Raw genomic sequence first — 56,264 nt, 5'->3', positions numbered from 1 at the left:
GGACCAGGCTGATGGCGAGTGCTGCAGCGACAGGCACTATGCCAGCGATCAGGGAAGGACGCGCGCCCCAGAGGAGACGGCTCAAAACGTCTCGGCCCTGCGCGTCGAGACCCAGCAAATGGCCTTCCGTTCCCGGTGGCAGCAGGCGCAGCGCGCCGTCTCCGTAAAGTGGATCGAATGGCGCGACCCACGGTGCCAGAAGCGCGGCTACGACGACAAACGCAATCACAACAAGCGCAACAGCGGTGCGGCCGAGCCGGAAGCAGGCGCCGAAAACCGGACGGCGGTTGGGTGCCGGCAACGGCGAAGGGGCCATAGTCACTACAGTGCCCTCCGCGGGTTGAGCCAGACAAGCACCATGTCCACGACAAGGTTGATCGCAACGAATGTCGCGGCGATCATCAGGACGCCCGCCTGGATAACAGCGACGTCACCGGCCGTAATGGCATTGAAGAGCTGTGCGCTGATGCCCGGCCAGGCAAAGACCGCCTCGACGAAGATGACGCCGCCGAACAGCGTGCCGAACTGCAGGCCACCGACGCTGACGATCGGCGGGAGGATGTTGCGCCAGACCTGCTTGCGGAAAATGCGAAACGAGGACATGCCGGCCGCCTGAGCGATCTTCACATAATCGGATGCCAGCACGTCGATCACCGCACCGCGCACCAGCCGGGCTATGATGGAAATCGCCAGTACCGAAGCCGCAATCGACGGCAGGACAAGATGCACCAGAAGATCGAGGTTGGAGCCCCGTGCCCGCATGTTGCGCATGCCGGAGGACGGAAGCCAGCCGAGCTCGCGGGCAAAGATCCAGATCAGGATGAGACCAAGCCAGAAGACCGGCGTTGCCGCCAGAACCTCCGTAATGAACATGAGAACCTTGTCGAGCAGGCGCCCCGCCCGAAAACCGGAGGTGACCCCGATGGCCACACCGAACAGAAGCGAGAGGAAGAGGCTGGATAGGGCGAGGATCAGCGTATTGCCGAAGGCGGGAAGCAGGATCGACATCGCCGGAACCTGCGTGCTGATCGAACGGCCGAAATCACCATGGACCACACGCCACAGCCAGGCACCATACCGCTCGTGCAATGGCAGATCGAGGCCAAGCCTTGCCCGCATGTCCGCGATCTGCTCGGCCGTCGCCGACTGGCCGAGCAACGTCTTCACCGGATCACCCGGGGAAAGATAGACTATCAGGAAGACCACGAAGGTGACAGCCGCCAGCACAAGAATGGCGGCTGTCAGTCTTCTGAGGAAAAAAGCAATCATTGTCTGTCCGGACAGCCGTTACTTTTCTGCCAGCCAGACCTTTTTCAGGTCGTACCAAGCCTGGGCGGGTGACGCGAAGTCGCGAACGTTTTTGCCGACCGCGTAGTGTGTGCGCTCGAGGAAAAGCGGTATCTTGCCGACATCTTCGGCAATGATACGGTTCGCTTCCCGCCAGTTGGCAACCTCCTGGGCTGGATCGGTTGCGGCAATCGCCTTCGAAACGGCGGCGTCGAACGCCTCGCTTTTGTAGCCGCCGGTGTTCGAGCCGCTATTGCTGTTGCCGACGATCGACAGCCAATAGGGCGTCAGGAAACCCCATTCCATCGAGCTGAAGCCGACATCGGCACCCGGCGTGCGTTCCTGCGCCAGGAAACTGTTCCAGTCATAGGAACGGATGTTCAGGTTGATGCCGACCTTGGCCGCATCGCGCTGAACCCATTCGGCAACAGCTTCGCCACCGGCATAGATGCTGATCGTCGCGTTCACGCCCTTCTCAAGCCCGGCTTCCTTCAGAAGCGCCTTCGATTTTTCCGGATCGAAATTGTAGTCGCGGAACGCGGGATCGAAAGCCGCGCTGCCGGGAACGAGCACGCTGTATCCCGGGCTGGCCGTGCCCTTCAGGAGGTCACGGGCCAGCGCCTCGCGGTCGATGGCATGGACAAGTGCCTGACGAACCCGGACATCCTTGAAGGCTTCGTTGGCGAAATTGACGTTGTAATAGTAGATTGAGGGGATGCTGACGTTCGGAACGTCGAAGCCTTTGCCCTTCAGGCGCTCCACGGCGTCACGCGGCGGCCAGGAGATGAGATCCACCTCACCGGTCTCGAGTGCCGCAACACGTGCATTGCCGTCCGGAATGGGGCGAAAGACGATGCGGTCGAGATAAGGCTTCTCACCCCAGTAATCGTCGAAACGCTCGATCTCGACCGACTGGCCGCGAATGCGCTCGACGAACTTGTACGGTCCCGTCCCCGTCGGATGTTCCACCACGCCGTCATTTCCGTATTTGCGGATCGATTCCGGGCTCGCGATGAGGCCCGTGCCGCCGGAGCCCTGCGCAAGAAGCCGCAGAAGTGGGCTGAAGGGCTGCTTGAATGTCAGGACGACGGTGGATACGTCCGGCGTCTCCACCTTGTCGAGATAGATGTAGGTGTTGCGGACATTGACCGCGGTCACTTCATCGTAGAATTCGAAGGAAGGATCCCATGCGCGCCGGATGTTGAAGGCTACGGCTTCGGCATTGAAGTCCGTGCCGTCATGAAATTTTACGCCCTGGCGAAGCTTGAAGGTATAGACCTTGCCATCGGGCGAAACCGTCCACGACTCGGCCAGCGCCGGGATGATGGCTGGGGAAGGCTCATCATTGCCAGATTTCGAGAGATCTTCGGAAACGAGCGCATCGAAAATGTGGCGCGTGATCCGGAACGTCTCCCAACCCAACTGTCGGCCGGGGTCAAGCTGCGTGATCTCTGCGTTCTGGGCAACAACCAGCGTCCCGCCATATTTGTCATCCTCGCCGGCATAAGCAGCATATGAATAAGTGGCAGCGACCAGAGATACGCCCGCGGCTAGAATTGGAAATAATTTCATGATGATAAGCCCTCTCAACGAATTATGCGCATCGCGTCGCCTGCGATGGCATCAAGTTTGTGGCCACTGTAGCGACCTGATCGAGGCATGCCAGAAAATATATTACTAAATCTATCTTTTTTATAGATTATTGTGTCGATACGCCCGGATTTCTAGGGCCGAGAAAGCGGTTGGCGAGACACGGCGACAGCGGAACTCGCCGCGATATCGCATGACCTCAACGCCCGAATGAAGAGGCGCTGACACGCCAACCGCGCACAAGATCCTGAAGGGACGCGAATTCGCGCCCCTCCTGTTGCGAGATCCTAGAAGGCAGGCGTGGGTGAGGCCGCCTGGAAATGCTCGCGGAGCGTCTGCGTTTCGTATTGATGCCGGTAGAGGCCGCGCCTGCGCAGGATCGGCACGAGTTCATCGACGATGACATCGAGCCCGTCTATGAGGCGATCCGGTTGCAAGTTGAAGCCGTCGATGGCTCCGGCATGAAACCAGTCCTCGATGTGATCAGCCAGTTGGTCGGGCGTCCCGACGAATCCCGCATGGCCCGAGCCGGTATAACGCGTCTGCTTGAGATAGTCGCGCACGGTGGGATTGGTCTTGCGGATCTGCGTAATGATCGATTCGCGAAAGCCGATGCTTCCAAGGAAGGTCTGGGTGTCGTCCAGCGGGCCGAGAACCTCTTCTGGAAACAGCTCATCGAGTTCGAGCTTCGAGGCATCGACGCCGATCGCTTGTGAAAGCCAGCCGATGGAGTATGACGCCGGACCTGCGTCGTGGAGTTCATCGCTGCGGCGTCGCGCCTCTTCTTCGGTGCTGCCCAAACTCAACAGCAGGCCGGGAAGAATCTTGATCTCGTCAGGTGAACGGCCATTGTTCCGTGCGAAACCCTTGACCAGACGATAGTGCTCTATGGCCTGATTTTTTGTGAGCTCAGCAGCAAAGACACCCTCAGCCGCACGCCCCGCCAATTCGCGACCCTGCGGCGAACCGCCAGCCTGAAAGATGATCGGGCGGCCTTGTTTTGACGGCGGCACCCGCAAGCGCCCATCGATATAGAAGAACTCACCATGGAAATGGACGTCCCTGCCCGTGGCGGCCGACTCCCACAATGCCCGAACGACGTCGACAAACTCGTTTGCACGTTCGTAGCGATCATCCCGCAACGGGACATCGGGTAGCCCGAAGTTGCGTGCTGCGGGAACGCCGCGGGTTGTCACGACATTCCATGCGGCACGGCCGCCTGTCTGATGATCGAACGACAGAAATCGCTCAGCGAGTTCGAAGGGGTCATTGAAGGTGGACGAGGCCGTGGCCACTAGTCCCACATGTGACGTCGCCGCAGCCACGTGACCCCAGTTTACCGTGGGTTCAAGGCGGATCGGATTGGCATCATAAGCTGGATCGCCAAGCAGAGGGCCATCAGCCAGGAAGATGGCGTCAAGGGTGCCGCGTTCGGCGGCCTTGCCAATATTTGCCCAGTAATCCGGGTCAATGAACGCATCTTTTTTGAGAAGCGGCGTCTTCCATGCCGCTGGGAGATATCCCAGCACCAACGCGTTGATGCCGAGGAGGACGTGTCCAGTTCGCTTGTTTGTCACGGGTAATGTCTCCGTTGTTGTCTACAAAGAGACATGAGGTTGCGGCACAGGGAACGCGGGCCGCGCGGTTGACGGCAGCGGCTCCGGTGCAGGCAGATTGAGTGCTGCTCGCAGTGGTCCACCCAGTGATGTGGGAGAAAAGCCATCGGCAAGCCACCGTTCTGCGGCGCTGAGCAGGTCATTCACAGACTGTTCAAGTCCCGCGCGCAGCACGATGCCTGCAAATGCACCTGCGGGCGGCTCGTCGCCCAGCACGACGACAGGCACGGAGCCAGAGCCGCCCAGAACAAGGTCGATCGGGTTGTTGTCATCGATGGGAGGGGCGTCCGCCGGTACTTCGGCATACCAGGCGATCACCGACGCACCTGTTTCCGGTTCGGGCGCGTTCAACGGCCCTGCGATGGAGAAGCTGTTGTCGATATCGACATGCACGATACGGTTCGCCTCCACCAGGATGCCGGTCTCGCGGTCGCCGATGATCGAATCGTAAGGCCAGCTCTGCTCGAGTGCGCGCACGGCACGCGCCGTATCGTAGGCTGTCTGAGCATTGAGCGGCGCTCCCCCGCCGAGGCCGGCACCACCCCAGGCCGGGGCGTCCCTCGGACCTTCGGGTGCGTAGGCATCCCGCACGCCGATCAACAGCCCGCTGCGACCACCCGACAGATGGGAAAGCGAAACGACACGGCGCGCGATATTATACGGGTGGTCGCGCTGCGGTGTCGCGGCGATGAGGAAGCGCCCATGCTTCGTGGAACCCGCAAGGGTCGCGCCGACGGCACTGCTTGCAAGCGTAACCGGCGCAGGCGCGCTACCATCGATGCGGTCGATCCCGAGCACGCTGAACGCAAGCGGCAATGCATCCCAACGGGATAGCAGTGATGGGCTTGTGGTGAGCTCCACCAGATGCGGGCCGGCAAGACCAAGGGCTAGATAGGGTTTCGTCATGGTGCCGTCTCCTCAGTTGCCTTGGCCGCCGCGACCCAGGCGGTCGATGCTGGATGCTGGAGAATTGTCGTTGACCAGATAGTCACCGAGGATGCGGGCCTTGTAGGCGACCGGGTTATGCGACGCGAGCGTACGCGCATTGCGCCAATGGCGGTCAAGCGCCGTTTCCTCGGAGGTTGCGGAGGCGCCGAGAGCACCGAAAATATGCGTGGCTGAATAGAGCACACCGTCGATGATCGCGAGCTGCGCCTGTGCCACGGCCACCTCTCCCGCGACGACCCGCTTGTCGCGCAAGGCGACGTCGCCGTCCGCATGGGCGGCGGCGATCAGGTCCAGTGCGTTGGCGGCGCGACGCAATGCAGCCTCTGTCGAGAAGACCCGCACCGATACTTCGCCGATCACCTGCAGCAGTTGCGGGTCGAGCGCCGGCACCGGGTTCAGGCCTTGCGGATAATTGCGCCCCCGCGCCTTCAGTGCCTTGGTCCCATCGCGCAGGATCGCACGCGTGATGCCGGTGAGGACGGCGAGCAACGCCGTTTGATAGAAGTGGCCCTGATAGACGACACGCTCGCTCGCCGGAAAGACGTCCCCCTCATGGGCGATCGCATCCTGATAGGTGGCGCTGCCGCTTGCCGTGGTGCTCTGGCCAAACCCCGGCCAGTCGTCGGCAAGCACGACACCTGGCTGGTGACGGCTGACCAAGGTGGTGATGAGCGAGCCGTCTTCGCCTTTACCGATCACGTCGAGCCAATCGGCATAGAGGCTGCCGGTGGCATAGAATTTCGCACCTGTCACCTTGTAGGTGTCGCCCTCGCGGGTCACCGTCGTCTTGATGTTGGCGTAGGTGCCGTTGTTTGCTTCCGTCCAGCCGCCACCGATAAACTCCCGATCCCGGAAGCGCTGCAGCCAGCGATCGTTGGCCTGCGAAGGTCGCGCGTTGAGGCGGTCCTCGATGAAGGCCAGATGATTGCGCCAGACATGAGCGACATTCGCATCGGCCTCCGCCAGCAAAGCCAGCAGATAGTATGTCTGTTCGAGCGACGCGCCCCACCCGCCAAACTCCTCCGGTATGCGCACGAGCGAAAAATCCGCGTCCTTCAGCCACTGCACCTGCTCGAAAGCAAACGTACGATTGCGCTCACGCTCGACATTGCCCTCGGCAATACGGTCGAAAATCGGCTGAAACCGCTCCACGAGAGCTTCTTCCTTCGCTGTAGCGGGACGCAGATAAGTCAGCGAAGTCGGGGCGTCTACGGTGGTCATTTTGTTCTCCTGAATGCTGGTACGTCAACAATTGCGGGACAGATGTGATTGCGGGCTTGTTCGGTCGCTGTGGCGCGGCCTGCCTGGTTTTCTGTCCGATGAAAGGGATGGTCGGAGGGTGCGAAATCTTCAGTTTCGATTGGCTGGATCACGCCACTGCGCGACGAGATCGACGGCAAGGGTCGTGATGATGAAGGCGGAGGCGGCGAAAATGGTCGTGCCGATGACAACGGGGAAATCCCCTTCCAGCGCGGCGGCGATCGCCATGCGACCGACCCCGTCCAGCCCGAAGATCGTTTCCGTCACGATTGCCCCACCCATGATGGCTGCAAGCTCCAGCCCGCCGAGCGTCAGTATCGGATTCAACGCCGATTTCAGGGCATGGGAAAAGTAGACCCGGCCTTCGGGAACGCCCTTGGCGCGCGCCGTGCGGATGAAATCGTGCCCCAATACGTCAAGCATGCTGGCCCTGACCATGCGCTGAAACAGCCCGATTTCGGCAATCGCGAGCGTCGCCCAGGGAAGCGCCAGATGCCGGGCCCATTGCAGCGGGTCCTCGCTCAAGGGCACATAGCCGCTGCTCGGGAACCAGTGGATGCCCTGGTTCGAAAGCTGGAAGAACAGGAAATAGGAGATCAGGATACCACTCAGGAAAGTGGGAACCGAAAGGCCGACATAGGCGAAGAAGGCGAGCACGTGATCGATGAACCGCCCTTGCCAGCGCGCTGCGGCAACGCCGGAAAGGATGGCAATCATCATCCAGATCACGAGGGCTCCAAGTGCCAGCGAGAGGGTCACCGGAGCCTTCGCCAGAATGAGATCCGTAACCGGCGCCTGCTTGCGGAAGGAATATCCAAGAGCCGGCGGCCAATGCATCAATCCCATCGGCGCGCCCTGGATATCCGGACCGCGGAACAGGTAATACCACAGCTCCAAATACCAGGGGTCATCGAGGCGAAGCGCGCGCGCCACGGCATCGATCGACTCCTGTGTCGCATTGCGCGGTGCGAGCATCGCCGCGGGATTGCGATAGGCGATCCGGGTGATGAAGAACGACAGGATGAGAACGATCACCAGCGTCGAGATCGAGCGCAAGACAACGGAGGAAAACTGTTTCGCCATGATCTCAGGCCCGCCTGCGATTTGGGTCGAGCACGTTTCTCAAGCCTGCACTCAACGTATTGAAGCCTACGACCGTCAGGAACAAGGCGAGCCCGGGACCTGCCAGAAACCACGGCTGTTCCTGATAGAGGGAGGTCCGCTGCGCTTCGGCGATCATGTTGCCCCAGCTGGGCATCGGCGCCTGAATGCCGACGCCCAGGAAGGAAAGCGTCGCTTCCGCGACGATATTGGCGGGCAGCTGCACGGCCCAATAGACAAAAACCGTCGGCAGGATGTTCGGAAGAATGTCGAACCAGATGATCCGCGCCCATGACGCGCCGATGGTGCGCGAAGCCTCCACCATCGGGCTGGTGCGCAATTCGAGAACGAGCCCGCGCGCAAGGCGCGCGAAATAGGCCCAAGAAAACAAAGCTATGATGGTGATGACCACGACCATGGGCGGCACGATCGGCTGGCCGGTTCCGCCGCGATTGAGCGCCAGAAGGCTGAGCGCCGTCACGACGAAGGGAAAAGACAGGGCAACGTCGATTGCCTGTGAAATGATGCGATCCGTCCGGCCAGCAAAAAAGCCGCTGACCAGACCGATGGCCGTACCGATGATCATCGCGATCGTTGTTGCGGGTATGCCGACGAGCAGCGAAACCTGCGCGCCATAGAGCGTTCTGACAAGAACGTCGCGGCCGTTGCCATCCGCGCCCAGCGGGAACTCTAGCGTCGGACCGATTGGCAAGCCCATTTCGTCAAGCGCGGTCCCCTCGAACTGCTCCATGGGGCCGTGCCCCAACAGATGGCTCACCACCGGCGCGGACAAGGCCGCCAACAGCACGATACCGACAATGACGGCCCCCGTGCGCACTGCTCTCTCGCGCCAAAGGCGCTTCAGAAGAAGAATGCCCGGTGACGGCGATGCTCTGGGAACCATCAGCGCGACCGGCGAGTGAATGGTGTCAGCCATAGATGACATCCTCAAGTTCCGCCTCTGCGGGCGGACGTTTACGTCCTGGAATGGATGCGAGCAGCCGCCGGGTGTAGGCATGCGCGGGGCGCTCGAAGACCCGTTGTGTTTGGCCGACCTCGACGATCTGTCCCTTTTCCAGCACGATCACCCGGTCGCACAGCTCGCCGATGACGCCGAGATCGTGCGAAATGAACAGAAAGGATACGCCGAGCTTGTCGCGAAGACGGGCGAGCAGCCTGATGACCTTCGCCTGGGTGGTGATGTCGAGGGCGGAAACCGGTTCGTCGGCAACGATCAGCGAAGGGCGGAGCGCGATCGCCCGCGCGATGGCGACACGCTGTCGTTGACCGCCGGACAATTGCGACGGCAAGCGATCCAGGACGTCATGCGGCAACTCCACGTCGGTGACGAGTTGCTTCACTTTCTCGCGCAGCTCCGCCTTGTCGACCGTGCCGTGAATGACGAAAGGATCCGAGAGGATGGCCTCGATTCGCCGTCTCGGATTGAGGCTGGCATAGGGATCCTGAAAGACCACCTGGATCGATCTGCGAAGGTCGCCCGGCAGCACGCCACCGGAACCGGGTTGGGAATAATCCCTTCCCTTCAGGCTGATGCGCCCCGCGTTCGGCCGGTCCAGACCGGCGATCAACCGCCCTATGGTGGATTTCCCCGAACCGGATTCGCCGACGAGACCGAGGATTTCTGCTTCTCCAATGGTGAAGGAGACGTCATCGAGTACGGGGCGCGATGCGAAGGAACGGGCGACGGCCTGCACGTCGAGCAGAGGGCGCGTAGCCTGTCGATCTCTTTGCACGGCATAAGATTTGGGACCGCCGAGGCGCGCTGCGCCAAGCAGTTCCCGGGTATAGTCCTGACGCGGCCGGAGATAGATGTCATCCGCGGGCGCTTGTTCGACGACGAGACCATCACGCATGACGACCACATCGTCGGCAATGTCGGACACGACGGCGAGATCGTGGCTCACGAAAATCAAAGCCGTTCCATGCTGTTCCTGCAGGCGCTTGAGAAGATCGAGGATTGCCGCCTGGACGGTGACATCAAGGGCAGTCGTCGGTTCGTCTGCGATGATCAATCCCGGATCGAGCGCGATGGCGATGGCAATCATCACCCGCTGGCGCATACCGCCCGAGAGGTGGCGCGGATAATCGGAGAACCGGGCCTGCGGGTCGGCGATACCGACATCGTCAAGCAGCGCCAGCACGCGCTCATGCTTTTGCCGTCGTGTTATTCTCTGATGGACCCAGATCGCCTCGCCGATCTGATCACCGATGGTCTTCAGGGGATGGAGGTTGCTGAGCGGGTCCTGAAAGACGAACCCGATCTGCGGCCCGCGAATCCTGCGCAGATCCCTGTCGGGCAGGCCAAGTATTTCTTGGCCACGGTGCAGAACGTTGCCCTCCACCGAGGCGGAACCGGGCAGAAGCCCGGTTGCACCCAGAAGGCTTGCGCTCTTTCCCGATCCCGACTCGCCGACAATGGCAAGTGTCCTGCCGGATTCGACGCCGAAGGAAACGCCCCTCACCGCCTGGACACCGCCAAATCGAACGCGCAGATGATCTACGGAGAAGACGGACATTCCGCTATGAACCCGAGTTCTTCAGCGCGATGTTGGTGATGTCAGCCTGCACCGCGAGCGAAGACCATACCCAATGGCTGATGCGATCCGAGGTGATGGCGATCTTGCGCTTTTCGAAGAGCGGTATCCAAGGCAGATCCGTCGAGACGATCTTGTCGGCCTTCGTCCAAAGAGGCGTGGGATTGTCCGAAGGATAGGCTTCCGCCGCAAGCTTGTTCAGTTCGGGATTGCTGTAGCAAATCGCATAGACGTTTCCGGGGCCGCAAGGCGACGCATCCGAGTTGAGCCAGCCGCCGAGCAGCATTCGCGTGCTCGGGCCCTGCCAATCCGGCGAGAAGGTGGCGTTCAGGAAGATATCCCAGCGCGACTTGGGATCTTGAACATAGGCTCGCCATTCGCTGGCGGGCGCCGGGATCAAGTTCAGCGTGATACCGGCAGCCGCGAGGTCCTCCTTGAGCGTTACGGCGATCGTTTCGTTTTGGGCGTTGGTACGATAGAGTGCATCGAGCGTGATGCCGTCGGGATAACCAGCCTTCGCCAGGAGTTCCCTGGCTTTTTCCGGGTTCCCCTTGTTGCCTTCAGTCGGATAGGGATCGAACTGCTCGTAGCCCGAAATCGTCGAGGTGATGATCTGCGACAGGGGCACGGCGGCAATAGATCCGCCGAGCGTTTGCACCAGATGGGCGCGATTGACTGCGTAGGACAAGGCTTGACGCACTTCGGGCTTGCGCAGCGCCTCGATCCCTTCACTCGTCGCATTCTTCTGCGCATTTATGGTGATGAAATTGGCCGAGCCGCTGTTGGTCGCGTGCAGATAGGGGCTGTCCTTGGACACATACTGCCGGATGGTGCCGCGTGGCGGGGTGTCGAGATAGAGCGACAGGTCTGCTTCGCCAGCCTGAATCTTCTGGACGACCGCGTCTTCACTGTTGGCGGTGAAGTCGACATGAATCTCGTCGACATAGGCCTTGCGGGCTTCGTCCGACTCCGCTTTGAAGTTTTTGGCCTTCTTGAGAACCAGCTTTTGCCCCTGGTCGTAGGAGACGACATAATACGGTCCGCTAGAAGGAAGGTTCTTGCGGGATTCCAGCGAGTCCGGGAAGTATTTCGATGCGATTTCGGAAGCGACCGGCGATACGAAATTCATCGAGAGAATATTGAGGAAGTCGTAGTTCTTGGTGTCGGAATGGATCACCAAAGTCTTGTCATCCGGAGCGGACACGCCGGAAATTTCGTGGCTATCGATGAAGGCCTTGCTCGCCGCCAGATCGCCGGTCGGCACTTTCGAAAACTCCTTGCAGTAGTCGACGAAGCCCGAAAACACGAGGTTGAAATAGTTGATGGCCGCGACCTGCTTGTTGGGGTCGCAGAAGCGCTTGATGCCGTAGACGAAATCGCCGGCGACGATCTTGCGTTCGGTCGAGCCCGAGAAGAAAATATCGTCCTTCAAGTGGAAGGTGTACGTCTTGCCGTCCGGGCTGACATCCCAGGACTTGGCGAGATCAGGCACCAACGTCGTGTCCTCCTTGAGACCGACCGAGGAACCCGGATAGGTGACGAGCTGGCGTGTCGTCGCGCGCAGGATCTCCCATGATTCGACGCTGTAACCGGTCAGCGGATCGAAGGCGTCGAGATCGGCTTCAAGCGAGGCGATGCGCAGCGTACCACCGAACTTCGGCTCATCGGCGAGCGCCGGCGCGCACAGGGCGGTGTAAGCGGCAAGAAGCGGAACGGCGGCCCGCTTGGCGGAGCGCAAAAGAACGTTAGCATGCATGGGGTGGATCGCCTCGGCTTGAATTGAATGCATTATTTCTATAGTTTTTATGCATTATTGAAACGAAGCGACGTTCCAATTTCAGCCCCCGCCGGAAAAATAAGATGCAGATAAGCGGGTTTCGCCAGAAAATCAGTGTCGCGTCGAAGCGTTTCGTTCTGTCCGCGCGACACCGCCCCACCGATGACGGCCAACATTGCCCAAACCGTTGCCACCATCTCTACCGCGAAAATTGGGAACGATTTTCCCTCAAGTGGCCGTATTTGGAACAGATTGCCCACGCCAAGCGTCAAATCCCGTAGCATAAATCTATAAAATTTATAGACTATAGGCTGACCCCAATGGCTTCAAGCGAGCATCAAAACCATCCTCCCTTGCTAATTTTAAACGCTCTGCCCGACCGAGCGCGCTCGCTCTGCGCTCGTGGGGAGCGTTCGGCATGAGCGGCAATATCCATCTCCACTGGTATCTACCGACGAATGGCGACAGCCGGGGCCTGACGGGCTCGGGAAACGATAGTCACGTTGTCGAGGTTTCCGGCGGCTTCCGTGCACCGACACTTTCATATCTTGGAGAGGTCGCACGCGCTGCCGAACAGCAGCATTTCCATGCGGTTTTGACCCCGACCGGCACATGGTGTGAAGACGCCTGGATCACCACTGCGGCCCTCGCCCGGGAAACAAGCCGACTGAAATTCCTCGTCGCGTTCAGACCCGGGCTCATATCGCCGACGCTCGTTGCCCATCAGGCGGCAACCTTCCAGAGAATGACTGGCGGGCGGCTGCTTCTCAATGTCGTTACAGGCGGCGATCGCTTCGAACAGGCACGCTTTGGCGACCATCTCGACCATGATGCACGCTATGAACGGACGGAGGAATTCCTTTCTGTCGTGCGTGGGGTGACGTCCGCACCAGCGGAGCAACCCTTCTCCTTCACGGGAAAGCACTATGACATCCGGGAAGCGCGCATCGACCCTACGCCCTACGCCCTCCCTCAGATCTTCTTTGGCGGCGCCAGCCCGGCCGCTCTGGACGTGGCAACCGCACAGGCCGACGTCTATCTGGTTTGGGGGCGCCCGCCGGAACTCGAGGCGGAAAATATCGCGCAGCTGAAAGCGCGTGCTGCCGCAAAAGGCCGCTCGTTGCGCTTCGGCGTGCGCCTGCATGTCATTTCACGCGATACGGAAGACGAAGCCTGGGCCGTGGCCGACAAGCTGCTGACATGGCTCTCGCCGGATCGTGTCCGGAAGGCGCGCGACCTGCTCGCCAAATCCGAATCCGTAGCCCAGAGCCAGATGTCGGCGCTGCACACCCATCGGGAAGGCCTGCCGGCTTCAGCGCGCGAACTGGAAATCCACCCTGGCCTTTGGTCGGGCTATGGGCTCGTGCGCGGCGGAGCGGGCACGGCCCTCGTCGGCAGCCATGCGCAGGTTGCCGACCTGATCGAAGCCTATCACGACGTCGGTTTCGATCACTTCATCCTCTCAGGCCAGCCTCATCTTGAAGAAGCCTGGCATTTCGGCGAGGGCGCCGCAGCCCTTCTCAAGGCGCGGGGCCGTCTCGCTCCGGTAACACCGCAGTCATAAGGAGAGGCACATGCCATCGCTCTCGATAGTCCCATTTTCGGGCAGCCCAAGCCTGGATATCCGATCGCTGAATGGTAACGAGGACCGCCGGAAGGCATTTGCCGTATTCCGGCAGGCCTTGCTTGGAATCGGCGATTTCGGCCGTACCAGCCCAGAAACCGAGACGCGGTTTCTGGCAGAGGGCCAATCGCTTGGCGGCTTCGAGGGGGATATCCTGCGGGGCGTCGTGAACGGCTACGATTCATCGATCACCCTGCCCGGTGGCCGGCGTGTGCGCCACCTGTCTGTCACACATGTCGGCGTCTCTCCCGATGCGACACGCCGAGGTATCGCCCGTCAGTTGGTCGTTGAGCAGCTTCGTCGCGCCCGCTCCGAAGGCTATGTCGTTGCAGGTCTCAGGGCATCCGACACGGGCATCTATGGCCGATACGGGTATGGCATCGCCTCATGGTCGGTCCGACATGAGCTCGACCTGACCCGCGCCAAACTTGCTACTACCACGCCCCGCGAAGAGCTTCGCATTGTCGACGCACGCGAAAATTTTCCCCTGTTTCGACAGATCGCCGACTCCGATCCGACGCCGCGCGCCACAACCCTGTCTCGCTGGGATGGCTGGTGGGCCATGCAGGAGTTTCGCACGATCAATGGCACAACACCCCACCACGCGGTCGTTTTCGGCCGAGAAGGCAACGAGCGCGGCTATCTTCGCTTCCATATCGAACCCTCGGACAACTGGTTCACGTCATCGCAACGCACTGTGATCATCGACGATCTCATCGCACATGACGATGAGGCATGGCGGGGCCTGATCGGCCATCTCTTCACGCAGGATATCCTGCACCGGGCGGTTTTCCTGTCCCGACCGATCGATGACCCGTTACCCCTGTTTTTGCGCAATCCTCGGACATTGGAAATCTCCGGTCAACGTGACGAAAGCTGGATACGGCCTCTCAATCTGGCGGCTTTACTTTCCGCCCGCCGCTTTGGCGGGACGCGGCAGGTAACGCTTGCCGTCGAAGACGATCTGTTCCCCGACAATGGCGGTCTCTGGTCTCTCGGCCCGGAGGGTGCGGCACGCAGTACCGAAAGGCCTGAAGCCCGGATCGCAATCGCGGAATTGGCCGCACTGATATTCGGTGCACACCAAGCGTCGTCTCTCGCAGCGTCGGGACGTCTTTGGGCAGCTTCCGGCGAGGTCGCGGAGGAACTGGATCTGATATTCGCGTCCAGTCGACGTCCCCACTCAGGCATATCATTCTGAATTATAGGTATACCATTGGCCCAACCCGTGTGACCCGGCATATATGCCTTGAAAGGATAAGAACCAACGAACCTGCTATTGGAATAGAGATAACGTGCTGAAGCTCCTCAACGGGGGTATCGTTTTGTCCTACGCGGAACGACTGATATGGGGCCGGGAGCAGACTGTCGGGTTGCAAGCAAAAGGGGCAATTTGCTGCTCTTCCGCAGGTTTGAAATACCCAGTAGGCGTTGATGCGGCCTGCGTGGTTTCCCACTCACAGCTCCTTCGCTGGGTCTCGAATGCGCCGCGGCCTCCGACGCCGTCGAGGCAGCCTTCGTGATTGAGCTTGACCAGAGTTCCGGAACCGATTGTCAATTTTATATCGGGGGAAATAGGCCTTTGAGCGGACGGAAACCGCCTGAAAGAGCCCTGTTGACGCTATAGGTCGCCCAAAACGCCGATGAGCCGAAATGTCCGAAAAATCTGCACCGCTCAACAGTGAGCGCCTATAGAACCCTACCCCCGCCGCGTTTTAGGACAGTCCGCCTGACCTTCATGAACGTTTTGCAACGACATCGAGCAGCAGAAACGCGGTAACGACCACCAAACCCGCCGCCGTCAGCATGGACCACGAATAGAGGGGCGAGAAGCCTTCAATGATGAAGGTGAGAACGGGAAGAGCCGCCATCGTCACCATGACCGTGTAGGTGTCACACCGGCCAATCCCGACTTGCAGGAGATACAGAGGGGCGAGGACACCGATCGCGGACACCACCAGCAGCCCCGCAACCAGAAAGCCAGACCATTCCACAGCCACAATATCCGTCCCCAACGTCATCATGAGCGAGATCGGCAGTATGAGGTAGAAACGGTGCGCGAGGACCGCGCCGAACTTCCAGACGCGATTGAGCAAAGTCTTTGAGGCTATGGTGATTAGCACCGCGCCAACGCCGGCGGCCACGCTCGCCCCCAAGTCGAGCCACGCATTCCGGCCGAACGATGCGAAACCGCTGCCCTGCAAGGCGACAATCCCTAGAATGGCGCACCCCGCAAGGATGCCGGCGCATACCACAATGCGCGGCACAGAGGGTCGCTCGTCCGTCAATGCGAGAGAGATCAGGAACGTGAGCGCGGTGCTGGCATTCAGGAGCAGCAGTGGTCCCCAGGCTCTTTCACCGCCCCCTTGACGAGACAGAAGCAGAAAGAACGCGGCCGTCAGGGTAAAACTGATCAGGAAAAAAACGGCGACGGGAACGCCGCAAGCCATGTTCCGAACATCACCTTGCCGATGGCCTGAAAAAGCACCGCCAGGACGATCATCGCGCGGCCGAAATTCATCACTGACATAGAATTCATCTTTCCTCGCATCGAGGCAAATTGAGTTTCCTATACAGCGTATTGAAGATATCGCGAATGAGACGAAACATATGGTCTGAAAAGCCGTGAATACGTGAATGTTGCGGCATCCTGGCGGTCGAATACACTGCGGAGAAGCTGGCAGACGATCGACACGACGACATTGATCACCTACATCGCAATCGTTACGAGCTTTGCTTTCATACCTGGTTCAGCAACACTTTTGACCATTGCCAGAGCGTCGAGTTCCGGCGTGAGGGTCGGTTTGGCGACTGGCGCAGGCATCGCCGCTGGCGACGTCCCGCACACCTTCATGGCGATCATTGGTATTTCCGCCATCATCGCCGCATCAGCCGCGCTCTTCAGCATCGTCAAGCATCTCGGGGCGGCGTATCTGGTCTATATAGGCCTACAGGCCATATTTTCCGGAACCGACGGAACCACACGCCCCAGTTCCATGCTTCCGATGACCACGGCAAAGGCATTCCGGCAAGCGGTCGTCGTGGAGGTACTGAACCCCAAGACAACGCTGTTCTTCCTCGCCTTCCTGCCGCAGTTCGTACATCCGCAAAATGGAACGGTGGTTCTTCAACTGACCGCCCTGGGGGCCATCTTCGTGATGTGCCGCCTACTCAGCACTGCGATTTTTGCGGTTTCAGCTGCGAAGCTCGGCCGTTTCCTGCGTACCAACCCGGCAGTGCAAAAATGGCAGGGCAAGATGGTGGGTGGCCTCTTTTGTGCACTTGGTGCTCGCCTTGCACTTCAGGAGCGCTAAGTGCCGTCGGCCCGGTATCCGACAAGAGCCATGGCTCTTCTGATGTCGTAGGCGAGCGCGGTCAGGCTGAACTCCCCACGCACATTCTCCAGCCCACGCGTCAGAAACGCGCCCTTAGCCGAGGTGGACACCATCGCCTCAGTGACAGCGTGCGTTGTCAACGGGTTGGGCGTTTCCATCAGGCCCCGCATCGCGGCGTTCGACAGCGGCGCCCTCATCGTCGTCCCCTTTGGAAACCCACCCGTGTTCCGACAATTGGCCTGTTGCAGCGTCCTCAAAGCCCTCGATCAGCACTAATTGAAGAGTTGCACTCGCATTGGCGGTGGCAAGCGGTGATTACGGTGTGCCGGACTACTGATAGGCAGACGGAGGAAGCTCTTGATGGGACGTGAGCTTGATTGACCTGCGTCCGTTTGCCAAAAGGTGTTCAAAGCGCATGACGTCGTTTTTGTATGCCACGCAGGAAAGCCGGCGCTTTGACTTTGGCGCCGGCTTTCACGATCTGCCAACTATCGCAACGTTTCCTGCCCCTTATCCGCATCGAGGATGGCATCAACCGAAATCATGTCGGGCATCCTGAGGGCTTTTGCTCCCCCGCGTGTCGCGAGCAAAAACACCAGGTAGACCACGCCAATCGCGAACATGATCGCAACGTAGGACCATGGCTTGGCAAACGATGCATCACGGAAGATCGCCAACTCGAACACCAGCCAGAGGATGGCCACCACAAGCACAGGGGTCTCCCATGCACCAAGACGAAAGCCATGGCTTGGCGGCAGGTTGTTGCGCTGGAACGCGTAGATCAGCACCGTCACCGCATAGATGATCGCCGGGAGCAGTGTCGCCGCCGAGAACAACGCAAACAGCGCGTCGGTCTGCTTGGCGAACAATGCCAGGATGACCTGGCCAACAACCGCCATGAACACGGTCGCGTTTACGGGCGTCTTCAGCGAGGGGCTGATCCGATGCCACAGCTGCCAGCCGGGGAAGCGCTCGTCGCGGGACATCGCCCAGACGAGGCGCGTGCCGCTCAGCAGAATCACGAGGCCGCAGGAGAAGATCGAGATGACGACCAGCACGAGCAGCAGGTTGCCGAGAACAGGACCGAGAACGCGGTTGATAACGTCGGCGATCGGTGTCGCAGAACCGCTGAGCGCGGTCGGGTCGCCGAGCAGGGCCGTAACGGCGATGAGGAACAGCATGCCGATGATGCCGAGGCTGAGGACGGCCTGCCACATGGCCTTTGGAACGACGCGCGCTGGATCGCGGGTTTCCTCGGCGAGGTTCGCAGCGGATTCGAAACCCACGATGGTGAATGCACCGAGCAGCGTACCCATGATCCAGGGACCGGCGCTCGTCAGCGTGCCGAAGGAATAGTAGCCTTCCTGCGCAACGCCTCCAGTGCTGAAGAGGTTCGAGAAATTGAGCTCGTTGTTGTACGCGCCGACAGCAAACAGCAGCACGACGAGACCAATCATGCCGACGAGCTGGATGGTCACGGCGACGGCGTTGAATTTTTGGGTGAACTTCGTTGAGAAGGCGATCATGACAGCCTGCGCGATGATCACGATGCTGGTGATCCACCAGGCGTTCTCGGCAGTTCCCTCATAGCTGAGCAGGACCGGAAGGACGGTCGAGGCGATCGTATAATCGACCGCAACAAGCACCACGGCGAGGAAGGTAAACCCGATCCAGCCCATGATCCAACCGAAGACCGGGTTGGTGAGACGCGATGCCCATTGGTAGATATAGCCTGTTACCGGAATACGGGCGGCAAGCGAACCGATGATCAGTGCGACCATGAGCTGGCCGATGACAACGACGGGCCAAGTCCAGATGCCCATCGGGCCAGAACTCGAGAGCATCGCGCCATAGGCGGTGAAGATCCCCGTGGCAATCGAGACGAAGCCGAACGCAACCGCAAAAGACTGGAACGGCGTGACGTCCCGCTTGAGATGGTCGTGATCGGCTTGCCCCGGCGCGGAGCCGGAAGTGGATAACATAGTCATTGGATTCCCCTGTTTCTTGCCCAGTTACGTCGGTTAAGCGAACTCGTGTTCGATATCGCTCCAGAGGCTGACGCGACGCCCCTTGGATTCAAAAAACTCCATCTCCCGCTTGACGCCGGCACTTTCCTGCCAGCCGGGGCCGTCAATCACGACGATCTCGTCCATGGCTTCCATGAAGACCTGGTCGATCGGCGCCCACAGCTTGCCGATACCTGCCTTGTCGAAATCAGACAGGTGGCCGTTGATCGGGTGGGACATGGAAATCTGACTGAAGACGGTGGACCCGCTCCGCGCGATCTTGGCGGCGATCGCATTCGCCTCGTTGAACCTGCGGTCGACAACGTCACGATCGGCATGACCGTACGGGCCTGCGAGAAAGATTTTTCGCATGCTGCATAAACTCCTGATTTTAAGCGTTCAGTGGTGCGTCAGTCGCGCCAGCCGCGCGATCGTTCGACGGCTTTTTTGAACAACGCGTGGTGTGCTTCGGTGACCGATCCGTCGGGCTCGTAGCGCGTGCTCCTGGCGCGGGCTGCGGTAACGTCAAGACCACAGAGCTCCGCAAGCCCAAGGGCCGTCAGTTCGTGCATCGAGGGAACGGTAATGGTGCGATTGCTGGCCGATGCGAGGAACTGGGCAAAATATGCGCTTTGCGAGAGGCCGCCATCGATCGAGATACTGGGACCAAGGTCCGTGACATCGGAGGCGGCCTTGATCAGTCCAACTGTGAGCATCGCGATGCCTTCCAGGACGGCGCGGACGAGGTCTCTCCGATCCGTGGCATGGTCCATGCCGATAAACATCGGAGCAGCGGTTCGATCCCAGTAAGGGGCTGCAAGACCGGAAAGCGCCGGGACGAAGATGATCCCGCGGCTCAAAGCTGACGGGCCTTCAAACACGCCCAGCTCTTCCAATGCAGAATAAAGGCCAATGTTTCTGGCCCACTCGAGCGCTGATCCCGCGTCGTAGACGCCGCCTTCGATGGCAAAGGCCGTGCCGCTGTCCTTCAATGCCCAGGCGACGGTCGGAAGCAGTTCTGAGCGCGGCGGGCGTTCGCTGCCGCTGACAGCGAGCAGGAATGCCCCCGTTCCAAACGTTATCTTGCAGTCGCCGGGCGCACGGCATCCATGACCGAATAGGGCCGCCTGCTGGTCCACGATGGAGGTCTTCACGGGAATGCCGTTGATCTGGCCGAAATCGTCGTTGACGTTCGCGATGCGCGGGAGGCATTCCTTGGGAACGCCGTGCAGGGCGCAAAGCTCATCGCTCCACATACCCGTCGCGAGATCAAGGAGACCGGTGCGCGAAGCCGTCGCAAGATCGGTGGCGAACACGCCCGCCAGGGAGTCGAGGAAGAATGCGTCGGTCGTTCCGAGGCGAAGGCGGCCTGCTTTGTAGGCTTCCTCGATGCTCGGAACATGACGGAGGAGCCAGGCGAGCTTACTGGCTGAGAAATACGGATCAAGCGGAAGACCGCAGATGCGCTTGGAGATTTCCTCGGCGTCGCTCCCCAGATCGGCAAGATACTTCGCCGTTCGGGAATCCTGCCACACGATCACGGGAGAAAGCGCTTCCTTGGTCTCGGCATCCCATGCCAGGCAGCTCTCACCCTGGTTTGCGATGGCGACCGCATCGACCCTCCCGGCCGCATCCAGAACGGTGACGATATTCTTTAGAAGCTCGTGCGGATCATGCTCGACCCAGCCCGCGAATGGATGATCCTGACCATGCTTGCGGCTGGCGACGATCTTCCATTCGCCCCCGTCTTCCACGACCAGGCATCGGGTTGATGTGGTTCCTTGGTCAATTGATGCGACGCGCATTCACTCTTCCTCGCTGAAGCTGAAGTGGACGCTTTGCGCGTCAGTCGAATTTTTGGGTCGTGGGACAATGATCCGGCTTTCCGGCCGCCACGTTTCTTTGCGTTGCCAGACCTCGCGTCCATCGATGGCCAATGAGAGGCTCCCCTTGGCCCTGCGCCGAAAGCGCAGTTGAAAATCCTTCAAGCCGCCAGGGAGCACTGCTCCATTCCGCAGAAGGTTCGGCACGACAAGCTTAATCGGATCGTCGTAAGTGACCTTGATCGGAGCCGCCTTCGAGGCGTTGCCGAGAAGGTCCGCAGCGAGGGCCGTTCCAATAGCCCTGCCCTCGCGGAATGCCCATCCACCGGTCTCGACGGCTCGGAGCACGTTTCCCGCCGCAAAGTAGCGAGGGTTTTCGCAGCGGCCATCCTGATCGACTGCCGGACCGGCGCTACCCCAATCGACGGCAAGCCCGGATGTGAGGAACAGCGAGGCCTCGGGCGTGAACCCACCGGAAAATAGAACGCCGTCACATTCGACTGTTTCGACGATATCGCCATGCTGGATCCTTACGGCCTCGACGCGGCCGCGGCCGAGAATATCGACGACCTGCGCACCGCGGTGGAACGGAATACCCATCAGCGACGGGAACCAGTTCAGCGGCCCGCGCACCAGGGAATGTGATCTCGGCTCAAGAACCGCGGCGGGACGCGCGCCACGGCTTACGCATGTCCAGATCGCGGAGAGCGTCACGAGTTCCGATCCAACAATGACGGGGCGTTTGAACGGCATCATATTGTGGAAGGCGACATAGGATTGCAAAGTGCCTGTCGTTACGACGCCGACCGGACGATCGCCCGTCACGAGCCGTGCGGCACGTGTCGTTTCCCGCACCCCGGTCGTCACAAGCACGCGCTGGGCTGTCACGGTCTGAAGACCAGCGGGGTTCGTGACAAGAAGTTCGCCGTCTTCTCCAAATCGGGCCACAGAGTGGCCGTATCGGAGGTCGATACCATACTTGGCGATTTCCTGTTCCAGGCGACGGCCATACGCAGCGCCAAAATAAACGCGGCCGAACTCGAACATTCCGAAGGGTGAATGGCTGCAGTGCCGCGTCGCGCCGCCAAGGTAACGCTCTCTCTCAAGGAGAGTGATCTTCCCAACGCCGGCCTTGCGCATCGCAATTGCGGCGGCGACGCCAGAAGGACCTCCGCCGATAATGATAACGTCGGACTGGCTCATTTGCCGCCCTCGTGATCGACCGCAAGCGGTGTAGCGAGACAGCCCTTGCTGATTTCGGCGAGCTTGGCGTTGCAGTAGAAGCCTTGGCAGCGTCCCATCCCTGCGCGCGTGCGCCGCCGCAGGCCACCGAAATCACCAGGCGGAAGCGGGCTGCTCAGTGTCGCTTCGATCTCGCGGCGTGTGACCATCTCGCAGTGGCAGACGATGTCGCCGTGGTTTTCGGCTTGCCAGTCCCGCGATCTGCTCTCGGCAAGATTTGGCATGCACACCTTCGGTGTCGCCTTGGAGGAGAACTCGCCGCGGTCTGCGCCACCATGCAGGTTCAGAGCATGTTGCGCGAGACCGAGAGCGGAACTGAGCCCGGTGGATCGAATGCCGCCAAGGGTAATCGCATTGTGCTCGGCGCGATGGATGACCCGGTATTCCTTCTTCTCCGTTGCGGGACGCAGACCCGCATAGACCGCCGTGACCGGAATGTGGGCCAGACCGGGGACAAGCTTGCTTCCAAGCGCGACGAGAGCCTCCAGCGTGTCGTGTTCGACCGTAGCCCGGATGCGATCGTCCTGTTCTTCGGCGGTGGGACCGACCAGGATGTTGCCGAATGCCGTGGGGCAGACAACCACCCCCTTGGTGATCTCGTTCGGCACAGGGAGAATGATCGTCTTCAACTGGCGCGATGCCGCCTTGTCGAGGACGACGAATTGGCCTTTGCGAGGCTTTATCTGGAATTCGGACTGGAAACCCAGACAGGTATCAACGTGATCGCCGAAAAGACCGGCTGCGTTGACTACCCATTTTGACCTGATGTCGCCCTGGTTGGTTTTGAGCCGCCACTCCCCGTCGAATGCCCCTGCCAGCACCTCGCACTGGCGCAGGACGGTCGCCCCAAGCGCAATTGCTTGATTGACGTAGGCAAGGGGCGCAGACCACGGATCGATGACGTGTTCGTCAAGAACATGAAGTGCCGCAACCAAATTGTCTGCCAATCCGGGCTCGACAGTTCGCGCTTCTGCGGAGGTCAACAACCGGAGACGGTCGACCCCGTTCTGGCGACCCTGCTCGGCGATCCCTTCGAGTTTCAATGCTTCATCGGCAGTCCAGGCGCAAACAAGAGCGCTTGTTTCGACCAGGGGTAAATTCATGTCCTGATGGATATCGAGGTATTCCTGTCGCCCGGCCTGAACCAATGCGAGTTCGAGGCTTCCGTTCGGCGCATCGAAACCCGTGTGAAGGATCGCGCTGTTTGCTTTGGAAGCCCCCGAAAGAATGTCCGAGCCCTTCTCGATGAGCGCGACTTTCGCGCCCGCGAGAGCGAACCGCCGGGCAACCGCACAGCCGACGATGCCTGCACCGATGATCGCGACGTCGAAAAACTCACTACCGGATAGTTGCGATTGTGCGTTCACAACATAAATTCCTACCGTTTGGTCGATTTATGACCGAACGGTAACAATAAGCGCATCATTCTGTAAAGTGGGAATCCGCGCGAACCGCACAGCCGACCACTTTCGCGTTGAATCGACGTCGATTTTTCGTATCTGGACTCTTTGCATCTCGGCCATTCGGTCGCTATATGTGGAGATGTTCTTGCGCTTTTTGACCGTTCGGGCATTTAGCGGCAATGCGTTTAGGCGCTATCGGAAAGGTTCACGAGTGCGTCCACACGAGCGTCACGAAGAGATAATCCGGCTTGTTACTCGTCGAGGAGAGGTCAGCGTGGACCAACTTGCTGAGGAGCTCACGGTCTCCCGCGAGACGATCCGCAGGGATCTTGTCGGCCTCGACGAGTTAGGCAGGATTCAGAAATTCCATGGCGGTGCTAAGCTCCGCTCCATCGCTGCGACCGAGATTGGTGGCGAAGGCCCATTTGCCGCGCGCATGGCGGAAAACCTCCCGGCCAAACGCCAGATCGCAAAGGCGGCCGCGAGCCTTCTGTCCCCAGGTGACAGTCTTTTCATCGATACGGGGACAACGACGGTTCTGTTCGCCGAAGCCATCGCCGGATTGTCAGGCTTGACGGTGATCACGAACAGTATCCGCATCGCTTCCCTCGTATCCGCCGGCGGTGAAAACAAAGTCTTCCTGATCGGTGGTGCGTTCAGCATGGACGCGTCGGAGACAGTAGGGTCGTTAGCGGTCGAGCAGATCGGCCGCTTTCGAGCGCGCCACGCGTTCCTGACCGTCGGCGCCATCGACGGAACTGGCCTACTGGACTTCGACGAGGCAGAAACGCAGATCGCCCGAGCGATGATCGAGCGGGTCGAGACGGTGACGGTACTCGCCGATGCCTCGAAATTCAACAAGCGCGGGATATTCGAGGTTACCGGCTGGGATCAAATTGGCCGCCTCGTCACAGACACCGAACCACCGACAAACATCACTCAAGCCATGGAAGCGGCCGGTGCTTCCTCCATCATCACAACCCGATATTGATCGTTCCCAAAATCACTTTTCTAAATCGACATCGCTGCGAACTAGGCTCTTGAATAGATTCGAACGGCCGTCCCCAAGCCCAAACACTCAACCCGGCCGCGCTAACGGGCATACTCCTCCAGCCAAAGGCACGCGAGTTAAGCGCGCCCCAAACGGCGATCGTGGCCCGAGGCGAGGTCTGCAAAGACGATTATCCGGCCGCGTGCCATGGTTCCGTCATCGTTTGTGACCTCGTAGATCGCGCCGGAGGGCATCTTGCCGGCAAGACGCACCAGACGGCGGGAGCTTCGGTGTGACCCGGGCGACCAAGCACAGCGCGGATGAGCCCGCAACGGATCTGCTGACCCTTCCATTGGAAGGCGCTTGCGGGCTCCCGGATTGCTTTGGATACCGCCGGTGGGGAATTTCGCCCCGCCCGGAGACCATGTGCAAATAAGGAATTTCCGGACAGAAATGCAAGAGGCCGGCTTGAAGCCGGCCCTGGAAATTACCAGCAGCAGAAGCCACCATCGACCAGCAGATCGACACCCGTCACGAAGCTTGCGGCATTCGAGAGCAGGAAGACGACCGGGCCGACCATCTCGTCGACATTTGCCATGCGCTGCATCGGCGTCTGCTCTTCAAAGAGCTTCGTCTGATGCACCATTTCCGGCCGGGTATTCATCGGCGTTGCGGTGTAGCCCGGGCTGATTGTGTTGACGCGGATGCCGCGATCGACCCATTCCATGGCCATCGACTTGGTCATGTGGATGACGCCAGCCTTGGAGGCGTTGTAATGGCACTGGCTGAGCCCGCGATTGACGATGACCCCTGACATGGAGGCGATGTTGACGATGGCGCCGCGGCCGGTCTTCAGCATGGCGCGCGCTTCGGCCTGGCAGGAGAGAAAAACGCCCTTCAAGTTGATGTCCATCATCGTCTGGAACTGGCTTTCCTCCATCTCCTCGGCCGGATTGGCATTAGCGATGCCAGCCGCGTTGACCGCGAGCGTGAGAGCACCAAGGTCCGCCTGCGTGCGGGCGATCGCATCGTTCAGCGCCAGGCCGCTGGTGACGTCGGCGGCGATCTGGATGCTGCGGCGCCCTGCCCTCGCGATGAAATCGGCCGTCTGGGCAAGGCCGTCATCGGTACGGCGGTCGAGCAGCGCGACGTCCGCACCGCATTGCGCCAGCCCCATGGCGATGCGTTGGCCGATGCCGCTGCCCGCCCCCGTCACGAAGGCGACGTTGCCGGAAAGGTCGAACAATTTCGGTGCGTTGAGCGTGATTTCAGACATGCTGCCTCTTCCCTGTTCAGATTGTCGCCAGTTCCATCACCGAGACGTCATTAGCGTCCTCGCGGTCCAGGATACCGGCCTGCTTGCCTTGTGCCATGACCATGATGCGGCTGGAGACACCAAGCACCTCCTCGAGGTCGGAGCTGACCACGATGACGGTGACGCCTTCGCACGCCAGGCCCACAATGAGATCGTAGATCGAGGAGCGCGCGCCGACATCGATGCCGCGCGTCGGCTCGTCCAGCACCACGACCTGTGGTTTGCGTGCCAGCCACTTGGCCAGCACCACCTTCTGCTGGTTGCCGCCGGAGAGCTCGCCGGCATTCTGCCCGCCGCGCCCCTTCACGCCGAAGCGCTTGATGTAATCCTCGGCGAATTCTCGGATGCGGCGCGACGAAATCCAGCCGTTCCGGGAAATCTCGCCGAGATTGGCATAGCCGATGTTTTCCGCGATGGAATGCTCCAGCACGACGCCCTGCAGCTTGCGATCCTCGGGCACGAGCACGATGCCGTTGCGGATCGCATCGATCGGTGAACGCGGCGTCACCGGCTTGCCATGCAACAGCACTTCGCCGCTTGCGATCGGGTCAGCACCGGTTATGGCGCGCACGAGCTCGGTACGACCGGCGCCCATGAGGCCGGCAATGCCGAAGACCTCGCCTTTGCGGACGGAGAAATTGATGTCGCGGAACGCCTTTGATGGCGAGGACAGGCCGCGCACTTCGAGCGTCACCTCATCCGTCGGCGTGGGCAATGCCGGGAACATGCGCTCCAGCGAGCGCCCCACCATGGCCTCGACGATGGTGCGGATCGGCACGTCGCCGCGGTCGAATTCCTGCACCTTGGCGCCATCGCGCATGACGACGATACGGTCGGTGATCTGGCGGATTTCCTCCAGGCGATGAGAAATATAGATGATGCCGACGCCTTCGGCCTTCAGGCGCTCGATCTGGCGGAATAGAAGCTGGGTCTCCTCGCCGCCGAGCGCGGCCGTCGGTTCGTCGAGAATGAGCAGGCGCGCATTCAGCGTCAGCGCCTTGGCGATTTCGATAAGCTGCTGCCGGCCGGTCGAGAGACCTTCGACGAGCCGGTCCGGCGACACGTCGAGACCGAGGCGCTGCAGGCCCGCGCGGGCGCGCTCCTCCATCGCATCGCGATCGAGGCGGCCGGATTTCATGGGATAGCGACCGACGAAGACGTTTTCCGCGATAGAGAGCTTCGGCAGGAGTTTCAGTTCCTGGTGGATCATGCCGACCCCCTCGTCCATCGCGGCACGGGGATTGGCTGGGGCGTATGGCTTGCCGAACCAGGTCATCTCGCCCGCGGAGGGCTGGACGGTGCCGGAAATGATGTTCGACAGGGTCGATTTCCCGGCACCGTTTTCACCGAGCAGCGCCACGACCTCTCCCGGATAGACGTCGAGATCGACACCGTGGAGCACCTTGATCGTACCGTAGGATTTCTGGATTCCTCGGAGCGACAGGATGGGAGAGCGGTTCGTCATGGCGCTGCTGCCTTTCTGCTATGAGCCAGGATTACGGATGGCTCTTGACGAATTCCGGCGCGTTTTCGCAGGTTGTCAGGACGGCGTTCGGTGTCTGGCGCTCTTCCACCTTCTGGCCGGCTGCGACGGCGAGCGCGGATTCGACGGCGAGAACGCCCATCTTCTGCGTGCTTTGCGTCGCGGTCGCGATGAACGGGCCCTTGCACTTGGCGAGGTATTCGAGCGCCGAGACGTCACCGTCATAGCCGCCGATGATCACCTTGTCCGAAAGGTTCGCAACGTCGACGGCCTTGGCGGCACCCATCGCGAGACCATCGGCCTGGCCAAAGATGATCGTAATCTCGGGGTTCGCCTGCAGCATGTTTTGCGCGATGGTAAAGCCTTCATCGGCCGACCACATATTGCTCCACTGCTGGTCGACCAGCTCGACGCCCTTGTTCTCGTCGATGGCGCGCTTGCAACCGGTGAAACGGTCGACTTCCGGCGTCGTGCCCTTCTGGCCGTGGATGATGGCAATCTTGCCAGACCCACCGGCCTTGCCGATGATGTACTTGCAGACTTCGTAAGCGGATTCGACGCTTTCGCCGGCGATGAAGGTGTCACCTGGCGCGCCCTCGGGCGTGCGGTCGACGTTGATGACGGGAATGCCGGCTTCGCGGGCGAGACGGGTCGGGACGGCAGCAGCAGCGGCACCGGCCGGGATGTAGATGAAGGCGTTGATGTCCTGCGTCATCAGGTCCTGCACCTGGCTGACCTGGGTATTGGTGTCGTTCTTCGCATCGACGACGACGACCTCGATGCCCTTTTCCTTGGCGTGTTTTTCGACGCCGAGCTTGATCTGGTTGAAGAAGTCAGCCTGCAGGTTCGGAACGGCAAGGCCGATCTTCTTGACTTCGGCAGCGGAGGCCGGAAGGGCGAGTAAAGAAGCAGCGGTTGCCGCCATCAGCAGTTTGGACAGTGTCATGGTTTCTCCTCCAAGTTACCCGGCAGTGCCTGTCTCCCAGAACACCACCTTCCCTTTTGCCGGTCCGCACGATTGCGGACCGTTTTCTCCACCCCGCCGCTTGGGCCGCGGGGGTGAAAGTCGTTATTTGCGCTTGCGGTAGGTTTCGGCGGTGACGGCGAGCACGATGACAGCGCCGATGATGACCTGCTGCATGAAGGGCGAGACGCTGAGCAGGTTGAGACCATTGCGCAGCACGCCTATGATGAGCACGCCGATGATGGTGCCACCGATGCCACCCGTGCCGCCCGACAGCGACGTGCCGCCGATGACGACCGCGGCAATCGCGTCAAGTTCATAGGAAACGCCCGAGGACGGCTGCACGGAGTCGAGGCGGGCCGCGAGCACCATGCCCGAAAGGCCGGCCAGGAAGCTGCACACGACATACACGAGCACGGTCGCACCCTGGACATTGATGCCGGCAAGGCGCGCCACCTCGGCATTGCCGCCGATCGCGTAGAGCACGCGGCCGCCGTGACGGTAGCGTTGATAAAGCAGGCCGACGACGAAGACCACGACCATCACGGCGACGGTCAGCGTCAGGAAGCCACCGAAGCGCACGATGGCCATCATGTTGAACCAGGCCGGAAACCCGATGATCTGCTGGCCGTCGGTGATCATGTTCGCAAGGCCGCGCGTGATCGACATCATGGCGAGCGTCGCGATGAAGGCCGGCACGTTGAAGCGCGTAATCAGAAGCCCGGCGACCAAACCGTTAAGCGACGCGACGAGCAAAGCGAGCGGGATCGCGATGCCCATCGGAACGCCGGCCGTAACATTGAGATAACCGAGCACCATCATGGCCAGCGCCATGACCGAGCCGACCGCCAGGTCGATGCCGCCGATCAGGATGACCATCGTCATGCCAACGGCCATGACGCCCAGCACCGTGATCTGGTCGAGCACGTTGAGGAAGTTGCGCACCGACAGGAACTTGTCCGTCGCAAAGGTGAGAAAGAGGCACAGCACGATGAGGCCGATGAGCGGGCCGGTGGCTCCTCGCAGCGAAGGCAACATAATACCTGCGAACCCCTGTCGCTCTTTCACATCCGCCACCATGGACACTCCTCCCGCTCGTTCGCGGCTTCGCACTTGACTTATCGCATAAATATTCAATAGCGCGTGTAAATTCGTAGCGCATCCTATTGGAGAGTGTCAAGGCCACAAGAATGAATTCTTCAGGGTCATCTAATGTTATTTTCACTTGACTTCACTATCATCCGTGCAAATATATCTATTAATGTATATTTATTCACTACGAGGGTTTCATGCAGCCGAATGATCTCGACCGCATCGCTCAACAGATCCGCCTCCGCGATCTGCAAGCGGTTTTTGAAGCTGGCGCAGGCCACATCGGTGGCGAGATGTCCGCAATCGACATCCTGACTGCGCTCTATTTCCGTGTGCTGCGCATCTGGCCGGATCAGCCGAAGCACCCGGATCGGGATCGCTTCGTGCTCTCGAAGGGCCATGTGGCGCTCGCACTGTACGTGACGCTGGCCAAGCGCGGTTTCATTCCGGAAGAAGAGGTCGCTACCTTCCTGAAGCCCCATTCGCGCCTCAACGGCCACCCGAACTGCAACAAGGTTCCCGGTGTCGAAACCAACACCGGCCCGCTCGGCCACGGTCTGCCGGTGGCCGTCGGCATGGCAAAGGCCGCCAAGCTGACGGGTGCCGTCTATCGCACCTATGTGCTGACGGGCGACGGCGAGATGCAGGAGGGCTCGAACTGGGAGGCTATCGCTTCGGCCGCGCAGTTCGGCCTCGACAACCTGGCGCTCATAATCGACCACAACCGCTTCCAGCAGGGTGCATCGCTGAAGGATACCAACAACCTTGCACCCTTCCCGGCCAAGCTCGAAGCCTTCGGATGGGATGTCACCGAGATCAACGGCAATGCCCTGGACGAGATCGTCCCGGCGCTGGAAAAACGCGGCAGCCGGCCACATTGCATTGTTGCCCACACCAACAAGGGCCACGGCATTTCCTTCATGCAGGACACCGTCGACTGGCACCACAAGGTGCCGAATCCCGAACAATACAAGATTGCCGTCGCTGAGCTTTCGGAGGCCCTGTAATGAACGCCATCACTCCTTCTCCCAAGCTGCACGACTGCCGTGACGCCTTCGTCGCCGTGCTGGAACGCCTGGGCGCCGACAATCCCAAGATCGTCGCCGTCTGCAACGACTCCGTCGGCTCCTCCAAGCTCAATGGCTTCAAGGCCAAATGGCCCGAGCGGCTCATCAATGTCGGCATTGCCGAGCAAGCGCTGGTCGGCGTCGGTGCCGGTCTTGCCAATGGCGGCCTTCTGCCCTTCGTCTGCGGCGCCGCCTGCTTCCTGACCGGCCGTTCGCTGGAACAGATCAAGGCCGACATCGCCTATTCCAACGCCAATGTGAAGCTGATCGGCATTTCCTCGGGCATGGCTTATGGCGAACTCGGCCCTACGCACCATTCCATCGAGGACTTCGCCTGGACGCGCGTTCTGCCGAACCTTCCGGTCGTCGCCCCCTGCGATTCCATCGAGACGGCAGCCGCCGTGGAATGGGCGGCATCCTATAACGGCCCCGTCTTCCTGCGCCTTTCTCGTGTCGGCGTTCCGGACCTGCTGGCGGAGGGCCACAAGTTCGAGCTGGGCAAGGCCAGCCTGCTGCGCGAAGGCGATGCCGTCACGCTCATCGCCAATGGCACACTCACCCATCGCATGGTGAAGGCCGCCGCAATCCTTGCCGAACGGGGCATCGAGGCCCGCGTCCTCAATATGGCGACCGTGCGCCCGATCGATGTCGAGGCGGTGGTGTCTGCCGCCCGCGACACCGGCGCGATCGTGACGGCCGAAGAGCACTCCGTCTTCGGCGGCCTCGGTTCGGCGATTGCCGAAGTCGTAGTGGCGGAAAGCCCGGTGCCGATGAAGATCCTCGGCGTTCCCGGCATCTTCCCGCCCACCGGCTCGGCGGAATTCCTGCTCGACGAATTCGGCATGTCGCCCACGGGCATCGCTAACGCCGCCATGGACTTGATCGCGCGCAAATCTTCCCGCACCTGATCGTGCGCGACTAGATTGCGTGCCGGGCGCGGTAATACCTCCCGATGCCGCGCCCCCCCCCCTCTTCTTCCGCCGACCGGAGCCGCCATGACGACCGCCATTCTCGCCATCGACCAGGGCACCACGAACTCGAAGGCCGTGCTCGTTTCCACACACGGCAACATTCTCGCACGCGGTTCGTCTCCCGTTGGCATCGAGCATCCGCAGCCGGGTTGGGTGGAGCAGAGCCCGTTGCGGCTCTGGCAATCCGTGCAGGAAGCCATCGCCACCTGCCTTGCGGCCGCGCCGTCTGTCGAAATCCTTGGCATCGCCATCTCCAACCAGCGCGAATCCGTTACCGTCTGGGATGCTGATAGCGGCAAGCCGTTTGGTCCCGTGGTCAGCTGGCAGTGCCGCCGCAGCGCACCCGCCTGCGCCGAGCTGATTGCCGCCGGCCATGCGCCGCGCGTCCAGGCTCTCACGGGTCTGCCGATCGACCCGATGTTCCCCGGCCCCAAGATGAAATGGCTGCTGGATCGCGTACCCGCCGGAAGCAAGGTGCGGCTCGGCACGATCGACGCCTGGCTGATCCATTGCTTCACGTATGGCGCAGTACACGCCTGCGACGCAGCCAATGCCGCGCGCAGCCAGCTCTACGATCTCAACGAACGGGTGTGGAGCGACGAGCTCTGCGATCTCTTCGGCGTGAGGAAATCCGCCCTGCCGGAGGTCCGCGACAGCGCCTCCCGCTTCGGCGTCACGAAGAACGTGCCCGGCCTTGCCGATGGCATCCCGATTGCCTCCGCCATCGGCGATAGCCACGCTGCCCTGTTCGGCCACGGCGCCTTCAATCCCGGCGACGGCAAGGTGACCTTCGGTACCGGCTCGTCGATCATGACGACCCTGCCCCGCTTCATCGCGCCGCAACAGGGCATCACCACGACCGTCGCCTGGTCGATCGGCGGCAAGCCGACCTATGCCTTTGAGGGCAATATCCTCGTCTCCGCCGCCTCGCTGCCATGGATGGCCGACATGCTCGGCCTTGCCGATGTGCAGGCGCTGACCGAACTGGCGGCGACCGCCCCCGCCGGCGGTCCTGGCTTCGTCCCGGCTTTCGTTGGCCTCGGCGCGCCCTATTGGCATTCCGATGCCCGGGCACTGTTTTCCGGTATCACCTTCAACACCAGCCGCGCCCAGATGGCACGCGCCGTGACGGACAGCATCGCCTTCCAGGCTCACGACGTCTTCAAGGCCATGTCGTCGCAATCGCCGACACCGCTCGGCCGCCTCTATGCCGATGGGGGGCCGAGCAAGAACACGTTCCTTATGCAATGCGTCGCCGATACGCTAAATCACGCAATCATCCAGTGCGATGCACCGGAAGCCTCCGCCTTGGGCGCCGCCTATCTCGCCGGCCTGACGCTTGGCGTCTGGCCGGACCTCGCGGCCATCGCTGCCTTGCCGCGCGCCGTGAATGCCATCCCCCCACAGGTTTCCGATGCCGCGGATCGTCTGCTCGTCTGGCAGGACGCAATCTACCGCTCGACCGTGCCGGGCCCTTCCTCTATGAGTGAATAAAAATTCACCCCCGGAGGCTCCATGGGACGGCTCAACGAGTTACGACTGATTGCCCGCATTGCTCAGATGTACCACATCGAAGGCAAGCGGCAGGCTGAGATCGCAGCGCTCATGCATATGTCGCAGGCCACCGTTTCGCGCATGCTGAAGCGGGCGGAGCAGGAAGACATTGTGCGCACGACGGTCATTCCGCCGGCCGGCACCTTTGCCGACCTGGAAACCGCGTTGCGCGAGCGCTATCGCCTCACCGAAGCCATCGTCGTCGACTGTTCGGAGGATCGCGACGGCGCGATCATGGCGCGCATCGGCGAAGCCGCGGCCCACTTCCTCGAAGTCACGTTGCAGCAGGATGAAATTATCGGCGTCTCGAGCTGGAGCCAAACGATCCTGCGCATGGTGGATAACATCCACCCGCTGAAAAACGCCAAGGCCAAGTACATCGTGCAGATCCTTGGCGGCATGGGCGACGCTTCGGTCCAGACCCACGCGACGCAACTGACCGCCCGCCTTGCCAGGTTGACTGGCGGCGAGCCTCGGCTTCTCCTCGTGCAAGGCATCACCTCCTCGCGCGAAGCGAAGCTCGTCATGCTCGCGGACCCGGTGGTGCGTGAGACGATGGACCTCTTCGGCCGCCTCAGCCTCGCCATCGTCGGCATCGGCGCGGTTGAGCCATCGGAGCTTCTTGCCCGATCCGGCAATACGTTCTCCCGCCAGGAAATGGCGATGCTGCAAGAGGCAGGTGCGGTCGGCGAAATTTCGTATCGTTTCTACGACCAGGACGGCAAGCCCGTCGAAACACCGCTCAACGACCGCGTCATCGGCCTTTCGCTGGAGGAGCTGCGAAAGACCGCCCGCGTCATGGCGCTCGCGGGCGGAGAGTCGAAAACCCAGGCCATCGCCGGCGCCCTGAAACTGGGCGTCATCGATGTGCTCGTCACCGACAAGTTCACTGCGGCACGGCTCACAGCCTGATCCATCCCGGATTGGACATCGGCCTGCTGCGCATTATGGAGAAAAGACCATGACACGTTTTGCAGGCCAAACGGTATTCGTCACCGGGGGCAACAAAGGCATCGGGCGCGGTATCGCCAAGCGCTTTGCCGAAGAGGGGGCGAAAGTCGCGATTGCAGCAATTGAGAAAGACACCGTGGACGCCGCCGCCGCACTCGCCAATGAGACCGGTGCCGAAATCCTTGGTCTCGCGCTGGACGTGACCGACGCCAAGGCCGTGCAGGAAGCCTATGGCGAGGCCGAAGCCAAACTCGGCGCGATCTCCGTTTCCGTGCAGAATGCCGGCGTCATCACCATCGCCAAGGTCGAGAACCTGACCGAGCGCGAATGGGACCTCAATCTCGACGTCAACACCAAAGGCGTCTTCCTGTGCTGTCAGGAGGCGATCCGCCGGTTCCGCGCCAGCGGCACGAAGGGGCGCCTCATCAACACCGCCTCCGGGCAGGCCCGCCAAGGCTTCATCTACACCCCGCACTACGCCGCGTCGAAATTCGGCGTGGTCGGCCTGACCCAGAGCCTTGCCAAGGAACTGGCGCGCGAAGGCATCACCGCCAACGCCATTTGCCCCGGCATCATCCACACCGAGATGTGGGACTACAACGACCGCGTCTGGGGCGAGATGCTCGGCGAATACGGACCGGGTGAACTGATGGCCGAATGGGTCGAAGGCATCCCGATGGGCCGGGCGGGCACGCCAGCCGAAGTCGCCGCGCTCGTCGCGTTTCTCGCATCCCCCGATGCCGCCTACATCACCGGCCAGACGATCAACGTCGATGGCGGGCTGATCATGTCGTAAGACGGGGCTAGCCTGCGGACGCTACCTGTTTCAAGCAAATGCGCGCCTATCGGCGCGCTTTTGCAGGGAGCGATCGTTTTTGCAATAAACCAACACCGATCTTACTCTTGAAAGGAATCGAACCGTCGACCACGACAGGCTTGACAAGCTCAAAGACTCGCCAAACTTCTGGGTCGGCATCCACACCATGTGCGAGCCAGTTCGGAACCCGCACTGGTGGGCTCGCCCAGGACGGCCACCAAGCCGCTGCACGAAAACCAGGCGCTCAACAGATCTTCGGCGGCGACGTCAAGCCGCCCCTACATCCTAGGCGTCCGGTTCATCGCCCGATGAGCCGACCCCAGCGCATCGCACGCGCTCCGGCATCCTCGGAGTGCTGGCCAGCAATTGCCGTGTGTAGGGGTGCGCCGGGCGCGCGAGTATATCACGAGTCGCCCCCTGCTCGACGATCCTGCCCTTTTCCAGCACGACCAGCCTTTCGCACAGCAAAGCCACAAGGGCGATGTCGTGCGAAACGACGACGAAGGTCATACGCGTCGACAGGCTGCGGAGCAGGTCGATGATGCGGGTGCGGGTCGTCAGATCCAGCGCGCTCACCACCTCGTCGGCAATGATCAGGTCGGGATTGGCGACAATCGCCCGCGCGATCGCGATGCGCTGGCGTTGGCCGCCGGAAAACTCATGCGGATAGCGCCGCGCCGCATCGGCTGGCAGGTCCACATCCTGCAACGCCTGTTCGACAGCAGCGGTGATATCGGTCTCGATCTTCAGGGAACGCAGCGGCTCGGCGATGATGTCGAACACGCGCTGGCGCGGATCGAGCGAGGAATAGGGATCCTGGAAGACCGCCTGCACGCTGCGGCGAAAGCCCCGCAGGAAACCGCGATTGGCGGCGTCCAGCCGCTCGCCCCGGAACGAGATCGCGCCGGAGGATGCACGCTCCAGTCCGAGCAGCAGTTTCAGCATGGTGGTCTTGCCCGAGCCGGACTCGCCGACAATGCCGAGATTGCTGCGGGCCTCGACGGCAAGGTCGATATCCTGCAGCACCCTGCTGCCTCTGCCATAGGAGAAGGAGACGCCGGACAAGGCGAGAAGCGTCATGGTGCAAACTCCAGCGCGGCATCGAAGGCGCGGGCGGCCGCGACCAGGCCTTCGGTATAGGGTTGTGCGGGCCGGCCGAAGAGCGTGCCGACGGGCCCCTCCTCGATCAGCGCGCCATGGCGCATCACCAGCGCCCGCTCCGCCACGGTCGCCACCACCGGCAGGTCATGGCTGATGAAGAGCAGGCCCATGCCCTCGTCGCGCACCACCGTCTCCAGCAGTTTCAGTATTTCGGCCTGCGTGGTCACGTCGAGTGCGGTGGTCGGCTCGTCGGCGATCAGCAGTTTCGGCCGGCAGGCGAGCGCCATGGCGATGGCCCCACGCTGGCGCTGGCCGCCGGAAATCTCATGCGGAAAGGCGCGGGCGATGCGCTCGGGCTCTGGCAGGGCGACACGCTCCAGGAGGGCAAGGACGCGCGCCATCACCTCCGCCCTGCCCGGCTTCGTGCCGTCCCGCAAGGCCCGGCGGCGCACCACCTCCGCCACCTGGTCGCCGATCCGCATCAGGGGATCGAGCGCCGTCATCGGCTCCTGGAACACCGCCGCGACACTGCGCCCGCGCAGGGGAACGAGGTCGCGGTCACGCGCGCCGATGACCGGGTGCCCATCGAGGGTGATCGAGCCGGTGACGCGCATGGTCTCCGGCAGAAGCCCCAGCACCGCGAGCGCCGTCAGCGACTTGCCCGAGCCGGATTCGCCGATGAGGCCGACCCTTTCGCCGGCGGCGATGGAGAAGGAGATGCCGGACACGAGCGGGCGCCCGGAAGTGCGGATGTGGAGGTCCTCGACGGACAGCAAGGTGCTCACCGGCTCCTCCTGCGGGTGGGGTCGGCGGCCTCGCGCAGGCCGTCGGCGAACAGGTTGAGGCCGATAACCAGCGACACCAGTGCAAGGCCCGGCGCGATGGCCCCGAACGGCGCCGTGTAGACGGAGGCCTGCGCTTCCTGGAGAAGCCTGCCCCAGGAGGCATTGGGCGGCGGCGCGCCAAGCCCTAGATAGGAGAGCGAGGCTTCGGCGATGACTGCGAGGCCGAATTGCATGGCGAAATTGACGATCAGCGTCGGCCAGATATTCGGCAGCACATGGATGCGCACGATGCCCGGCGAAGAGGTGCCGGAAATGCGCGCCGCCGTGATGTAGTCCATGGACAGGATGCGCTTGGCGAGGATGCGCGTCAGCCGCGCCACGATGGCCGACCCGGCAATGCCGATTGCGAGGATCGCGGTCCACAGGCTGGCACCATCGCTGGAGGCGACGATCAGCATGGCGAGCAGCAGCGTCGGGAAGGCGATGAGGATGTCGAGTGCTGCGGCCAGCACGTCGTCGAGCGTGCGCGTGACGAAGGCGGCCAGCACCCCGATGGTGACGCCGATCAGCGCGCCTAGCGCAACCGCCCCGCAGCCGACGACGAGCGCGATGCGCGAGCCGATCATGATCTGGGTCATCAGGTCGCGGCCGAGCCGGTCCGTACCGGCCCAGTGGACGAACGAGGGCGCTTCGAGACGCCCGCCGACCATGTCGCCCACCGCATAGGGCGTCCAGACGAGCGAGAGCAGAGCGATCGCCAGATGCAGGCCGACCAGCAGGCCGCCGACCATGAGCGGCCAGGGCATGGAGGGTTTTGGATGCGCGCCATCGCCGGCGGCGTGGGTGTCGCTCATGCCCCACCTCCGGCCACGCGGCCGCGCAGGCGGGGATCGATCAGCCGCTGGATGAGATCGGCGGCAAAGCCGACCAGCAACACCAGCAGCGTGGAGACGAAGAGCACGCCCTGCACATTGGGATAATCACGCTGCTCTATGCCGAGCAGCAACATGGAGCCGAGGCCCGGCAGGGCGAACACCCGCTCCACCACCACGGCGCCAAGCAACGTGGAGGCGAGTTCGATGCCGAGGACGGAAATGACCGGCACCGCGCCGTTGCGGATGCCGTGGCGCACCAGCGCCTCTGAAAAGGTGGCGCCGAGCGCGCGGGCGGTGCGCAGGTAATCGCTGCCGAGCACGTCCTGCGTCGCCGAGCGCACGTAGCGGATGAGCGAGGCCGACATGACGATGGCGATGGTCGCGACGGGCAGCACGAGCGCCTGGAAGGCCGCACCCGTGGACTGCCAGCCGCGCGACGGGAAGCCGCCTGAGGGAAACAGCCGCAGATTGACCGCAAAGACCGTGGCCAGCAGGATGCCGATCCAGAACACCGGAATGGCGATGCCGAGTTGGGAGACGACGGAGATCAGCCCGCCATACCACCGGTTCTGGCGCACGACCGAGAGGATGCCGAGCGGCACGGCAATGGTGACAGCGACAAGGAAGGCGAGCAGCGTCAGCGGCACCGTGACGACGAGGCGCTTGCCGATCTCGGCAAGCACCGGCGCACCGCTGACGAAGGAATTGCCGAGATCGAAGCGCGCGAGGTTTCCGGCAAAACGCAGGAATTGTTCATAGAGCGGCAGGTCAGAGCCCACCTGCTTGCGGGCGGCCTCGATCTGCGCCGCGTCGGCACCCACGGAGACCAGCGCACTGGCGGGATCGCCCGGCAGGAGGCGCAGCAGCACGAACAGGATGACGGCAGCAATGACGACCGACAACGCCAGGATGGCCGAGCGGCGGAGTATGTAGGAACGTATGGTCTTGACCTCTCAAGCGCGGACGCCGCCGGACCATAGGTCAGGCGGCGTATCGTGTCGAGCATGCCCCTTGCGGGTGGACGGTTACTCGGCTGCCTTGGTGATGCCGTAGGCGAAGAACTGCGAGTTCAGGCCGTTGAGCGGATAGCCGCTGACCGTCGCCTTCGACACAACGATCTGCGGATAGAGGTAGAACCAGTTGCTGGCCGCATCCTCCGCGATGATCGTGTTGGCTTCCTTGAGCTTTTCGACCTGCTCGGCGTCCGTGGCGCTGGATTCCGCCTGCTTGATCAGGTCCACGACCTTCGGATTGTTGTAGCCCCAGTAGAAATCGGGGTTGCCGTAGAACACGATGTCGCGGTGGTTGACATGCTCCTGCAAGGTCGCCTGGAAGTCATGCGCCTTGTAGATCTTGGTGTACCATTCGTTGGCGGTGATGACGTTGATCTCGACCTTCACGCCGATCTTGGCCAGCTCGCTCTGGATGAACTGCGCGGCAATCGGATGCGGGTCGTAGTTCGGCGTATCGATGGTGAAAGTGAAGCCGTCGGGATAACCCGCTTCCTTCAGCAGCGCCTTGGCGCTTTCCGGATCGTAGGCCTCGACCTTCGTCAGGTCGGCATACCATGCATCGGTTGGCGGCACGAAGGAGCCGATCAGCGTGCCATAGTCGCCCCACACGGCCTTCAGCAGCTTCTCGTCGTCGATGGCGCGGGCGAGCGCCTTGCGGACCTTCACATTGTCGAAGGGTGCGACGCGGTCGTTATAGGCCAGCAGCAGCTTCGTCGTGGACTTGCCTTCGCTGACGGTGAATTCCGGATTGTCCTTGAACTGCGCCAGAGAATCCGGGCTCTGCACGGAGGTGATGATATCGACCGAGCCGGTGAGCAGCGCGTTGTTCAGCGCCGTCGCCTCGGTGAAATACTGGAAGACGACCTCGCCGTTCTTCGGCTTCTCACCCCAGTATTTGTCGAAGCGGGCGATCGCCAGCGACGAGCCGCGACGCCATTCCTGGAGCGCATAGGGGCCGGTGCCGTCTTCCTTCGCCTGAAGGTCCGTCGCCTCGTCGTTGACCACCCAGACGTAGCTCAGATTGTAGGGCAGCGAGATCGAGCGCGCGGCAAGTTTCACGATGACCGTCGCATCATCCGGCGTCTCGATGCCGGCGATGGTCTTCAGGCTGTTCTTGCGCGAGCTTTTCGAGGCCTCGGCGGTAACCCGCTCGATTGAGAATTTCACGTCCTGCGCCGTCAGGGGCGCGCCGGAATGGAAGGTCACGCCCGGTTGCAGCGTGAACGTATAGGTCAGGCCGTCTTCGCTGACCTTGGTGTCTTTCGCGAGCACCGGTTCCACCGTGCCGGTATCCGTCAAGCGGAACAGCGCCTCGTAGACATTGCCGTTGAAGGCCTCGTTGATGCCCTGGCCGGCGCCCGCGGTATTGTCGAGGTTCTGCGGCTCGTAGAGCGAGCCGATATTGACGGTCGCGTCCGGATCGCTCTCCGCGGCAAGCGCGGGGCCAAAGGCACCCATGGCGAGAACGACGGCAAGTGCCGTCGTCACAGCCCGGTTGCTGCGCCCTGCCGCCTGGTTGCGGGTTTCAAAACCGCTCATCTCGTTCTCCTGTTTCAAGCGGGCCGATGCAAAGGCCCATCATGGGCGGGGATTGTACGTATCCTCGTTGCCACGCGATATCCGGTTCCACTCCAATTTGCGGAATTTAAAGGGAATTGTCTTTCAACGATCGCCAAATCCATGGATAGTTTTCGCGCCCGCGGCCGGGCAGCATGGGGATGGGAACGAGGAACGAATGGGCGACATGGACCGCACGAGGGCAGAAACCCTGCTGGCATCGGACGGGCTGGACGGCATGGTGCTGTTCCGGCCGGAAGCATTTCGCTACGCGACCGGCCTTCAGGCGGGCGTCGCAACCATGTGGGGCCGCGCCGGTTCGGCCATCGCCCTGGTGCCTACGCAGGCGACGGGACGGATGGCCGCAGTCATGAGCGACCATGCCGCGCAGGGTGCAAAAACCCTTGTCGGGACGATCGACATCCGCACCCACCGCATCTGGATCGATGGCGTGACCATCCAAGGCGCCGGCTCGATCGCCGATATCGATGCAGCTTATCGTGACAGCGGCAATATCGGCCCCCGCCCGGAAACCTTCGATCAGGCGGCCTGCTTCCGGCTTCTCGCCGATCTCCTCGCGGAACGCGGGCTTTCCAAAGCCGTGCTGGGCGTCGATCTCGATTTCATGCCCGCCGCCGATTTCGCTCGGCTGAAGGCGGCGATCCCCGGCGTCGACTGGCGCGATGCGTCCGACGTGCTGAGGCGCCTGCGCCTCATCAAGAATGCCCAGGAGATCGACCGGCTGCGCAAGGCGGCGTACTGCGCCGAGGCGGGGCTCGAAAGCCTGATGGGCACAGCAAGGCCCGGCGTGCGCGTGGCGGAACTTTCGTCCGCATGGCTTTCCGGAGCGCGACAGGCCGCCGACGCAGGCGGGTACGGGCTGTCCGGCCATTGGGACTACATCTCCATCGGCCCCGACCTGCAGGATGCCGCCGCCCCCCTTGGCGAAGGCGACCTCATCAAGGCCGACGTCGGCACGCTGGTCGAAGGCTATTCCTCCGACGGGGCAAGAACCTTCGTCTGGGGCAAGGCCTCTCCGCTTGCCGAGGACATCTACAAGGCGCTGCTGGAGACGTTCCTAGCCGGCATCGAGGTCCTGAAACCCGGCCACCACTTCGCAGAGGTGCATGAAATCATGCTATCGACCATGCGCCGGCATGGTTTTCGGGAATATTACCGCGGCCATTTCGGCCATTCCGTCGGCGCCGCCGCCGGCATCGAGGAATGGCCTTTCCTCTCCCACGGCAACGGGATCGTCATCGAACCCGGCATGGTGCTCGCCCTCGAAGCGCCATTCTACGCCAATGGCATCGGCGCGCTGATGATCGAGGAACAGTTCCTCATCACGCCGAAGGGCGCGCAGACCATGAACAGGCTGCCGCGCGAACTCGTCTCGCTCGGTTGAAAACGCTCCAGATGCCGCGGCCGCGACATTCTTTCAGGCTTCACGCCGAAGTCAGAATTATTTTTCTTCTTAATTGATAGAATACATCTATTTTAGAACGCGATCACAATGGGAAGGAGATCGCATGAGCCTCGACGTCCGCGCGGCCGCCCGCGAAACATCCCGCCAGAATCACGAGCTGGCCCCCGACCTTCCCCGACAGGTCGTCCTTCCCGGCGACCAGGCGCTTTTTCTCAGCGAGAGCGTCGAGGGGCTGGATGAAGGGGCGCATTTCCTCGATGCCCTCACGCCCGAGGAACGGGAAAGGCTGAGGGCGCACGGCCGCAAGCTCGCTTTCCTGCCGGGCAAGGCGATCTTCACGCAGGGCGACACGCATGGCGGCATCTTCATCATAGAGGCAGGCCAAGTGCGGGTGTTCTACACCGCGCCGTCCGGCCGCGAGATCACGCTGGCCTATTGGACAACCGGGCATTTCATCGGCGGTCCGGAAATGACCGGCGGCGGGGCGCATATCTGGTCGGCCGAGGCCTTGAGCGACTGCCGCATTCTTTTCCTTCCGGCCCCGGCGTTGAAGACCCTGCTCGTCGAGATGCCGATCTTCGCCCTCTGTCTTCTGCGAGGACTGGCCGCCAAGGGGCGATGTTATTCGGCAATGGCGCAGATGCTGGGCACGCGCTCCGTCATCGAGCGCCTGGCGCAATTCCTGATCAACCTCAGCAATCTTCATGGCGTACGCGACGGCCGGGCGATCATTATCAACGCCAAGGTCACCCATGACCAGATCGCCGCCATGGTCGGCTCAACCCGCCAATGGGTGACGATGATGATGAAGCGGTTCCAGAAGGACGGCCTGTTGACCGTAACGCCGCGCCACATCCGTATCGAGCGCCCGCAGGCCCTGTTGGACATGGTGTCAAAGACCGGTAGCTGAGGCCTTCTAGCCTAAGCGGCTCAAGGCCCAGCGCACGGTCTTGCGCACGTCGGGATCGGCATCGGATATGTGGTCCATCAGCGCGTCTCGTGTAGCGGGATCGGCGATTTCGCCGAGCGCGGCTGCCGCCTCCTTGCGAAGCGACGGCATGTCGCTTTCCAGCAGGGCCGCAATCTGCCGCGCCGCCGGCTGCGCCTTGAGCTTTCCGAGCGCGTTCAGGCATTCCTGCCGAACCTGCCAGAAGTCGTCCGCGAGCCCTGCAACCAGGCCGTCGATGGCCGAAACATGGCCGATCCGACCAAGCGATTCCGCCGCCGCCGCCCTCACCTGCCAGCTCGCATCCTGCAAGGCCGCGACGACTGCGGATGCCGCTGCAATTTGGCTGGTGAACGACAATGCGTTGACCGCAACCGCGCGGACGGCAGCGTCCGCGTCACGGGTCGCAGCGATGAGAGATGGCAGCGTTTCCTCCAGCTTGAGATAGGCGACCACGCCGAGCGCTTCCGCCCGCACATCGGCGCTCTCGTCGCGCATGGCGGCGAGCGCGGCGCCGAGGGCCGCAGGTTCGCGCAAGGCCCGCAATCCGCGAAAACCGGCCGCCCGGACGAAGGCGCTGTCATGGGCGACCAGCGGCAGAATGGCGTCCGCGGCGGCGGCGTCCTTCAGTTCGGCAAGACTGTCGGCCGCGGCCTGGGCCACCGTTACATCCGCATCCGCTACCAGCGTGCAAAGCCCGGCCGCGGCCTCGAACGTGTCGAAATCGGCGAGCACGATGGCCACCTGCAGGCGCACGCTGGCATCCCCGTCGGCGACAGCGGCGAGAAGATGCGGCAGCACCTCCGGGCTTGCGGTTTCGGCAAGGTCGATGACGGCAAGGCGCCTGACGGCCGCGTCGGCATCGCCAAGGCGCGCCGCGATCTCCTCGGTGTCGCCGAAGTCCTCGAATGGATCGAAGGCACTCATGTCAGCGCAACAGGTAGGGGATGTTGACGCTGACCGCGCCGGTCGGGCAGTCGGTCTCGCAGGGCATGCAGTACCAGCACTCGTCGAACTTCATATAGGCCTTGCCGGTGAGATCGCTGATGCGCAGCACATCGAGCGGACAGACGTCGACGCAGACGGTGCATCCCTTGTCGGCGATGCATTTCGCATCGTCCACGAGGACGGGAACTGAAGTGGGGGAAAAAGCAAGCGGCATGGTTTTCCTCGTTAGGCTTGAGTGGAGACGCGCAAGCGATCGTAGGCATGGCGTTCTTCGGTCTCGATCGGCACGATGTAGGGCTGGATGGCACGCTTCTCGGAGGTCATCCGGCCGCAGCACTTGCTCAGAAGCGTATGACAGAACCAGTTCTCGTCATCCTTTTCCGGATGGTCGACACGATTGTGGTAGAGACCCCAGCGGCTCTCGGTCCGGTACAGGGAGGCATGGGCCGCCATGTCGGCACAGTCGATGATGGACGACACTTCGAGCGCCCGCATCAGTTCGTGCGCATTGCGCGCGACCATCGCCGTTTCGAGATCGTCCCTCACCTCGGCAAGCCGCGCCTGGCCGATCCGCATCCGCGCCGTCACCTTGGGCGGCTGCAGGTAGTCGTTGACGAGGCGGCGGGCCTTGTATTCGAGCTGGTTCGGCGGAATGCCGTCCTCGCGCCGCGTCGGGGCGAGAACCCGCTCGCGCTCCAGCCGCACGAAATCCGCGTCGAAGGCCGGCAGGTCCACCTCCCGCGCCACCTCGGCCGCGTGCTCGCCAGCGACGGCACCGTTGGTGAAGGCGCCGAGCATGTAGTTGTGCGGCACGCTGGCCATGTCGCCGGCAGCATAGAGGCCCGGCACGGTCGTCCGCGCATAATCGTCGACAAAGACGCCCGAGGCACTGTGGCCGGAGCAGAAGCCGATTTCGGAAATGTGCATCTCGATCATCGTCTGGCGGTAATCGGTACCGCGCGCCTCATGGAACCGCCCACGCGACGGGCGCTCGACCTTGTGGAGGATGCTCTCGATCTCGCCGACCGTATCGGGATGCAGGTGATTGAGCTTCAGGAAGACCGGCCCCTTGCCCGATTGCAGTTCGTTGTAGAATTCCTGCATCATCTGGCCCGACCAATAGTCGCTTTCGATGAAGCGTTTTCCCTCGCTGTTGGCCGTATAGGCGCCGAACGGGCCGGCGACATAGGCGCAGGCAGGGCCGTTATAGTCCTTGATCAGCGGGTTGATCTGGTAGCACTCCAGATTGGCGAGCGCCGCACCCGCGTGATAGGCCATCGCATAGCCATCGCCCGAATTGGTGGGGTTCTCATAGGTGCCGAACAGGTAGCCGGAGTGCGGCAGCCCCAGCCTGCCCGCCGCCCCCATGCACAGGATCACAGTCTTGGCGCGCAGCACCAGGAATTCGGCGGTGCGCGTGTTGACGGCGACGGCACCCGCGATGCGCCCGTCCGCGGCGGTGAGAAGGCGCGTCGCCATGAACCGGTTCGAGATCAGGATGCGTTCGCGTTTCAGCTGGCGATAGAGCGCCTTCTTGACGGTATCGCCGTTCGGCATCGGCAGCACATAGGTGCCGAGGTGATGGACCTTCTTGACGTCATAGTCGCCATTGGCATTCTTCTGGAAGCGGATGCCGAAACGATCCAGCTCCTGGATGATGTCATAACAGCGCGAGGCATATTTAAAGACCGCCGCCTGGTCGACGATGCCGTCGTTGGCGATGGTGATCTCCTTGGTATATTGCTCCGGCGTCGCATAGCCCGGCACGACGGCATTGTTCAGGCCGTCCATGCCCATCGAGATCGCGCCCGACCGCTTCACATTGGCCTTTTCCAAGAGCACGACATTGAGGGCGGGGTTCTTCTGCTTCGCCTTGAGTGCGGCCATCGGCCCGGCGGTTCCGCCGCCAATCACCAGCACGTCGCAGGTGACCTCGGAAAGCCCGTCGACAAAGGTATCCATTTCTGACCTCAAAGTTGGGCTTCGGCGATGGTGCGCAGATAGCTCCAGGGATAGATGCCGCGATCATGGCCATCGGAGAAAACCAGCCGGACGGCATAGGCGCCGATCGGCTCCGCGCCGGTCAGCGTGACATCGTCGAACGTGCCCGCGGGGCCATAAAGATCGGCGCGCACCTGGATGGCGGCCCGGCTGTGCGCCCGCAGCACCGGCGCCGGCAAATGAGACACGACGCCATCGTCCCAGGTGACGGCGAGACTGCTGCGGGCTGCGTTGACCTTGAGACTGAGGACTATCATGGCGTTTCCTGATGGTTCGCCCCATCCTAGGGATCACGCAAACCGGCACACGCAATAAATTGCCAAGACGCTCCGCATTGTGGGCCGATCGCATCGGCGCGAAGCCAGGGCGAAACGAAACCGGCGCCGGGCATGGCTCCCCGCGCCGGATCATTCAGCATTGTAATGTGCAAGGCGTCAGCGACGCTAAACGGCTTCGAGTATCCGCCGCTGGAGATCGACGGCCCGCGGATCGGCAAGCTCCTGCCGGGGGCGGTCGAGGTCGATGTCGATATCGAGCGCGATGGCGCCCTGCCGGAGCACGACCACCCGGTCGGCGAGCGCCACGGCCTCGGCAACGTCATGGGTGATCAGCACCGTGGTGAATCTGCGGCCGATCCAGATCCGCTCCAGCAGGCGGTGCATCTCGATGCGGGTCAACGCGTCGAGCGCGCCAAAGGGCTCGTCGAGCAGCAGGATCTGCGGCTCGCTGACCAGCGCGCGGGCCAGCGCCACGCGCTGCCGCTGGCCACCGGAAAGCACGCTCGGCCAATCGTTCTCGCGGCCTTCGAGCCCGACATCCGCCAGCGCCCGGCGGGCCGTTTCCTGCCAGTTCGGGCCGCGCGCGATGCCGACATTCTCGATGACCCGCTGCCAGGGCACCAGCCGTGCTTCCTGGAAAAGCAGTCGCACGGACGGATGCAGGCGCTCGACCTTGCGTCCCTCGATCGCCACGCGGCCGCTGCTGGCGGTATCGAGTCCGGCGATCAGCCGCATCAACGTGGACTTGCCGCCCCCCGAGCGCCCGACCACTGCGAGGAACTGGCCGGCCGGAATCTCGATGTTGAAATTGCCGAGCACGTTGAGCTTGCCGAACGACTTTTCGACCCGCGAGAGCGAGATTGGTAAGCCGCCCGTGCCTTCCAGCGTGTGGAGTTCGGCGACGCTCATTGCCCGACCCCTTCCTTCACTTGATAAGCGGGGTGCCAGACGAGGACGCGCTTCTCGATCGCGCGGGTCGCCACGTCGGCAAGCTTGCCGAGGAGCGCATAGACGATGATGCCGAGCAGCACGATGTCGGTCTGCAGGAACTCGCGGGCGTTCATCGTCATGTAGCCGATGCCGTCAGTGGCCGAGATCGTCTCCGCGACGATGAGCGTCAGCCACATGAAACCGAGCGCATAGCGCAGGCCGATGAGAATGGACGGAAGCGCGCCCGGCAGGATGATGCGCTGGATCAGGGCCCGACGGTCGAGGCCGTAGACCGAGGCCATCTCGACGAGCTGGGGGTCGATCGTGCGCACGCCGTAGAAGGTGTTGATGTAAATCGGGAAGAAGACGCCGATCGAGACCAAGAACATCTTGGCCGTCTCGTCGATGCCGAACCAGAGGATGACGAGCGGGATCAGCGCCAGATGCGGGATGTTGCGCACCATCTGGATCGTGCTGTCGAGCAGCGTCTCGGCCGGTTTCCAGAGGCCGTTCACGACGCCCGCGACAAAGCCGAGCCCGCCGCCGATGGCGAGGCCGATGAAGGCGCGCCGCGTGGACGAGAGCGTGTGAAAGATCAGCGATCCATCCAGCAGCGACCGCCAGAAGGCGGCGGCGATCGTCGTCGGCGCCGGCATCAGGCGGGCCGTGACGAGACCGGTGCGGGCCGCGATTTCCCAAACGATCAGCAGGACGATGGGAAGAGCCCAGGGCGCAAGCGCGCTCCCCAGGCCCTTCAGATTCGGTTTACGAGTTTCGCCGGTAGCAAAACCGGCCACCGACGTGTCAGCCATCAGGCACCGCCTTTGTGCACGACATCCGCAATCGAGATCTTGTTGGGGATGAGACCGAGATCGAAGAACGTATCCGCGATCACCTGCTGCTGCTGGACCACGCTCTCGTCGAGCGGCTTGATACCGTAGGATTGGCGCTCCAGCGCAACGGCAAGCACGTCCTCCGGAATGCCGACGGATGGGGCCAGCTCGGTGGCAGCGGCAGCGGTGTTCAACTTAGCCCATGTGTCCACCTCTGCGATGGCTTCGATCAGGACGCTGATGACGTCCGGATTTGCGTCCACGAAGGGCTTGGCGCCAAGGTAGAACTGGTGGTTCGGAACGATGCCTTCGCCGTTGCGCAGTTCGCGGGCTTCGATCGCCACTTCCGCGGCGGCTTGGAAGGGATCCCAGATGACCCAGGCATCGACCGCGCCCTGCTCGAAGGCGGCGCGCGCGTCGGCCGGGGGCAGGAAGGAGGTCTTGACGTCGCTGTATTGGAGGCCCGCCTCTTCCAGCGCCTTGACCAGCAGGAAGTGAACGTTCGAGCCCTTGTTGAGCGCGACCGTCTTGCCCTTGAGTTCGGCGACGGTCTTGATGGGGCTGTCCTTCGGCACGAGGATCGCCTCGCCGCGCGGCGCCGGCGGTTCGTGCGCGATGTAGACGAGCGGCGCGCCGGCGGCCTGCGCGAAGATCGGCGGCGTCTCGCCGGTCGTGCCGAAATCGACCGCGCCGATGTTCAGCGCTTCCAGCAGCTGCGGGCCACCCGGGAACTCCGCCCAGGTGACCGTGTAGCCGATCTTCTCAAGCTTGGGCTCCAGGAGACCCTTGCCCTTGAGCAGCACCAGCGTTCCGTACTTCTGGTAGCCGATACGCACCACCTTATCGGCAGCCGCGGCCGGGCCGAGCTTGAGAAAAGGCAGCGCGACAGACGCGGCCAGGATCGTGGAAAACAGGCGTCGAGAAATCTTCATGGCGCTCCCCTGCGGCACATTCTTAGATTAGAATATATAATCTATAGATTTTGCCACGGCTCTAGAGCGCCCATTCCAACCTTGCGCCGGTCCGTAGTTTTTTCTCCTAATTCCGGGCGGTCTTCCTGCCGTTTCACCCGTATCCGGCACGTCGGCGATGGTCAGGCCGCATCGCGGGCCGCACGGAACGAGCGGATCGCATCGATGTGCTCCGGCCCGATGCCGCAGCAGCCGCCGACGACGGAGGCTCCGTCGGCAAGCCAGCGCTCGATCCATTTCAGGTAGTTTTCCGGGTCGAGATCGGCGCGGATATCCGAGATGCCGGCATAGGGCGTATCGGAGGGCGGCTCCGGGGCGAAGGCATTGGCGTAGACGCCGATGTAAGCCGATGCGCCCGCTTCGCTTGCCGTCTGGCGCGCGGCGCGCACCGCCTCGCCCATCACCTCCGGCTGGCTGCAGTTGAAGAAAATCCCGCTTGCTCCGGCGGCAAGCGTCTTGCGCACGGCCTCTGAGACCGGCTCGCCCGAGCGCAGTTCCGTCGGCCCGGTGCGGCCATCCTCGTCCTTCAGCGTGTAGGAAATATAGACCGGCTTGCCATCGCCGATCACCGCGGACAGCGCGGTCAGCGCTTCGACCGTCGAACTCTGCGTCTCGACCAGCCAGAGATCGACATGCGGCCGCAAGCCGCCGACAAGGCTCTCGACGATGCGCGGCGCCTCGCCGGCCTGGAACCGTTCCGGCCGATAGCTTTCGAAGGGCGGCGGCAGGGACCCGGCGACGAGAACGCGCCGGCCGGCGGCATCAGCCACCGCGCGGGCAAGCCGGCCTGCGCGATCGGCCAGCGCACGGCCATCGGCGCTGAACCGCTCCTCGCCCAGCATGTGCGGCACGAGCCCGTAGGAATTCGTGGTGATGATATCCGCGCCGCTGTCGACATAGGCCTGATGGGCGCGCGTGACGTAGTCCGGCGCCTCGATCAACGAGAGCGCCGACCATTCCGGCAGCCGGAACGGCGCGCCGAGACGCTCCAGAAGGCGCCCCATGCCGCCATCGAGGATCGTGAAGGATGGATGTTCAAGTGCCATTATGCTCCTCCTTGCCGGCCGGCGGCGAACCCGCGGCCGAACCGTTTTTCAAGACGATTCTGCACCAGTTCGAGGCCGATCGACAGAAACCAGTAGATTGCCGCCGCCGTCAGCAGCATTTCCATATAGTGATAGGTGGCGCGCCCGTAGGATTGTGCCAGGAAGTTCAACTCCCATAGCCCCATGATCGAGACGAGGGACGAGTCCTTCAGCATCGAGATGAAGTGGCCGCCGGCGGGCGGAATAATGATGCGCATCGCCTGCGGCGCGATGATCTTGAAGGCGATGACGCCGCGCCCGAGCCCGAGCGCCATGGCCGCCTCCCCCTGCCCGCGGGGCACCGAGAGGATGCCGGCCCGGATCGTTTCCGCCAGGTACGCGCCGTAGTTCAGCGACAGCGCCAGGATGCCCGATGCGAGGCCGGACAGCACGATGCCGAACTGCGGCAAAGCGAGATAGATGATCAGCACCTGCACGAGCAGCGGCGTTCCGCGGAAGAAGGACGCGTAGAAGGTGGCGACCCCGAAGGCGAGCGCATTGGACGAGAGTCGCCCGAGCGCCGTCAGGACCGCCACGACCAGCGAGATCACCATCGACACGACGGTGATCAGAAGCGTCAGCGCCACACCCTGGATGAAACCATCCGGCGAGAGGCGAAGGCCCAACATGAAGGGCAGCTTTTCGCCGATCAGGCCGAAATCCAGGCCGAGATTGTAGAAAAGGCTCACCAGCAGCGTGAGCAGCCCCAGCCAGGTGAGCTGGACGCGCAGGCGAAAGCCCGCAGGCCCGGCGACGGAAAACCGCGGCCGGGCCTCAGGCGCTTTTGGAAGAGCGGGAAGACCGATCTCAGAATACATATTTCGTGATGTCGACCTTGAACCACTTGTGCGAGATCTTCTCGAGCGTGCCGTCGTCCTTGAGTTCCGTGATGACGCGCTTGACCTCGACGTCCCATTCCGGATCGCCCTTGTCGGTGACGACCGCATTCGGTTCGGCAAACAGCGGCTCGCCGGCAAGCTTCAGCTTGCCCGTCGCATCGATATGGCCCTGCGCCGTTCCCAGCGAGGCGACAATCGCATCGAGACGGACGCCCGCACCGAGCGCGAGGTTCTGGAAGTTGACGGTCTCGTCGTTCGGCACGGCCTGGACTTCGCCGAAGGGGAAGGTGATGGCCGCCTGGCCGGGGATCGAGAAGGTGCGGCTGATATAGGCCTCATAGGATGAGCCCGTGCCGACGCCGACCCGCTTTCCCGTGAGATCGGCAGCGGACTTGATGGTCTGCTCGTCCTTGTTGACGACGAGCACCGCCGGAACGCTGTAATAGTTCACGGGAAAATTCACCACCTTCGCCCGCTCCTCCGTCGGCGTGGACGAGGTGATCGCAATGTCCCACCGGCCCGCCCAGCGGCCGCTGATGATCGTCTCCCAGCCCGGCGTTTCCAGGCGGAGCTTGACGCCGAGCTTCTCGGCAAAGGCCTTGGCGACGTCGACGTCGAAACCGTCAAGCTCGTTCTTGTCGTTGATATAGGCGAAGGGCGGATAGTCGTTGACGACGGCGTTGACCACCTCGCCCTTCTCCTTGACGCGATCGAGCACCTCGCCGGCAAGAGCGGTCGTGGCAAGGGTTGCAAAGGCCAAGGCCGCAGTTAAGGCGGTTTTGAATGGTTTCGACATGGTGAGCCTCCAGCTGTGTCGGGATGGCTGAACCATAGCGCGCGGGGCCGAAGGCAAGTAGATTATTAATTCTATAATATTTATGTATTTTGAGATTGCGTACGGAATCTCAGGATGTTTGGCCAAAGGCATTCCCCGGCCCCCGTATTTCGCTTGAAGCCCCGCAAGGCGAAAACTTTTCCCGCCTCCCCACGCATTTTGAATGGCCCTGCCTGTCAATCGAAGGAAAAGCATATAATTCTTATAGACAATCAAGCAGGGGAAATTCATGGCAGCCGAGAGTGCGAAGATTGTTGATTTCCAGGCCTACCGCAATGCCCGCCGCAAGACGGCCGAGCCTGCTGCGCCAACGCCGGCCATGATGCCTTTCAACGGCATGCAGCCGATGATGATGTGGGTTCCGGTCTGGACCTTCTTCCCTGTCATGGCGAGCCCGTGGGTCCATGCGCAGTGACGCCTTGGCAAGCCTGACGACCGAAGAATTCCACGATCCGTCGGAAGCGATCTGCATCCGCACCGGCCGGAACCTGCGCCGACTGAGGACGCGTCGCGGCTATTCCCTGGACCGGCTTGCGAAAGTCTCCGGCGTCAGCCGCGCCATGCTGGGCCAGATCGAAACCGGAAAGAGCAGCCCGACCCTCAACGTGCTGGCGAAGATCGCCGCGGCGCTGGAGGTTTCCTGCGGTTCGCTGATCATCGAGGAAGACGAACCGACGACGGTGCTGCTCACCCGCGCGGCTTCCAAGACGTTGTCCTCCAGCGACGGCCGCTTCGAAACGCGCGCACTTTTTCCCTATGACGGCGACCGCACAGTCGAGTTCTACGAATTGCGCATCGCGCCGCACCATGCAGAACGGGCCGAGGCGCACAGGCACGGTACCGTCGAAAACCTCGTCGTCGCGGAGGGCACGGTCGAAGTGGTCGTCGACAAGCAGCCCTACATCCTCGGCGAGGGCGATGCGCTGGTCTTCGAGGCGGACGTGCCGCATACCTACCGCAACATGACGGGCGGCCCGGCGGTCGTCTATCTCGTCTCGACCTACCAGGAAGCCATCCACATATGAAAAAGGCCTCCCGAAGGAGGCCTTGAAAGCGTGATTCAAGAGGCCTCAGGCGGCCATCGTGCAGCACATGGTCATGCCGCCGCACATCATCATCATCGGCATTCCGCCGTTCATCATGGCCATCATGCGCTTGCAGCATTCCATGAACATGGCTTCGTCCATGCCTGCCGTCGGCTTCATTTCGCACATCATGCCGGTGTCGGTCATCTTGCAGGTCATCATGCCCATCATCGGCATGGGCATCGGCATCATCATGGGCATGCCGCCCATCATCGGCATCATGCCATTCATGGGCATCATGCCGTTCATCATCATCGGCGACATCATCGGCTGACCCATACCACCCATCATGGCGTTCATCATCGGCATCATGTTCATTGCAGCGTTCATGAAAGTCTCCCGGCCCGCGGCCCGTGTTTCGCGCTTCAATGGATTGGTAGGTAATAAGTGCTCGAAACAAGCTCAAGAAGATAAATCATTCCAAGAATCTTTCCTCCAATAGAACGAATGGTCAGCCTCGCAGGAGACGCAAACCTGCGCACTATCGCGGAAAAACCTCCGTTATCTGAGAGAAGCGGGCATGCGGAAAGGTCCGGCGCGACTGTCGAGCGGCGCGGGCGAGCTTGGGTTTAGAGGATTCGGTGATTCATCCGCATTGCGACGGCGCTCAAGGCCGCTGGGGCCTGCACGCGTGAAACGGCCGGCTCTTGCCGGCCGCTGCGCAAAGGGTTCCTACCCTTCGTTCCGGCCCGCGGGACGCGTGCCATTACGTGCATCCGCGCCCTGAAGCGATGCGGCCAGTGCCTCGGCAGCGGCATAGGCCTGCACGACGATTTCCGGCACGAGGTCGATATCCGGAAGGCTGCCGAGGCCGAGCGGGCCCATCGCGAAAAGCCCTTCGAAGATTTCCGGCTCAACGATCACCCGGCCAGCGCGGTCGACGAAGATGCCAAGGTCGAGTTCGTCGCGCCGGACCAGGTTTCCGGCGATCAGCGCGCGAAACAACGGCGAATCCAGATCGATCGGGCGGATGCGACAATCGATCGTCCGCTCTGCAGGCAGGACCTGAAGCCCCGCGGCCGTCGAAAGCAGCACGCCATTCGTCGCGATGCGCTCGACCTTGCCCTTGCGCACCGTGATGGCGCCGCCGGCGATCGCCCGGTGCAGGCGCTCGTATTGGCCCGGCGGCAGGCGATTGCGATGGCTGTCGTAGATCGGCTTCACATGGCGCTTGAAGCGGCGGCGTTCATCCGGTGTCAGCCCCTGCCACAAGGCGCGGGCACGCTGGCGGAAATCGTTCATGATCCCCTGCCAACCGGACCCCTCCGCGGCCGCCCTGTTCGCCGCCTCGCGCAGATAGCGGAAGGCGCCGCGCAGCGTGTGCGGGAAGGGTCGATCCGAGGTCACGGCCCCGACAGCGGACGAGGTATGCGGCTGCGGCAGGAAGCCCGAAGCCGAAATCAGCGTGACATGCGATGCCTCGCCTGCCGCCAGCAACCGCAGTGCCCGGTCGACGGCATGAACGCCGCCGCCGATCACCAGAGCCTCCCCGACGCTGCCCTGGATGGAGGCGCAATCGCCGCCGTCGCGCAGGCCGTAGCCGGTCGCCAGGAAGACCACATCGAACCGCGCCTGCCCGTCGCTGGAAAGAACCGAGAAGCTGCTCTCCGGATGCCGGCCTATCGCCGTCACGCTGTCGGCGCGGACCTGCACCATGACATCGGTCCGCTCGCGCAGGGCCTCGGAGAAGCGCTGGTAGACATAGGAGCTGAAGACCTCTCCTGGGACGAAGGCATGGTCGACATTGCCGGCAGGCGACGACGCGCGCTCGCGCCAGACATCGTCAGTTTCGAGCCACCGCCGGAAATCCTCCCGCGCGGCCGGATCGATCGAAAGGTCGCGAACACGGCTGTTGAGCAGTGTCGAGGCGGAACGGCCGGCAGCCTCCCCGCCGTCGATCTTGGGATAGGGGTCGTAAAGCACGAGGTGAAAAGGCCCCTGGAACGCCTTGAGCAGGGCGATCGCCGTCATGAGGCCGGTGAAACCCCGGCCGACGATGGCGATCCTGACTAGCGAGCCGGCCTGCGGCGAGGGCGATGAGAACTGGGCGGGCACAAGCGTCATCGGTCGGCTCCTTTCCTGCATTTGCACCAGGCGGTCTTCCATCGGCGGCCTCTGCGGGCACACCGTGACACGGCATATCTCTACCAAAACAATAGAATTAGGCCGACGAAAGCAAGGGTGATTTTAAAGATATTCACTCAATTGCGGACTGCACCCCGCCGGCCGTCCGGCCCTGCCTAGGCGATAAACCGATTCTGCGGGCGGGAAAGCCCGAGGTGCTCGCGCAGCGTCGTGCCCTCGTAATCGGTGCGGAAAAGACCGCGCCGTTGCAGTTCAGGCACCAGCTTTTCGACAACGTCGTCAAGGCCCTGCGGCAGATAGGGAAGACGATGTTGAAGCCGTCCGAGCCCTCTTCCCACAGCCACGCGGCCATCTCGTCGGCGACGGTTTCGACCGTGCCGACGAAAGCCAGTCCGGCGTAACCGCCATGGCGCTGGGCGAGCTGGCGCACCGTCAGCCCCTCTTCCTCGGCAAGTTTCAGCACCTGTGCACGGCCGGTCTTGCTGGCATTTGGCTGCGGGATCGGCGGCAGCGGCGCGTCGGGTTCGAAGCTCGATGCATCATGGCCAAGTGCTATGGAGAGCGACGCGATCGCGCTCTCGTAATGCACGAGGCTATCGAGTTTCAGGCGCTTTGCCCGCCTCCTCGACCGTATCGCCGATGACGACGAAAGCGGCCGGCAGGATCTTCAACGCAGCAGGTGTGCGGCCGACGGCAGCAAGCCGCCCCTTGATGTCGGCGTAGAGGCTGCGGCCGGCGGCAAGATCGCGCGGCGAACAGAAAACGACCTCGGCCGTTTCCGCCGCAAGCTGCCGTCCCGGCTCCGACTGCCCCGCTTGCACGATCACCGGCCAGCCCTGCGGTGGCCGCGCAATGTTGAGCGGACTGCGAACCTTCATTTCCGGCCCGGAATGGTCGAGAACATGCAGACGTTCAGGATTGAAGAACAGGCCACTTTCGACATCGCGAATGAAGGCGTCATCAGCAAAACTGTCCCACACGCCGGTCACGGCGTCGAAAAATTCTCGCGCCCGCGTGTAGCGCTCGCCATGTTCCACATGATCGTCCAGCCCGAAATTGCGCGCGGCTTCCGGGTTCGAGGTCGTGACGATGTTCCATCCCGCACGGCCCCCGCTGATATGGTCGAGCGAGGCGAACCGCCGGGCGATATGATAGGGCTGCTCGAAAGTGGTGGACGCGGTCGCCACCAGGCCGATCCGCTCGGTCACCGAAGCAAGCGCCGAGAGCAGCGTGAACGGCTCGAACGACGTGACGGTATGGCTGCGGCGCAGCGCCTCGATCGGCATGTTCAGCACGGCGAGATGGTCCGCCATGAAAAAGGCGCCGAACTTCGCGGCCTCGAGCTTCAGCGCGAAGGATTTGAGGTGCTGAAAATTGAAGTTTGCATCCGGATTGGCACCCGGATAGCGCCAGGCACCCGTATGGAGGCTGACCTGGCGCATGAAAGCACCAAGATGCCTGGTGTCGAGGCAGTTCTCCGTTCGAGAACGGCGAAATCTTCGACAGTTGCCATCGAGGTCAACAACATCGTGGCGCTGTCGAACCAGACGTATCAGATCGACTGAACGGAACACGAGCGGGACCGCAAAGGCAAGGAAATGGGCACGCACCGTTTCCGTGGGATCCCAACGGTGACACTCAAAACAGTTCGCGGCACGGCCGCTGATCCAGCCACACGAAGTCTTGTGCGCATGCGTGCTGACGAGAAAATCGTGTTCACGGCCGGCAACGCACCGCTCAGATGCGGCCGCGCCATCTGGTTCCGACGGGCCGATATGAGGGTCTGTGTCGGCGAGAACCGGTTTCGTTCGATGGGCGGAAGGGGTAATCCTCCCGCGCACTAATCGGGTTCAAAAGTAGAATTTTCTCGGCAATATGCATGAGGAGATTTTGATGAAG

The 56,264-nt window shown here is 62.2% G+C and carries 52 protein-coding genes and 3 pseudogenes (1 of these 55 running past the window's edge); 15 read left to right on the top strand and 40 right to left on the bottom strand.

Going from position 1 to position 56,264, the window contains the following annotated elements; genetic code table 11:
* The 11 genes from AC1RT2_RS25075 to AC1RT2_RS25025 form a co-directional block, all read right to left on the bottom strand.
* Positions 1–316, bottom strand: the 5' end (the start) of a protein-coding gene (locus AC1RT2_RS25075) for an ABC transporter permease (protein ID WP_493106508.1). Its footprint begins 548 nt before the window's first position; only the first 316 of its 864 coding nucleotides appear in the window; its start codon is at positions 314–316; its stop codon lies off the left edge, out of view.
* A 5-nt stretch (positions 317–321) separates the two neighbouring features.
* A complete protein-coding gene (locus AC1RT2_RS25070; protein WP_493106316.1) occupies positions 322–1,269 on the bottom strand; it encodes an ABC transporter permease in 948 nt (315 codons plus the stop codon).
* Between the two features lie 18 nt (positions 1,270–1,287).
* Positions 1,288–2,859, bottom strand: coding sequence for an ABC transporter substrate-binding protein (locus AC1RT2_RS25065; protein ID WP_493106314.1), 1,572 nt, complete (start codon positions 2,857–2,859; stop codon positions 1,288–1,290).
* Positions 2,860–3,164: 305 nt separating this feature from the next.
* On the bottom strand, positions 3,165–4,454 hold the full coding sequence (locus AC1RT2_RS25060; protein WP_493106312.1) for an NtaA/DmoA family FMN-dependent monooxygenase: 1,290 nt from the start codon (positions 4,452–4,454) through the stop codon (positions 3,165–3,167).
* A gap of 21 nt (positions 4,455–4,475) precedes the next feature.
* Complete coding sequence (locus tag AC1RT2_RS25055) at positions 4,476–5,399, bottom strand: hypothetical protein (RefSeq protein WP_493106310.1); 924 nt, start codon at positions 5,397–5,399, stop codon at positions 4,476–4,478.
* Positions 5,400–5,411: 12 nt separating this feature from the next.
* Positions 5,412–6,662, bottom strand: coding sequence for an acyl-CoA dehydrogenase family protein (locus AC1RT2_RS25050; RefSeq protein ID WP_493106308.1), 1,251 nt, complete (start codon positions 6,660–6,662; stop codon positions 5,412–5,414).
* Between the two features lie 129 nt (positions 6,663–6,791).
* Positions 6,792–7,784, bottom strand: coding sequence for an ABC transporter permease (locus tag AC1RT2_RS25045; RefSeq protein WP_493106307.1), 993 nt, complete (start codon positions 7,782–7,784; stop codon positions 6,792–6,794).
* Positions 7,785–7,788: 4 nt separating this feature from the next.
* A complete protein-coding gene (locus AC1RT2_RS25040; protein WP_493106306.1) occupies positions 7,789–8,739 on the bottom strand; it encodes an ABC transporter permease in 951 nt (316 codons plus the stop codon).
* Positions 8,732–10,339, bottom strand: coding sequence for a dipeptide ABC transporter ATP-binding protein (locus AC1RT2_RS25035; RefSeq protein ID WP_493106304.1), 1,608 nt, complete (start codon positions 10,337–10,339; stop codon positions 8,732–8,734). The genes AC1RT2_RS25040 and AC1RT2_RS25035 overlap by 8 nt, the downstream gene beginning before the upstream one ends.
* Before the next feature lie 4 nt (positions 10,340–10,343).
* Positions 10,344–12,113: an ABC transporter substrate-binding protein gene (locus tag AC1RT2_RS25030; RefSeq protein ID WP_493106302.1), complete on the bottom strand. Its 1,770-nt coding sequence runs from the start codon at positions 12,111–12,113 to the stop codon at positions 10,344–10,346.
* 47 nt (positions 12,114–12,160) lie between these two features.
* On the bottom strand, positions 12,161–12,394 hold the full coding sequence (locus tag AC1RT2_RS25025; protein WP_493106300.1) for a hypothetical protein: 234 nt from the start codon (positions 12,392–12,394) through the stop codon (positions 12,161–12,163).
* A 158-nt stretch (positions 12,395–12,552) separates the two neighbouring features.
* On the opposite strand from AC1RT2_RS25025, the gene AC1RT2_RS25020 reads away from it, so the two are divergent.
* Together AC1RT2_RS25020 and AC1RT2_RS25015 are read left to right on the top strand one after the other, a co-directional pair.
* Positions 12,553–13,698 carry an LLM class flavin-dependent oxidoreductase gene (locus tag AC1RT2_RS25020; protein ID WP_493106298.1) on the top strand — a complete coding sequence of 382 codons (1,146 nt, stop codon included), beginning with the start codon at positions 12,553–12,555 and terminating at the stop codon, positions 13,696–13,698.
* Between the two features lie 10 nt (positions 13,699–13,708).
* A complete protein-coding gene (locus AC1RT2_RS25015; protein ID WP_493106296.1) occupies positions 13,709–14,959 on the top strand; it encodes a GNAT family N-acetyltransferase in 1,251 nt (416 codons plus the stop codon).
* A gap of 535 nt (positions 14,960–15,494) precedes the next feature.
* Here AC1RT2_RS25015 and AC1RT2_RS25010 read toward each other — a convergent pair.
* The gene (locus AC1RT2_RS25010) at positions 15,495–16,208 is read right to left on the bottom strand and encodes a hypothetical protein (RefSeq protein ID WP_493106294.1); all 714 of its coding nucleotides are present in this window, start codon (positions 16,206–16,208) and stop codon (positions 15,495–15,497) included.
* A gap of 252 nt (positions 16,209–16,460) precedes the next feature.
* Here AC1RT2_RS25010 and AC1RT2_RS25005 point away from each other — a divergent pair, with 252 nt between their 5' ends.
* Positions 16,461–17,072 carry a LysE family translocator gene (locus tag AC1RT2_RS25005; protein ID WP_493106292.1) on the top strand — a complete coding sequence of 204 codons (612 nt, stop codon included), beginning with the start codon at positions 16,461–16,463 and terminating at the stop codon, positions 17,070–17,072.
* Here the strand turns inward: AC1RT2_RS25005 and AC1RT2_RS25000 are convergent.
* From AC1RT2_RS25000 to AC1RT2_RS24975, 6 genes are all read right to left on the bottom strand, one after another.
* Positions 17,069–17,290, bottom strand: a complete 222-nt coding sequence (locus tag AC1RT2_RS25000; RefSeq protein WP_493106290.1) for a hypothetical protein — start codon at positions 17,288–17,290, stop codon at positions 17,069–17,071. The two genes, AC1RT2_RS25005 and AC1RT2_RS25000, sit on opposite strands and share 4 nt — an antisense overlap.
* Before the next feature lie 291 nt (positions 17,291–17,581).
* Complete coding sequence (locus tag AC1RT2_RS24995; protein WP_493106288.1) at positions 17,582–19,081, bottom strand: amino acid permease; 1,500 nt, start codon at positions 19,079–19,081, stop codon at positions 17,582–17,584.
* 33 nt (positions 19,082–19,114) lie between these two features.
* Positions 19,115–19,471 carry a DUF1937 family protein gene (locus AC1RT2_RS24990; protein ID WP_493106286.1) on the bottom strand — a complete coding sequence of 119 codons (357 nt, stop codon included), beginning with the start codon at positions 19,469–19,471 and terminating at the stop codon, positions 19,115–19,117.
* 38 nt (positions 19,472–19,509) lie between these two features.
* A complete protein-coding gene (locus tag AC1RT2_RS24985; RefSeq protein WP_493106284.1) occupies positions 19,510–20,904 on the bottom strand; it encodes an FGGY family carbohydrate kinase in 1,395 nt (464 codons plus the stop codon).
* A complete protein-coding gene (locus AC1RT2_RS24980) occupies positions 20,905–22,125 on the bottom strand; it encodes an NAD(P)/FAD-dependent oxidoreductase (RefSeq protein ID WP_493106283.1) in 1,221 nt (406 codons plus the stop codon).
* Complete coding sequence (locus AC1RT2_RS24975; protein WP_493106282.1) at positions 22,122–23,531, bottom strand: NAD(P)/FAD-dependent oxidoreductase; 1,410 nt, start codon at positions 23,529–23,531, stop codon at positions 22,122–22,124. The genes AC1RT2_RS24980 and AC1RT2_RS24975 overlap by 4 nt, the downstream gene beginning before the upstream one ends.
* A 247-nt stretch (positions 23,532–23,778) precedes the next feature.
* On the opposite strand from AC1RT2_RS24975, the gene AC1RT2_RS24970 reads away from it, so the two are divergent.
* Complete coding sequence (locus tag AC1RT2_RS24970) at positions 23,779–24,558, top strand: DeoR/GlpR family DNA-binding transcription regulator (RefSeq protein WP_493106506.1); 780 nt, start codon at positions 23,779–23,781, stop codon at positions 24,556–24,558.
* 487 nt (positions 24,559–25,045) lie between these two features.
* Here AC1RT2_RS24970 and AC1RT2_RS24965 read toward each other — a convergent pair whose 3' ends face one another.
* The 4 genes from AC1RT2_RS24965 to AC1RT2_RS24950 form a co-directional block, all read right to left on the bottom strand.
* Entirely contained in the window at positions 25,046–25,834 is a 789-nt protein-coding gene (locus AC1RT2_RS24965; protein ID WP_493106280.1) for an SDR family oxidoreductase, read from the bottom strand.
* Positions 25,835–25,850: 16 nt separating this feature from the next.
* On the bottom strand, positions 25,851–27,338 hold the full coding sequence (locus AC1RT2_RS24960; protein ID WP_493106278.1) for a sugar ABC transporter ATP-binding protein: 1,488 nt from the start codon (positions 27,336–27,338) through the stop codon (positions 25,851–25,853).
* Between the two features lie 31 nt (positions 27,339–27,369).
* Positions 27,370–28,302, bottom strand: a complete 933-nt coding sequence (locus AC1RT2_RS24955) for a substrate-binding domain-containing protein (RefSeq protein ID WP_493106276.1) — start codon at positions 28,300–28,302, stop codon at positions 27,370–27,372.
* Between the two features lie 123 nt (positions 28,303–28,425).
* Positions 28,426–29,400, bottom strand: coding sequence for an ABC transporter permease (locus AC1RT2_RS24950; protein ID WP_493106274.1), 975 nt, complete (start codon positions 29,398–29,400; stop codon positions 28,426–28,428).
* A 209-nt stretch (positions 29,401–29,609) separates the two neighbouring features.
* On the opposite strand from AC1RT2_RS24950, the gene AC1RT2_RS24945 reads away from it, so the two are divergent.
* The 5 genes from AC1RT2_RS24945 to AC1RT2_RS24925 all read left to right on the top strand — a co-directional run bounded on the left by AC1RT2_RS24945 (position 29,610) and on the right by AC1RT2_RS24925 (position 34,751).
* A complete protein-coding gene (locus AC1RT2_RS24945; protein WP_493106272.1) occupies positions 29,610–30,419 on the top strand; it encodes a transketolase in 810 nt (269 codons plus the stop codon).
* Complete coding sequence (locus tag AC1RT2_RS24940; protein WP_493106270.1) at positions 30,419–31,387, top strand: transketolase family protein; 969 nt, start codon at positions 30,419–30,421, stop codon at positions 31,385–31,387. The genes AC1RT2_RS24945 and AC1RT2_RS24940 overlap by 1 nt, the downstream gene beginning before the upstream one ends.
* Positions 31,388–31,474: 87 nt before the next feature.
* A complete protein-coding gene (locus tag AC1RT2_RS24935; RefSeq protein WP_493106268.1) occupies positions 31,475–32,944 on the top strand; it encodes an FGGY family carbohydrate kinase in 1,470 nt (489 codons plus the stop codon).
* A 21-nt stretch (positions 32,945–32,965) separates the two neighbouring features.
* Complete coding sequence (locus AC1RT2_RS24930; protein ID WP_493106266.1) at positions 32,966–33,916, top strand: sugar-binding transcriptional regulator; 951 nt, start codon at positions 32,966–32,968, stop codon at positions 33,914–33,916.
* 49 nt (positions 33,917–33,965) lie between these two features.
* Positions 33,966–34,751 carry an SDR family oxidoreductase gene (locus AC1RT2_RS24925; protein ID WP_493106264.1) on the top strand — a complete coding sequence of 262 codons (786 nt, stop codon included), beginning with the start codon at positions 33,966–33,968 and terminating at the stop codon, positions 34,749–34,751.
* Between the two features lie 306 nt (positions 34,752–35,057).
* Here AC1RT2_RS24925 and AC1RT2_RS24920 read toward each other — a convergent pair whose 3' ends face one another.
* The 5 genes from AC1RT2_RS24920 to AC1RT2_RS24900 form a co-directional block, all read right to left on the bottom strand.
* Complete coding sequence (locus AC1RT2_RS24920) at positions 35,058–35,852, bottom strand: ABC transporter ATP-binding protein (protein ID WP_493106262.1); 795 nt, start codon at positions 35,850–35,852, stop codon at positions 35,058–35,060.
* Positions 35,849–36,658: an ATP-binding cassette domain-containing protein gene (locus tag AC1RT2_RS24915; RefSeq protein WP_493106260.1), complete on the bottom strand. Its 810-nt coding sequence runs from the start codon at positions 36,656–36,658 to the stop codon at positions 35,849–35,851. Before AC1RT2_RS24915 ends, AC1RT2_RS24920 begins: the two co-directional genes overlap by 4 nt.
* Complete coding sequence (locus AC1RT2_RS24910; protein ID WP_493106258.1) at positions 36,655–37,512, bottom strand: ABC transporter permease; 858 nt, start codon at positions 37,510–37,512, stop codon at positions 36,655–36,657. The genes AC1RT2_RS24915 and AC1RT2_RS24910 overlap by 4 nt, the downstream gene beginning before the upstream one ends.
* On the bottom strand, positions 37,509–38,462 hold the full coding sequence (locus tag AC1RT2_RS24905) for an ABC transporter permease (RefSeq protein WP_493106504.1): 954 nt from the start codon (positions 38,460–38,462) through the stop codon (positions 37,509–37,511). The genes AC1RT2_RS24910 and AC1RT2_RS24905 overlap by 4 nt, the downstream gene beginning before the upstream one ends.
* Positions 38,463–38,558: 96 nt before the next feature.
* The gene (locus tag AC1RT2_RS24900; protein ID WP_493106256.1) at positions 38,559–40,085 is read right to left on the bottom strand and encodes an ABC transporter substrate-binding protein; all 1,527 of its coding nucleotides are present in this window, start codon (positions 40,083–40,085) and stop codon (positions 38,559–38,561) included.
* A 196-nt stretch (positions 40,086–40,281) separates the two neighbouring features.
* On the opposite strand from AC1RT2_RS24900, the gene AC1RT2_RS24895 reads away from it, so the two are divergent.
* Both AC1RT2_RS24895 and AC1RT2_RS24890 read left to right on the top strand, forming a co-directional pair.
* Positions 40,282–41,508, top strand: a complete 1,227-nt coding sequence (locus tag AC1RT2_RS24895) for a M24 family metallopeptidase (RefSeq protein WP_493106254.1) — start codon at positions 40,282–40,284, stop codon at positions 41,506–41,508.
* A gap of 124 nt (positions 41,509–41,632) precedes the next feature.
* On the top strand, positions 41,633–42,439 hold the full coding sequence (locus tag AC1RT2_RS24890; protein WP_493106252.1) for a Crp/Fnr family transcriptional regulator: 807 nt from the start codon (positions 41,633–41,635) through the stop codon (positions 42,437–42,439).
* 6 nt (positions 42,440–42,445) lie between these two features.
* Here AC1RT2_RS24890 and AC1RT2_RS24885 read toward each other — a convergent pair whose 3' ends face one another.
* The 10 genes from AC1RT2_RS24885 to AC1RT2_RS24840 form a co-directional block, all read right to left on the bottom strand.
* Positions 42,446–43,402: a HEAT repeat domain-containing protein gene (locus AC1RT2_RS24885; protein ID WP_493106250.1), complete on the bottom strand. Its 957-nt coding sequence runs from the start codon at positions 43,400–43,402 to the stop codon at positions 42,446–42,448.
* A gap of 1 nt (position 43,403) precedes the next feature.
* Complete coding sequence (locus tag AC1RT2_RS24880; RefSeq protein WP_439623294.1) at positions 43,404–43,637, bottom strand: 4Fe-4S dicluster domain-containing protein; 234 nt, start codon at positions 43,635–43,637, stop codon at positions 43,404–43,406.
* 11 nt (positions 43,638–43,648) lie between these two features.
* Positions 43,649–45,385 (bottom strand): fumarate reductase/succinate dehydrogenase flavoprotein subunit, encoded by a 1,737-nt coding sequence (locus AC1RT2_RS24875; protein ID WP_493106249.1) that lies wholly within the window; start codon positions 45,383–45,385, stop codon positions 43,649–43,651.
* Positions 45,386–45,393: 8 nt separating this feature from the next.
* Positions 45,394–45,681 (bottom strand): gamma-butyrobetaine hydroxylase-like domain-containing protein, encoded by a 288-nt coding sequence (locus AC1RT2_RS24870; RefSeq protein WP_493106248.1) that lies wholly within the window; start codon positions 45,679–45,681, stop codon positions 45,394–45,396.
* Positions 45,682–45,867: 186 nt separating this feature from the next.
* Positions 45,868–46,611, bottom strand: coding sequence for an ABC transporter ATP-binding protein (locus AC1RT2_RS24865; protein ID WP_069062446.1), 744 nt, complete (start codon positions 46,609–46,611; stop codon positions 45,868–45,870).
* On the bottom strand, positions 46,608–47,444 hold the full coding sequence (locus AC1RT2_RS24860; protein WP_493106246.1) for an ABC transporter permease subunit: 837 nt from the start codon (positions 47,442–47,444) through the stop codon (positions 46,608–46,610). The genes AC1RT2_RS24865 and AC1RT2_RS24860 overlap by 4 nt, the downstream gene beginning before the upstream one ends.
* Positions 47,444–48,397 (bottom strand): sulfonate ABC transporter substrate-binding protein, encoded by a 954-nt coding sequence (locus AC1RT2_RS24855; protein ID WP_493106244.1) that lies wholly within the window; start codon positions 48,395–48,397, stop codon positions 47,444–47,446. The genes AC1RT2_RS24860 and AC1RT2_RS24855 overlap by 1 nt, the downstream gene beginning before the upstream one ends.
* A 161-nt stretch (positions 48,398–48,558) precedes the next feature.
* Positions 48,559–49,482 (bottom strand): homocysteine S-methyltransferase family protein, encoded by a 924-nt coding sequence (locus AC1RT2_RS24850; RefSeq protein WP_493106242.1) that lies wholly within the window; start codon positions 49,480–49,482, stop codon positions 48,559–48,561.
* On the bottom strand, positions 49,482–50,339 hold the full coding sequence (locus AC1RT2_RS24845; RefSeq protein ID WP_493106240.1) for an amino acid ABC transporter permease: 858 nt from the start codon (positions 50,337–50,339) through the stop codon (positions 49,482–49,484). The genes AC1RT2_RS24850 and AC1RT2_RS24845 overlap by 1 nt, the downstream gene beginning before the upstream one ends.
* Positions 50,329–51,156, bottom strand: a complete 828-nt coding sequence (locus AC1RT2_RS24840; protein WP_493106238.1) for a transporter substrate-binding domain-containing protein — start codon at positions 51,154–51,156, stop codon at positions 50,329–50,331. Before AC1RT2_RS24840 ends, AC1RT2_RS24845 begins: the two co-directional genes overlap by 11 nt.
* Before the next feature lie 268 nt (positions 51,157–51,424).
* On the opposite strand from AC1RT2_RS24840, the gene AC1RT2_RS24835 reads away from it, so the two are divergent.
* Positions 51,425–51,610 (top strand): hypothetical protein, encoded by a 186-nt coding sequence (locus AC1RT2_RS24835; RefSeq protein WP_493106236.1) that lies wholly within the window; start codon positions 51,425–51,427, stop codon positions 51,608–51,610.
* Complete coding sequence (locus tag AC1RT2_RS24830; protein ID WP_493106234.1) at positions 51,600–52,220, top strand: helix-turn-helix domain-containing protein; 621 nt, start codon at positions 51,600–51,602, stop codon at positions 52,218–52,220. Before AC1RT2_RS24835 ends, AC1RT2_RS24830 begins: the two co-directional genes overlap by 11 nt.
* A gap of 45 nt (positions 52,221–52,265) precedes the next feature.
* Here the strand turns inward: AC1RT2_RS24830 and AC1RT2_RS24825 are convergent, their stop codons facing one another.
* The 3 genes and pseudogenes from AC1RT2_RS24825 to AC1RT2_RS24815 all read right to left on the bottom strand — a co-directional run bounded on the left by AC1RT2_RS24825 (position 52,266) and on the right by AC1RT2_RS24815 (position 55,807).
* A complete protein-coding gene (locus AC1RT2_RS24825) occupies positions 52,266–52,610 on the bottom strand; it encodes a hypothetical protein (protein WP_493106232.1) in 345 nt (114 codons plus the stop codon).
* A 342-nt stretch (positions 52,611–52,952) separates the two neighbouring features.
* On the bottom strand, positions 52,953–54,344 hold the full coding sequence (locus tag AC1RT2_RS24820; protein WP_493106230.1) for an FAD/NAD(P)-binding protein: 1,392 nt from the start codon (positions 54,342–54,344) through the stop codon (positions 52,953–52,955).
* 176 nt (positions 54,345–54,520) lie between these two features.
* A pseudogene (locus tag AC1RT2_RS24815) lies at positions 54,521–55,807 on the bottom strand (LLM class flavin-dependent oxidoreductase).
* Between the two features lie 11 nt (positions 55,808–55,818).
* Between AC1RT2_RS24815 and AC1RT2_RS24810 the strand changes: the two are divergent.
* Both AC1RT2_RS24810 and AC1RT2_RS24805 read left to right on the top strand, forming a co-directional pair.
* A pseudogene (locus AC1RT2_RS24810) lies at positions 55,819–56,005 on the top strand (conjugal transfer protein TrbF); the annotation flags it as partial.
* Positions 56,004–56,209: pseudogene (locus tag AC1RT2_RS24805) on the top strand (type IV secretory system conjugative DNA transfer family protein); the annotation flags it as partial. The pseudogenes AC1RT2_RS24810 and AC1RT2_RS24805, both read left to right, overlap by 2 nt.
* Between the last annotated feature and the right edge of the window lie 55 nt (positions 56,210–56,264).

Source organism: Shinella sp. GW821-FHT11G07 (assembly GCF_058808115.1).
Note: the sequence above shows the minus strand (reverse complement) of the source record. Positions and strands in the feature narration are given on the sequence as shown.

What these genes read in the sequence shown, in the direction of transcription:
- AC1RT2_RS25070 (WP_493106316.1), bottom strand. Translation starts at nt 1,269, where the DNA reads ATGATTGCTTTTTTCCTCAGAAGACTGACAGCCGCCATTCTTGTGCTG.
- AC1RT2_RS25065 (WP_493106314.1), bottom strand. Translation starts at nt 2,859, where the DNA reads ATGAAATTATTTCCAATTCTAGCCGCGGGCGTATCTCTGGTCGCTGCC.
- AC1RT2_RS25055 (WP_493106310.1), bottom strand. Translation starts at nt 5,399, where the DNA reads ATGACGAAACCCTATCTAGCCCTTGGTCTTGCCGGCCCGCATCTGGTG.
- AC1RT2_RS25050 (WP_493106308.1), bottom strand. Translation starts at nt 6,662, where the DNA reads ATGACCACCGTAGACGCCCCGACTTCGCTGACTTATCTGCGTCCCGCT.
- AC1RT2_RS25045 (WP_493106307.1), bottom strand. Translation starts at nt 7,784, where the DNA reads ATGGCGAAACAGTTTTCCTCCGTTGTCTTGCGCTCGATCTCGACGCTG.
- AC1RT2_RS25040 (WP_493106306.1), bottom strand. Translation starts at nt 8,739, where the DNA reads ATGGCTGACACCATTCACTCGCCGGTCGCGCTGATGGTTCCCAGAGCA.
- AC1RT2_RS25035 (WP_493106304.1), bottom strand. Translation starts at nt 10,339, where the DNA reads ATGTCCGTCTTCTCCGTAGATCATCTGCGCGTTCGATTTGGCGGTGTC.
- AC1RT2_RS25030 (WP_493106302.1), bottom strand. Translation starts at nt 12,113, where the DNA reads ATGCATGCTAACGTTCTTTTGCGCTCCGCCAAGCGGGCCGCCGTTCCG.
- AC1RT2_RS25020 (WP_493106298.1), top strand. Translation starts at nt 12,553, where the DNA reads ATGAGCGGCAATATCCATCTCCACTGGTATCTACCGACGAATGGCGAC.
- AC1RT2_RS25015 (WP_493106296.1), top strand. Translation starts at nt 13,709, where the DNA reads ATGCCATCGCTCTCGATAGTCCCATTTTCGGGCAGCCCAAGCCTGGAT.
- AC1RT2_RS25010 (WP_493106294.1), bottom strand. Translation starts at nt 16,208, where the DNA reads ATGGCTTGCGGCGTTCCCGTCGCCGTTTTTTTCCTGATCAGTTTTACC.
- AC1RT2_RS25000 (WP_493106290.1), bottom strand. Translation starts at nt 17,290, where the DNA reads ATGAGGGCGCCGCTGTCGAACGCCGCGATGCGGGGCCTGATGGAAACG.
- AC1RT2_RS24995 (WP_493106288.1), bottom strand. Translation starts at nt 19,081, where the DNA reads ATGACTATGTTATCCACTTCCGGCTCCGCGCCGGGGCAAGCCGATCAC.
- AC1RT2_RS24990 (WP_493106286.1), bottom strand. Translation starts at nt 19,471, where the DNA reads ATGCGAAAAATCTTTCTCGCAGGCCCGTACGGTCATGCCGATCGTGAC.
- AC1RT2_RS24985 (WP_493106284.1), bottom strand. Translation starts at nt 20,904, where the DNA reads ATGCGCGTCGCATCAATTGACCAAGGAACCACATCAACCCGATGCCTG.
- AC1RT2_RS24980 (WP_493106283.1), bottom strand. Translation starts at nt 22,125, where the DNA reads ATGAGCCAGTCCGACGTTATCATTATCGGCGGAGGTCCTTCTGGCGTC.
- AC1RT2_RS24965 (WP_493106280.1), bottom strand. Translation starts at nt 25,834, where the DNA reads ATGTCTGAAATCACGCTCAACGCACCGAAATTGTTCGACCTTTCCGGC.
- AC1RT2_RS24960 (WP_493106278.1), bottom strand. Translation starts at nt 27,338, where the DNA reads ATGACGAACCGCTCTCCCATCCTGTCGCTCCGAGGAATCCAGAAATCC.
- AC1RT2_RS24955 (WP_493106276.1), bottom strand. Translation starts at nt 28,302, where the DNA reads ATGACACTGTCCAAACTGCTGATGGCGGCAACCGCTGCTTCTTTACTC.
- AC1RT2_RS24950 (WP_493106274.1), bottom strand. Translation starts at nt 29,400, where the DNA reads ATGGTGGCGGATGTGAAAGAGCGACAGGGGTTCGCAGGTATTATGTTG.
- AC1RT2_RS24945 (WP_493106272.1), top strand. Translation starts at nt 29,610, where the DNA reads ATGCAGCCGAATGATCTCGACCGCATCGCTCAACAGATCCGCCTCCGC.
- AC1RT2_RS24940 (WP_493106270.1), top strand. Translation starts at nt 30,419, where the DNA reads ATGAACGCCATCACTCCTTCTCCCAAGCTGCACGACTGCCGTGACGCC.
- AC1RT2_RS24935 (WP_493106268.1), top strand. Translation starts at nt 31,475, where the DNA reads ATGACGACCGCCATTCTCGCCATCGACCAGGGCACCACGAACTCGAAG.
- AC1RT2_RS24930 (WP_493106266.1), top strand. Translation starts at nt 32,966, where the DNA reads ATGGGACGGCTCAACGAGTTACGACTGATTGCCCGCATTGCTCAGATG.
- AC1RT2_RS24925 (WP_493106264.1), top strand. Translation starts at nt 33,966, where the DNA reads ATGACACGTTTTGCAGGCCAAACGGTATTCGTCACCGGGGGCAACAAA.
- AC1RT2_RS24920 (WP_493106262.1), bottom strand. Translation starts at nt 35,852, where the DNA reads ATGACGCTTCTCGCCTTGTCCGGCGTCTCCTTCTCCTATGGCAGAGGC.
- AC1RT2_RS24910 (WP_493106258.1), bottom strand. Translation starts at nt 37,512, where the DNA reads ATGAGCGACACCCACGCCGCCGGCGATGGCGCGCATCCAAAACCCTCC.
- AC1RT2_RS24900 (WP_493106256.1), bottom strand. Translation starts at nt 40,085, where the DNA reads ATGAGCGGTTTTGAAACCCGCAACCAGGCGGCAGGGCGCAGCAACCGG.
- AC1RT2_RS24895 (WP_493106254.1), top strand. Translation starts at nt 40,282, where the DNA reads ATGGGCGACATGGACCGCACGAGGGCAGAAACCCTGCTGGCATCGGAC.
- AC1RT2_RS24890 (WP_493106252.1), top strand. Translation starts at nt 41,633, where the DNA reads ATGAGCCTCGACGTCCGCGCGGCCGCCCGCGAAACATCCCGCCAGAAT.
- AC1RT2_RS24885 (WP_493106250.1), bottom strand. Translation starts at nt 43,402, where the DNA reads ATGAGTGCCTTCGATCCATTCGAGGACTTCGGCGACACCGAGGAGATC.
- AC1RT2_RS24880 (WP_439623294.1), bottom strand. Translation starts at nt 43,637, where the DNA reads ATGCCGCTTGCTTTTTCCCCCACTTCAGTTCCCGTCCTCGTGGACGAT.
- AC1RT2_RS24875 (WP_493106249.1), bottom strand. Translation starts at nt 45,385, where the DNA reads ATGGATACCTTTGTCGACGGGCTTTCCGAGGTCACCTGCGACGTGCTG.
- AC1RT2_RS24870 (WP_493106248.1), bottom strand. Translation starts at nt 45,681, where the DNA reads ATGATAGTCCTCAGTCTCAAGGTCAACGCAGCCCGCAGCAGTCTCGCC.
- AC1RT2_RS24865 (WP_069062446.1), bottom strand. Translation starts at nt 46,611, where the DNA reads ATGAGCGTCGCCGAACTCCACACGCTGGAAGGCACGGGCGGCTTACCA.
- AC1RT2_RS24860 (WP_493106246.1), bottom strand. Translation starts at nt 47,444, where the DNA reads ATGGCTGACACGTCGGTGGCCGGTTTTGCTACCGGCGAAACTCGTAAA.
- AC1RT2_RS24855 (WP_493106244.1), bottom strand. Translation starts at nt 48,397, where the DNA reads ATGAAGATTTCTCGACGCCTGTTTTCCACGATCCTGGCCGCGTCTGTC.
- AC1RT2_RS24850 (WP_493106242.1), bottom strand. Translation starts at nt 49,482, where the DNA reads ATGGCACTTGAACATCCATCCTTCACGATCCTCGATGGCGGCATGGGG.
- AC1RT2_RS24845 (WP_493106240.1), bottom strand. Translation starts at nt 50,339, where the DNA reads ATGTATTCTGAGATCGGTCTTCCCGCTCTTCCAAAAGCGCCTGAGGCC.
- AC1RT2_RS24840 (WP_493106238.1), bottom strand. Translation starts at nt 51,156, where the DNA reads ATGTCGAAACCATTCAAAACCGCCTTAACTGCGGCCTTGGCCTTTGCA.
- AC1RT2_RS24835 (WP_493106236.1), top strand. Translation starts at nt 51,425, where the DNA reads ATGGCAGCCGAGAGTGCGAAGATTGTTGATTTCCAGGCCTACCGCAAT.
- AC1RT2_RS24830 (WP_493106234.1), top strand. Translation starts at nt 51,600, where the DNA reads ATGCGCAGTGACGCCTTGGCAAGCCTGACGACCGAAGAATTCCACGAT.
- AC1RT2_RS24825 (WP_493106232.1), bottom strand. Translation starts at nt 52,610, where the DNA reads ATGAACGCTGCAATGAACATGATGCCGATGATGAACGCCATGATGGGT.
- AC1RT2_RS24820 (WP_493106230.1), bottom strand. Translation starts at nt 54,344, where the DNA reads ATGACGCTTGTGCCCGCCCAGTTCTCATCGCCCTCGCCGCAGGCCGGC.